This is a genomic window from Chryseobacterium viscerum (genome assembly GCF_025949665.1).
GTDB lineage: Bacteria > Bacteroidota > Bacteroidia > Flavobacteriales > Weeksellaceae > Chryseobacterium > Chryseobacterium viscerum_A.
The window spans coordinates 57,672-115,342 of record NZ_JAPDFT010000005.1 but is presented as its reverse complement, the minus strand read 5'-3'; the positions used below and the strand labels follow the sequence as shown (position 1 = coordinate 115,342).

Annotated in this window: 55 protein-coding genes and 5 tRNA genes (2 of these 60 cut by a window edge); 42 read left to right on the top strand and 18 right to left on the bottom strand. The window is 36.3% G+C overall.

The features are described from left to right. From OL225_RS20380 to OL225_RS20315, 14 genes are all read left to right on the top strand, one after another. Positions 1-602: the 3' portion of an NUDIX hydrolase gene (locus OL225_RS20380; RefSeq protein ID WP_047377941.1), read on the top strand. Its footprint begins 94 nt before the window's first position; only the last 602 of its 696 coding nucleotides appear in the window; its start codon lies off the left edge, out of view; it ends in the stop codon at positions 600-602. A 330-nt stretch (positions 603-932) separates the two neighbouring features. After that, the gene (locus tag OL225_RS20375; protein WP_264519406.1) at positions 933-1,475 is read left to right on the top strand and encodes an NADAR family protein; all 543 of its coding nucleotides are present in this window, start codon (positions 933-935) and stop codon (positions 1,473-1,475) included. Positions 1,476-1,503: 28 nt separating this feature from the next. Then, positions 1,504-2,052 carry a 2OG-Fe(II) oxygenase gene (locus OL225_RS20370; protein ID WP_264519405.1) on the top strand — a complete coding sequence of 183 codons (549 nt, stop codon included), beginning with the start codon at positions 1,504-1,506 and terminating at the stop codon, positions 2,050-2,052. 77 nt (positions 2,053-2,129) lie between these two features. After that, on the top strand, positions 2,130-2,465 hold the full coding sequence (locus OL225_RS20365; RefSeq protein WP_264519404.1) for a hypothetical protein: 336 nt from the start codon (positions 2,130-2,132) through the stop codon (positions 2,463-2,465). A gap of 2 nt (positions 2,466-2,467) precedes the next feature. Then, the gene (locus tag OL225_RS20360) at positions 2,468-3,322 is read left to right on the top strand and encodes a hypothetical protein (protein WP_264519403.1); all 855 of its coding nucleotides are present in this window, start codon (positions 2,468-2,470) and stop codon (positions 3,320-3,322) included. Positions 3,323-3,393: 71 nt separating this feature from the next. Continuing rightward, on the top strand, positions 3,394-4,464 hold the full coding sequence (locus OL225_RS20355) for an adenylosuccinate synthetase (RefSeq protein ID WP_264519402.1): 1,071 nt from the start codon (positions 3,394-3,396) through the stop codon (positions 4,462-4,464). A gap of 69 nt (positions 4,465-4,533) precedes the next feature. Then, positions 4,534-4,959: an ADP-ribosylation/crystallin J1 gene (locus OL225_RS20350; RefSeq protein WP_264519401.1), complete on the top strand. Its 426-nt coding sequence runs from the start codon at positions 4,534-4,536 to the stop codon at positions 4,957-4,959. After that, positions 4,956-5,462 (top strand): O-acetyl-ADP-ribose deacetylase, encoded by a 507-nt coding sequence (locus tag OL225_RS20345; RefSeq protein WP_264519400.1) that lies wholly within the window; start codon positions 4,956-4,958, stop codon positions 5,460-5,462. The genes OL225_RS20350 and OL225_RS20345 overlap by 4 nt, the downstream gene beginning before the upstream one ends. A 4-nt stretch (positions 5,463-5,466) precedes the next feature. Further along, entirely contained in the window at positions 5,467-6,153 is a 687-nt protein-coding gene (locus tag OL225_RS20340) for an SIR2 family NAD-dependent protein deacylase (protein ID WP_264519399.1), read from the top strand. Beyond that, entirely contained in the window at positions 6,153-7,118 is a 966-nt protein-coding gene (locus tag OL225_RS20335) for an ADP-ribosylglycohydrolase family protein (protein ID WP_264519398.1), read from the top strand. The genes OL225_RS20340 and OL225_RS20335 overlap by 1 nt, the downstream gene beginning before the upstream one ends. Positions 7,119-7,128: 10 nt before the next feature. Further along, complete coding sequence (locus OL225_RS20330; RefSeq protein ID WP_264519397.1) at positions 7,129-7,671, top strand: RNA 2'-phosphotransferase; 543 nt, start codon at positions 7,129-7,131, stop codon at positions 7,669-7,671. Position 7,672: 1 nt separating this feature from the next. Beyond that, positions 7,673-8,401: a metallophosphoesterase gene (locus OL225_RS20325; RefSeq protein ID WP_264519396.1), complete on the top strand. Its 729-nt coding sequence runs from the start codon at positions 7,673-7,675 to the stop codon at positions 8,399-8,401. Positions 8,402-8,584: 183 nt separating this feature from the next. Next, positions 8,585-10,309, top strand: coding sequence for a hypothetical protein (locus OL225_RS20320; RefSeq protein ID WP_264519395.1), 1,725 nt, complete (start codon positions 8,585-8,587; stop codon positions 10,307-10,309). Between the two features lie 99 nt (positions 10,310-10,408). Then, on the top strand, positions 10,409-11,197 hold the full coding sequence (locus tag OL225_RS20315) for a T9SS-dependent choice-of-anchor J family protein (protein WP_264519394.1): 789 nt from the start codon (positions 10,409-10,411) through the stop codon (positions 11,195-11,197). Positions 11,198-11,245: 48 nt separating this feature from the next. Here the strand turns inward: OL225_RS20315 and OL225_RS20310 are convergent, their stop codons facing one another. Continuing rightward, a complete protein-coding gene (locus OL225_RS20310) occupies positions 11,246-12,127 on the bottom strand; it encodes a cupin-like domain-containing protein (RefSeq protein WP_047377953.1) in 882 nt (293 codons plus the stop codon). 565 nt (positions 12,128-12,692) lie between these two features. Here OL225_RS20310 and OL225_RS20305 point away from each other — a divergent pair. Next, positions 12,693-15,404, top strand: a complete 2,712-nt coding sequence (locus OL225_RS20305; RefSeq protein ID WP_264519393.1) for a Plug and carboxypeptidase regulatory-like domain-containing protein — start codon at positions 12,693-12,695, stop codon at positions 15,402-15,404. A 58-nt stretch (positions 15,405-15,462) separates the two neighbouring features. On the opposite strand, the gene OL225_RS20300 is transcribed toward OL225_RS20305, so the two are convergent. Further along, positions 15,463-15,960 carry a DinB family protein gene (locus OL225_RS20300; RefSeq protein WP_264519392.1) on the bottom strand — a complete coding sequence of 166 codons (498 nt, stop codon included), beginning with the start codon at positions 15,958-15,960 and terminating at the stop codon, positions 15,463-15,465. A gap of 180 nt (positions 15,961-16,140) precedes the next feature. On the opposite strand from OL225_RS20300, the gene OL225_RS20295 reads away from it, so the two are divergent. The 9 genes from OL225_RS20295 (at position 16,141) to OL225_RS20255 (ending at position 26,178) form a co-directional block, all read left to right on the top strand. Continuing rightward, positions 16,141-17,037 (top strand): GLPGLI family protein, encoded by an 897-nt coding sequence (locus OL225_RS20295; RefSeq protein ID WP_264519391.1) that lies wholly within the window; start codon positions 16,141-16,143, stop codon positions 17,035-17,037. 233 nt (positions 17,038-17,270) lie between these two features. Beyond that, on the top strand, positions 17,271-17,549 hold the full coding sequence (locus tag OL225_RS20290; protein ID WP_264519390.1) for a hypothetical protein: 279 nt from the start codon (positions 17,271-17,273) through the stop codon (positions 17,547-17,549). A 230-nt stretch (positions 17,550-17,779) separates the two neighbouring features. Continuing rightward, the gene (locus OL225_RS20285) at positions 17,780-18,034 is read left to right on the top strand and encodes a FeoA family protein (RefSeq protein ID WP_047377957.1); all 255 of its coding nucleotides are present in this window, start codon (positions 17,780-17,782) and stop codon (positions 18,032-18,034) included. Further along, the gene (feoB, locus tag OL225_RS20280) at positions 18,034-20,067 is read left to right on the top strand and encodes a ferrous iron transport protein B (protein WP_264519389.1); all 2,034 of its coding nucleotides are present in this window, start codon (positions 18,034-18,036) and stop codon (positions 20,065-20,067) included. The genes OL225_RS20285 and feoB overlap by 1 nt, the downstream gene beginning before the upstream one ends. A 217-nt stretch (positions 20,068-20,284) precedes the next feature. Continuing rightward, positions 20,285-21,301 (top strand): DUF4421 domain-containing protein, encoded by a 1,017-nt coding sequence (locus tag OL225_RS20275; protein ID WP_264519388.1) that lies wholly within the window; start codon positions 20,285-20,287, stop codon positions 21,299-21,301. Between the two features lie 68 nt (positions 21,302-21,369). Beyond that, complete coding sequence (glmM, locus tag OL225_RS20270) at positions 21,370-22,752, top strand: phosphoglucosamine mutase (protein ID WP_264519387.1); 1,383 nt, start codon at positions 21,370-21,372, stop codon at positions 22,750-22,752. Positions 22,753-22,773: 21 nt separating this feature from the next. After that, positions 22,774-23,379: a Crp/Fnr family transcriptional regulator gene (locus OL225_RS20265; protein WP_264519386.1), complete on the top strand. Its 606-nt coding sequence runs from the start codon at positions 22,774-22,776 to the stop codon at positions 23,377-23,379. A 240-nt stretch (positions 23,380-23,619) separates the two neighbouring features. Then, positions 23,620-24,588: a quinone oxidoreductase family protein gene (locus OL225_RS20260; protein ID WP_264519385.1), complete on the top strand. Its 969-nt coding sequence runs from the start codon at positions 23,620-23,622 to the stop codon at positions 24,586-24,588. Positions 24,589-24,795: 207 nt separating this feature from the next. Beyond that, positions 24,796-26,178, top strand: coding sequence for a tetratricopeptide repeat protein (locus tag OL225_RS20255; RefSeq protein WP_264519384.1), 1,383 nt, complete (start codon positions 24,796-24,798; stop codon positions 26,176-26,178). Positions 26,179-26,224: 46 nt separating this feature from the next. Here OL225_RS20255 and OL225_RS20250 read toward each other — a convergent pair whose 3' ends face one another. Genes OL225_RS20250 through OL225_RS20235 form a run of 4 tightly spaced genes read right to left on the bottom strand, consistent with a single transcriptional unit; the run spans position 26,225 to position 29,095 of the window. Then, positions 26,225-27,091: a hypothetical protein gene (locus OL225_RS20250; protein WP_264519383.1), complete on the bottom strand. Its 867-nt coding sequence runs from the start codon at positions 27,089-27,091 to the stop codon at positions 26,225-26,227. Between the two features lie 47 nt (positions 27,092-27,138). Next, a complete protein-coding gene (locus OL225_RS20245) occupies positions 27,139-28,017 on the bottom strand; it encodes a DMT family transporter (protein ID WP_264519382.1) in 879 nt (292 codons plus the stop codon). Continuing rightward, positions 28,004-28,657: a leucyl/phenylalanyl-tRNA--protein transferase gene (gene aat, locus OL225_RS20240; RefSeq protein WP_264519381.1), complete on the bottom strand. Its 654-nt coding sequence runs from the start codon at positions 28,655-28,657 to the stop codon at positions 28,004-28,006. Before aat ends, OL225_RS20245 begins: the two co-directional genes overlap by 14 nt. Positions 28,658-28,717: 60 nt before the next feature. Beyond that, on the bottom strand, positions 28,718-29,095 hold the full coding sequence (locus tag OL225_RS20235) for a DUF3127 domain-containing protein (RefSeq protein WP_047377967.1): 378 nt from the start codon (positions 29,093-29,095) through the stop codon (positions 28,718-28,720). A gap of 179 nt (positions 29,096-29,274) precedes the next feature. On the opposite strand from OL225_RS20235, the gene OL225_RS20230 reads away from it, so the two are divergent. From OL225_RS20230 to OL225_RS20210, 5 genes are all read left to right on the top strand, one after another. Beyond that, positions 29,275-29,356: transfer RNA gene (locus tag OL225_RS20230), tRNA-Leu, on the top strand. Positions 29,357-29,360: 4 nt separating this feature from the next. Next, positions 29,361-29,436: transfer RNA gene (locus OL225_RS20225), tRNA-Gly, on the top strand. A 6-nt stretch (positions 29,437-29,442) separates the two neighbouring features. Beyond that, positions 29,443-29,526, top strand: a tRNA-Leu gene (locus OL225_RS20220). 120 nt (positions 29,527-29,646) lie between these two features. Then, a tRNA-Leu gene (locus OL225_RS20215) sits at positions 29,647-29,728 on the top strand. Between the two features lie 75 nt (positions 29,729-29,803). After that, positions 29,804-29,887, top strand: a tRNA-Leu gene (locus OL225_RS20210). Between the two features lie 47 nt (positions 29,888-29,934). Here OL225_RS20210 and OL225_RS20205 read toward each other — a convergent pair. Then, complete coding sequence (locus OL225_RS20205) at positions 29,935-30,567, bottom strand: helix-turn-helix domain-containing protein (protein ID WP_047377968.1); 633 nt, start codon at positions 30,565-30,567, stop codon at positions 29,935-29,937. Between the two features lie 329 nt (positions 30,568-30,896). Between OL225_RS20205 and OL225_RS20200 the strand changes: the two genes are divergently transcribed. The 3 genes from OL225_RS20200 to OL225_RS20190 are packed head-to-tail and all read left to right on the top strand — an operon-like array spanning position 30,897 to position 33,222. Next, positions 30,897-31,265 carry a hypothetical protein gene (locus tag OL225_RS20200; RefSeq protein ID WP_047377969.1) on the top strand — a complete coding sequence of 123 codons (369 nt, stop codon included), beginning with the start codon at positions 30,897-30,899 and terminating at the stop codon, positions 31,263-31,265. Positions 31,266-31,306: 41 nt separating this feature from the next. Then, positions 31,307-32,722 (top strand): PLP-dependent aminotransferase family protein, encoded by a 1,416-nt coding sequence (locus OL225_RS20195; RefSeq protein ID WP_047377970.1) that lies wholly within the window; start codon positions 31,307-31,309, stop codon positions 32,720-32,722. 14 nt (positions 32,723-32,736) lie between these two features. Further along, entirely contained in the window at positions 32,737-33,222 is a 486-nt protein-coding gene (locus tag OL225_RS20190) for a GNAT family N-acetyltransferase (protein WP_264519380.1), read from the top strand. Between the two features lie 76 nt (positions 33,223-33,298). On the opposite strand, the gene OL225_RS20185 is transcribed toward OL225_RS20190, so the two are convergent. The 6 genes from OL225_RS20185 to OL225_RS20160 form a co-directional block, all read right to left on the bottom strand. Then, complete coding sequence (locus tag OL225_RS20185; RefSeq protein ID WP_264519379.1) at positions 33,299-35,152, bottom strand: alkaline phosphatase family protein; 1,854 nt, start codon at positions 35,150-35,152, stop codon at positions 33,299-33,301. 403 nt (positions 35,153-35,555) lie between these two features. After that, positions 35,556-36,224: an HAD-IA family hydrolase gene (locus tag OL225_RS20180; RefSeq protein ID WP_264519378.1), complete on the bottom strand. Its 669-nt coding sequence runs from the start codon at positions 36,222-36,224 to the stop codon at positions 35,556-35,558. Positions 36,225-36,231: 7 nt separating this feature from the next. Then, on the bottom strand, positions 36,232-37,386 hold the full coding sequence (locus OL225_RS20175; protein ID WP_264519377.1) for a TIGR03364 family FAD-dependent oxidoreductase: 1,155 nt from the start codon (positions 37,384-37,386) through the stop codon (positions 36,232-36,234). Positions 37,387-37,397: 11 nt separating this feature from the next. Continuing rightward, complete coding sequence (locus tag OL225_RS20170; protein ID WP_264519376.1) at positions 37,398-38,702, bottom strand: DUF5690 family protein; 1,305 nt, start codon at positions 38,700-38,702, stop codon at positions 37,398-37,400. A 9-nt stretch (positions 38,703-38,711) separates the two neighbouring features. Beyond that, positions 38,712-41,537, bottom strand: a complete 2,826-nt coding sequence (locus OL225_RS20165; protein ID WP_264519375.1) for a TonB-dependent receptor — start codon at positions 41,535-41,537, stop codon at positions 38,712-38,714. Between the two features lie 511 nt (positions 41,538-42,048). Then, positions 42,049-42,618, bottom strand: coding sequence for a helix-turn-helix domain-containing protein (locus OL225_RS20160; protein ID WP_149389149.1), 570 nt, complete (start codon positions 42,616-42,618; stop codon positions 42,049-42,051). A 209-nt stretch (positions 42,619-42,827) separates the two neighbouring features. Between OL225_RS20160 and OL225_RS20155 the strand changes: the two genes are divergently transcribed. The 10 genes from OL225_RS20155 to OL225_RS20110 all read left to right on the top strand — a co-directional run bounded on the left by OL225_RS20155 (position 42,828) and on the right by OL225_RS20110 (position 52,220). Continuing rightward, entirely contained in the window at positions 42,828-43,535 is a 708-nt protein-coding gene (locus tag OL225_RS20155) for a response regulator transcription factor (protein WP_264519374.1), read from the top strand. 3 nt (positions 43,536-43,538) lie between these two features. Continuing rightward, the gene (locus OL225_RS20150) at positions 43,539-44,939 is read left to right on the top strand and encodes a sensor histidine kinase (RefSeq protein WP_047377978.1); all 1,401 of its coding nucleotides are present in this window, start codon (positions 43,539-43,541) and stop codon (positions 44,937-44,939) included. A gap of 234 nt (positions 44,940-45,173) precedes the next feature. Further along, positions 45,174-45,668 (top strand): hypothetical protein, encoded by a 495-nt coding sequence (locus OL225_RS20145; protein ID WP_264519373.1) that lies wholly within the window; start codon positions 45,174-45,176, stop codon positions 45,666-45,668. Positions 45,669-45,697: 29 nt separating this feature from the next. Then, a complete protein-coding gene (locus tag OL225_RS20140; RefSeq protein ID WP_047377980.1) occupies positions 45,698-46,525 on the top strand; it encodes a YoaK family protein in 828 nt (275 codons plus the stop codon). Positions 46,526-46,841: 316 nt separating this feature from the next. After that, entirely contained in the window at positions 46,842-48,632 is a 1,791-nt protein-coding gene (gene mutL / locus OL225_RS20135) for a DNA mismatch repair endonuclease MutL (RefSeq protein WP_047377981.1), read from the top strand. 6 nt (positions 48,633-48,638) lie between these two features. Next, the gene (locus OL225_RS20130; RefSeq protein WP_264519372.1) at positions 48,639-49,367 is read left to right on the top strand and encodes a rhomboid family intramembrane serine protease; all 729 of its coding nucleotides are present in this window, start codon (positions 48,639-48,641) and stop codon (positions 49,365-49,367) included. Positions 49,368-49,376: 9 nt separating this feature from the next. Next, the gene (locus OL225_RS20125) at positions 49,377-50,369 is read left to right on the top strand and encodes an endonuclease/exonuclease/phosphatase family protein (protein ID WP_264519371.1); all 993 of its coding nucleotides are present in this window, start codon (positions 49,377-49,379) and stop codon (positions 50,367-50,369) included. Positions 50,370-50,442: 73 nt separating this feature from the next. Then, positions 50,443-51,414, top strand: coding sequence for an endonuclease/exonuclease/phosphatase family protein (locus OL225_RS20120; protein ID WP_264519370.1), 972 nt, complete (start codon positions 50,443-50,445; stop codon positions 51,412-51,414). Between the two features lie 4 nt (positions 51,415-51,418). Then, a complete protein-coding gene (locus tag OL225_RS20115) occupies positions 51,419-51,781 on the top strand; it encodes a hypothetical protein (protein ID WP_264519369.1) in 363 nt (120 codons plus the stop codon). 28 nt (positions 51,782-51,809) lie between these two features. Further along, positions 51,810-52,220 carry a hypothetical protein gene (locus OL225_RS20110; RefSeq protein WP_047377986.1) on the top strand — a complete coding sequence of 137 codons (411 nt, stop codon included), beginning with the start codon at positions 51,810-51,812 and terminating at the stop codon, positions 52,218-52,220. Positions 52,221-52,317: 97 nt separating this feature from the next. On the opposite strand, the gene OL225_RS20105 is transcribed toward OL225_RS20110, so the two are convergent. From OL225_RS20105 to ftsA, 5 genes are all read right to left on the bottom strand, one after another. Continuing rightward, complete coding sequence (locus OL225_RS20105; protein ID WP_264519368.1) at positions 52,318-53,832, bottom strand: GH3 auxin-responsive promoter family protein; 1,515 nt, start codon at positions 53,830-53,832, stop codon at positions 52,318-52,320. Between the two features lie 105 nt (positions 53,833-53,937). Next, positions 53,938-54,348: a BrxA/BrxB family bacilliredoxin gene (locus OL225_RS20100; RefSeq protein WP_027372869.1), complete on the bottom strand. Its 411-nt coding sequence runs from the start codon at positions 54,346-54,348 to the stop codon at positions 53,938-53,940. Between the two features lie 455 nt (positions 54,349-54,803). Then, the gene (locus OL225_RS20095) at positions 54,804-55,250 is read right to left on the bottom strand and encodes a GatB/YqeY domain-containing protein (RefSeq protein WP_047377988.1); all 447 of its coding nucleotides are present in this window, start codon (positions 55,248-55,250) and stop codon (positions 54,804-54,806) included. Between the two features lie 100 nt (positions 55,251-55,350). Further along, on the bottom strand, positions 55,351-57,264 hold the full coding sequence (gene ftsZ, locus OL225_RS20090) for a cell division protein FtsZ (RefSeq protein WP_264519367.1): 1,914 nt from the start codon (positions 57,262-57,264) through the stop codon (positions 55,351-55,353). A gap of 91 nt (positions 57,265-57,355) precedes the next feature. Next, positions 57,356-57,671 carry the final stretch of a cell division protein FtsA gene (gene ftsA, locus OL225_RS20085; RefSeq protein ID WP_047377990.1) on the bottom strand. 1,070 nt of this gene lie beyond the right edge of the window, so the window shows 316 of its 1,386 coding nt (coding positions 1,071-1,386); the start codon falls outside the window, past its right edge — the gene reads right to left on this strand; it ends in the stop codon at positions 57,356-57,358.

Sequence of the window (57,671 nt, the reverse complement as noted above, 5' to 3'; positions counted from 1 at the left end):
TTAAAAGAAATATCGAACCTTTTAAAGGAGGCTGGGCGCTTCCGGGAGGGCTTGTTCTTGATGAGGAAAGCGTAGATGATGCGGTAAAACGGGAACTTTATGAAGAAGCAGGCATAAAGCCTGATTTTCTGGAGCAACTCTACACATTTGGTAATCTGGGCCGGGATCCGAGGAACAGAGTGGTTTCTATAGCTTATCTGGGGCTTGTGAACCCATCTTATCATGAACTGTTTGCAGATTCTGATGCAGAAGATGCACAATGGTTCAGTATTAATAAACTTCCTTCAGTGGCTTTTGACCACAAAACAATTATTGAGACTGCTTTAAAAAGACTTCGCACAAAAATTCAATATCAACCAATCGGCTTCAATCTTCTCAATGAAGAATTTCCCTTCTCAGACCTTGAAAATCTTTATAAAACAATTGTAGGTCAGGAAATAGACAGGAGAAATTTCCGTAAGAAAATCATGAGTTACGGACTGCTTAATGAAACCAATAATGTTAAAAAAGAAGGCAGCGGCAGGCCTGGTAAGCTTTTTACATTCAATAAAGAGAAATATAAAGAGCTTGAAGAACAGGGCTTTTATTTTGAAATTAAATAGTTTTTTAAACACAAATTTCACAAATAGATTCACACTAATCTTCACAAATATATTAGGAGTAATAAAGAATTGTATTAAAAAATTAATAAATAATGCATTCAATAGAAACGGGCTTTAGCCCGTTTTTTTATGACCAATTCAATTGGCTTTAGCCTAAGCATACTAAAGATTTGTGTCATTTGTGATTAAAATTTGAGTTATTCATGGTTTGAAAAAATAAATTTTTATAATTGAAAATCAATTGTTTATATTTATTAGCGTAAAATTAACACAAATAAATTTGGTGTAAAGACTGATATTATTTTAAATTTGTGTAAAAATAACACAATCATGAATTACACCTTACAGAATATTACAGAACGTTTTCAAAAGAAGGAAAGAATAAAATTTCTTTTTTTCTGGGGGCATACCGCAAAAGATATTGTCACCAAATCATGTTTTAGCCAATGGTATCCTGGAAAATTTGAAGAAAACGGGATCATATATAAAACTGCAGAACACTATATGATGGCCGGAAAAGCAAGATTATTTAATGATCCTGAAACAGAAGAAGAAATCTTAAAGGCGGCAACTCCCAACCAGGCAAAAGCTTTAGGCCGAAAAGTAAAAAACTTTAATCCGATACTTTGGGACGAGCATAAGTATGAAATTGTAACCCAGGGAAATCTTTTAAAATTCTCTCAAAATCAGAAATTTAAAGACTTTCTTTTGTCAACCGCAGATAAAATTCTTGTGGAAGCGAGTCCTTATGACAGGATCTGGGGAATTGGGATGCTGGAAACAGATAGCAGAGCAGAAAATCCTTTACTCTGGAATGGAGAAAATCTTTTAGGATTTGCTTTGATGGAAGTAAGAGATGAATTAAGAAAGTAAAACACAACACCAACACAAAATAGGAATCATGGAAAAAATAGAACTACACCCACAGATATTTCTGATTGAAGATTTTCTTACCGAAACAGAATGTGATCATTATATCAGTCTTTCGCAGGAAAAAGTTTTTGAAGAAGCAAAGATTAATGTATTCGGACGCCAGCAGATGAATAAAGGAGTCAGAAATAATGATAGGCTAATGATCTTTGATGAAACAATGGCTGAAGATCTGTTTAAAAAAGCATCTGAATTTCTACCTCAGGAACAAGATGGATATCAGCTTCTTAACTTTAATGAAATGCTTAGAGTGTATCGATATGCTCCCGGACAACAGTTTAAAATGCACAGAGATGGAAGCTATATCAGAAATGAAAATGAGAAAAGCTTTTACACCTTTATGATCTATCTAAATGATGATTTTGAAGGAGGAGAAACAGAATTTGAAAACCTGTTTACAGTAGCTCCTAAAAAAGGGACGGCTCTTATTTTTCACCACCCGTTAAGGCATGAAGGAAAAACTCTGATCAGCGGATTGAAATATGTTTTGAGAACAGATGTAATGTATTCAAAAATTTAAATCATCTGGAAAAGAGAGAGGCGTTATTATGTCTTGTTTGATTAGCGTAATATTAACACAAATAAAAATAATTGATCGTGGAAGATGAATTAAAACCAAGATTTATCGAATCATTACAAAGAAATAATGATCAGATCAGAGAAGACCGTGCAAGGATCATCGGAGCAGATTCCGAACTGATCTACAGACGCAGAGTTGAAGATATCGAATTAAAAATCAAAAGACTTGAGCGCGAACAGGAAGGGCTTATTGATATCAGTCCTTTAGACAGGAACAGTCTGACTTTTGCGGATTTTAATCCCGAAGCATTCGTTCAGAAAGACATAGAATTATCATTAACAATCAGAAATCTGAATATTCAGCTTGAAGTTACCCAAAAGAGATTTGAATATTTATTTGGAAAAATAGTATAGTCATGGGAAGTACAAGATACGATTTAGACGCTCGTTATGACAGAGCAAGAAAAGCAGGTTACGGAACAAAATCCGCGGGTGAAATTTTTACCCAGAATGCCAAAAGAATGGCTCATGAATCAATGAATCCTCACGGAATTTCCTTCAGAGAATCCAGAGACTCAGAAGTTCACCCCAACTCAGTTCCGATTATTTTGGGATTGGATGTTACCGGAAGCATGGGACATATTCCTCACGAACTGATCAGAGATGGATTACCAAAACTAATGGGAGGAATTATTCAGGGAGGTGTTCCTGATCCGGCCTTGTTGTTTCTTGGAATCGGAGATCATGAATGCGATGGTTACCCGCTACAGGTTGGCCAGTTTGAATCAGGGGACGCAGAATTGGATATGTGGCTCACCCGTACTTATATTGAATCAGGTGGAGGTGGAAATGCCGGAGAAAGCTATCTTTTAGCCTGGTATTTCGCTGCTTTTCATACCAGAACAGATGCCTTTGAAAAAAGAAAGCAAAAAGGATTACTGTTTACCGTTGGTGATGAACCCTGTTTAAAAACACTTCCTGCTTCCGCCATCAGAGAAATTATGGGAAAAGGACAGCAAACTTATACTCATCTTGAATTGCTGGAAGAAGTAAAGAAGAAGTACGAAGTATACCATATCAGTGTTTTACATTCAGATCAGGCGCTGAGAGCAGACAGAGGGTGGAAAGAACTATTGGGAAAAAATTGTATCTCCATAGAAGATCACAGAGAAATTCCGAATGTTATTAAAGAAATCATCTGCAATAAATTTAAAAATCAAACCTTTGGAACAACAGAAACAGAAGGATTAGATCAATTTCAAATGCTTTAAAACAGAGCAATTGCCATCAAGGAAATTAAAAACATAAATGAAGATGGCAAAGGCTTTCAAAAAAAAAGGACATGAAAAAGGCACAGATAGTAATAGGACTTGGTTTTGGTGATGAAGGAAAAGGGATTACAACAGATTTTTTGGCTTCAAAGAATCCGGAGGCGGTTGTAATCCGCTTTTCAGGGGGGCAGCAGGCTGCCCATACGGTGATGATTGATGATAAAAAGCATGTACACTCAAGTTTTGCCAGCGGGTCTCTTCGCGGATTACCCTCTTACTTCACGGAGCACTGTACCATTCATCCTGTTTTTCTGCTCAATGAAAGAGAAGAATTAAAAACAAAGAACGGAAATATTGCACTTCATATTCATCCACTGGCAAAGATTACCACTCCTTTTGATGTATGGCAGAACAGAATCAATGCTAGAAATCTGGAACACGGAACCTGCGGAAAAGGAGTAGGGGCTACCATGAAAAGACACGAAAGTCCTTACAAACTATTCGCCATAGATTTCATAGCACCCAGAGAAATGCTGATGGAAAAGCTGAAAGGAATTGCCTATTACTATGGTTTTGTAGATGAAAGTGAAATCAGTGAACTTCTGCACCCTTTTTTAGAAGCTATTGACAGCATTGATTGGAAAATAAATGATTATAACTACCTGGCTTACTTCGATCACCTGATTTTTGAAGGAAGCCAGGGTATTTTACTCGATATGGATCATGGTATTTTTCCCAATGTGACTTATGCTCATACCACCTCAAAGAATGCATACGAAATCTGCAGACTTTTAAAAATTGAAGACATTGAAATGTATTATGTGACCAGAAGTTATGGTACCCGCCATGGAAACGGCTGGATGAGCAGTGAAAAAGAAATGAAACTGAAAAATAATGAAGAAGAAACCTGTACATTTAATGAATATCAGAAGGATTTAAGAACAGGAGAAATAGATTATAACCTTTTGAATTATGCCTTAAAACTGGATGGAGCTTATGTATTTCCGGTTAAAAAGAACCTTGTTGTTACCTGTTTAGATCAGCTAGATGAGAAATTTAAACCAGAAAATCTGGATATAGAATTTGATGCAGTCTATGGATCATATTCTCCGTATTCAAAAGATTTTAAACAGATTTTTTAAATCCTGCAGATACAAGTATTAATTTTATATTTAATAGAAGAATGATTAATGATTGAAAAAATAATAACCATGAAAACTACAACATTATACAGACCCGTAGGAGAAAAAGAAATGATCTTAATTATAGAAAGTGGATTTAGAAAATTTCCTCCTAGATTAGAATGGCAGCCTATTTTTTATCCCGTTCTTGATGAAAACTATGCTTCAGAGATTGCAGAAAAATGGAATACCAGAGATGAAGCCGGAAACTATCTTGGTTTTGTAACCCAATTTGATGTATTGGATGAAGTGGCAGATCAATATCCTGCACAGAATGTAGGAGCAAGAAACCACAACGAACTATGGGTGCCATCAGAAGAGTTGGATGGTTTTAATAAAGCAATTGTAGGAAACATCAAAGTAACCAAAGTATTTATAGGAGATGATTTTGAGAAAGCTGCGAATAGTGAGTTGGAAAAACTGATTTCCAACATTAAAAAACTCAATTTAAAATGAAAATTGAATTAATAAAAGGAGATATCACAAAGATCAATGCTGATGCAATTGTCAATGCAGCCAATTCGTCTTTACTTGGTGGAGGCGGGGTAGATGGAGCCATTCATAGAGCTGGAGGTCCGGAGATATTAGAAGAATGCAGAGCAATTAGAAACAGACAGGGCAAATGCAATACTGGTGAAGCTGTAATAACTGGTGCGGGAAATCTTCCGGCCAGATATGTTATCCATACGGTAGGCCCGGTTTGGAATGGAAATGAAGAAAAAGAATCTAAGTTTCTGGCAGATTGTTACCATAATTCATTGAAATTGGCTGAAAATCTTGGTGTAAAAACCATTGCTTTTCCCAATATCAGTACAGGTGTATACAGATTTCCAAAAGAACTGGCAGGAAAAATTGCGGTAGACGAGGTCAGAAAATTTCATTCAGATATTATTGAGAAAATTATTTTTGTTTGCTTTGATGATGAAAATGAAATGATTTACAAAAAACTATTAGATTAAACCAATGAAAAAGCTAACCATATTAAGCGGTGCAGGAATCAGTGCCGAAAGCGGAATAAAAACCTTCAGAGACGGAGACGGTCTTTGGGAAAATCATAATGTAACGGATGTGGCAAGTCCGGAAGGATGGAGAAAAGACAGAGCTTTGGTCCTGGAATTTTACAACCAGAGAAGACGCCAGCTGCATGAAGTACAGCCCAACGAAGCTCATCACTTATTGGCAGAGCTGGAAAAACATTTTGAAGTTCAGATTATTACCCAGAATATTGATGATCTTCATGAAAGAGCAGGATCTACCAATATCCTTCATATTCATGGAGAATTATTTAAATCATGCTCATGCAGCAATAAGAAACTGATTTATGAACAAAAAAAGGATATCAATATCGGAGATAAAGCCGAAGACGGGGCACAGTTAAGACCTTTTATCGTTTGGTTTGGAGAAGACGTTCCTCTATATCAGAATGCGCGGGAAATTGTCAGAGAATCAGATGTTTTACTGGTAATTGGAACTTCTTTGCAGGTATATCCGGCAGCAGGCCTGATTCATGATATTAAAGATGACTGTCTTTTAATTGTTATCAATCCTAATGAAACAGGATTTGGATACGGACAAAGAGCTGTAGTGATGAAAGAAACCGCAACCCAGGGAATGAAGCTATTGTTTGATAAACTGGTAAACCTTGCTTGATGGAAAACAAAGTAAAAGCAGGAATCATGGGCGTCTGTATCGGAGACGCTCTTGGTGTTCCTGTAGAATTTAGAAGTAGAGAACAGCTTAAGCGTTCACCAGTCACTAAAATGCGTGCTTTAGGAACCCATCACCAGCCTGCAGGAACATGGAGTGATGATGGTTCTTTGACATTGTGTCTTGCAGATAGTTTGTGTAAAGGATATGACCTTGCAGATATGGCATTGAAATTTTTACAATGGTACAATGCGGAAATATGGACTCCTCATGGAAAGGTTTTTGACATAGGTATTGCAACATCACAAGCAATTTATAAAGTTGGAAAAGGTGTTTCTCCTACTTTATGCGGAGGAAATTCGGAGTTCGATAATGGAAACGGATCTTTAATGCGGATCATGCCGATATTATTTTATATCAAGGATTTTCCTATTGAGAAACGCTTTGATATTATAAAAGACGTTTCCTCTATTACACACAGACATATCCGTTCTATTTTAGCCTGTTTTATTTATTTAGAATTTGCTTTGGAAATTCTAAAAGGAAAAGATAAATGGGAAGCATATAGGGCAATGCAGAAAACAGTTTGTGAATTTTTGGATTGTAATCCTATTTGTTCACAAAATGAAATGAATAAATTTCATCGGATTTTAGGGCTAAAAGTTGGGGAATATGATTTAGCTCCTTTGCATACGTTGCAGGAGGAGGAAATAAGTTCTGGAGGTTATGTTCTTCACAGTCTCGAAGCTTCCCTTTGGTGTTTTCTAAACTCAGAAAGCTATTCTGAAGCAGTTTTGAAAGCTGTCAACCTCGGAGAAGATACAGATACAACAGGAGCCATTACCGGAGGAATTGCAGGAATTTATTATGGATATGAAAATATTCCTGAAGAATGGATTGCTGAGCTGGTGAGGAAAGATGATATTGAAGCATTGTGTGAGAAATTACACCATAAATTAATGAATTAAAACACACATCATGAATGAAATAGAAAAGAAAAAAATAAGTAAATTTTTAAGCCTGATCTTACGACATCAACCAGAAAGCATTGGACTTTCGTTGGATGAAAACGGTTGGGCAGATATAGAAGAGTTGAGAGCAAAATCAGCAAAGAAAAGAATATATTTTACTCCTGAAGAACTGGATGAGGTAGTAGAAACCAATAATAAAAAACGTTTTGCCTTTAACGAAGATAAAACCATGATCAGAGCCAGCCAGGGACATTCCATTGATATAGATCTGGCTCTGGAAGTTAAACAGCCTCCTGAATTCCTTTATCACGGAACTGCAGAAGCCAATATTTCTTCAATTTTAGACAAAGGAATTGAAAAAAGAACACGCCAGCATGTACACTTAAGTGCTGATAAAGAGACTGCTGCAAAGGTCGGGATGAGACACGGCAAACCTGTGATTCTTACCATCAGAACCGGAACAATGCATCAGGATGGATTATCTTTCTATCAGTCTGCAAACGGAGTCTGGCTGACTGATTTTGTAGATGCAAAATATATTTCAAAGTAAAATGAGCAGAACATTAGTCATAGGAGACATTCATGGAGGATCTAAAGCTTTACAGCAGGTTCTTGAAAGAGCTGAAGTTACACAAAGTGATCAACTGATTTTCCTGGGAGATTATGTAGACGGATGGAGCGGGTCCTCCCAAATTATACAGTTCTTAATCGAACTTTCCAAAAAACAGAAATGCATTTTCATCAAAGGAAATCATGATGCCTGGTGTGAAGACTGGCTGGCATTGGGGCAAAAACCTGACGTATGGCTCTTCAATGGAGGAAAAAGTACCATAGAAAGCTATGCAGATTATCTCCCGGAAGATCTGGATATTCATCTGGAATTCTTCCAAAGAATGAAAAATTATCATGTTGATGATCAGAACCGCCTGTTTATTCATGCTGGATATGCCTCCATGCACGGCCCGGAAAAGGAAGTCTATTCCAGTAATTACAGATGGGACAGAACTCTTTGGGAAACGGCTGTAGCAATGGATAAAAAACTGGAAAAGAATTCAGAATTATATCCTAAGAGATTGCTTCTGTATAAAGAAATATTTATTGGGCATACTCCTACTCTTGATATTGGGATTAAAATACCAGCCAACAAAGCCAATATCTGGAATATGGACACCGGAGCTGCTTATACCGGATCTTTATCCATCATGGATATTGATACCAAAGAATTCTGGCAAAGTGATCCGCTTCCCTCTCTCTATCCGGATGAAAAAGGAAGAAATTAAGTGAATTAAACAGATAAACTGGCTTCTGGTCCTATTATTAATCAAACCTCACGGGTTTTCAAAACCCGTGAGGTTTCTATTTTAAAATAATTTTACTTTCACCTTTTCACAATTTTTGCCGGCCAATATATCACCATTTCTCACAAAAGATAACTACTTTTAAAGTCTGAAAATATGACTTCCATGAAACTGAAATATCTTTTATTCACCCTGAGTTCTACCTTGTTTTTTGCTCAAAAATCATTTCAGACCCCTTTTGAAAAAAGAAATGGCAACCAGACTGTTACCTATGATGAAATGAATAGCTATTACCAGGATCTGGCTAAAAATTTTAATACCATTCAGTACCTTAAAAAAGGAGAAGATGATAACGGAAAACCCATTTATGTGGTGGTCTATAATCCTTTTGCTGAAAAAGACCTTGAAAAATTAAGAAAAGATAAAGCCGTTCTCTTCGTCAACAACGGTATTCACCCGGGAGAACCGGACGGAATAGACGCAACCATGATGCTGATGAGAGATCTTGCCACCCAAAAGATTAAAACTCCACAGAACTTTATCATTGCCGCTATTTCCGCCTATAATGTCAGTGGAATGCTGAACAGAGGCTCCTATTCCAGAGCCAATCAGAATGGTCCGGAACAATATGGTTTCAGAGGAAATGCAAGAAATTATGACCTGAACAGAGACTTTATTAAGGCAGATTCCAAAAACGCCAGAAGTTTTCAGGAGATTTACCAATGGTTGCAACCAGAAGTTTTTATTGATAATCATGTCAGCAACGGCGCTGATTATCAATATACATTTACTTATATTTCTACCTTTAAAGAACGTCTTGGAAATACTTTGGGAACTTATTTCTATAATGATTATCAAACTAAAAACCTTGAGGATATGAAGAAACTCGGCTATGAAAGTACACCTTATGTGAACATTCATGGAGATGTTCCCGAAGTAGGATTTGCTTCATTTGAAGATTCTCCGAGATATTCCACAGGATATGCTTCCCTCTTCAATTCTTTAGGAACCGTTCCTGAAACCCATATGCTGAAACCTTATGATAAAAGAGTAGATGCTACTTACAAATATATGCTGGTCAACCTTCAGAATTTAGACAAAGATTATCACACCATAAAACAACTTCGTTTTGAAAATTTAAAACAATATCAGGCTGGAAAACAATATGGTATCCGTTGGAAAATAGACTCCACGAAGTTCTCTACTATGAATTTTAAAGGCTATGAAGGAAAATACAAACCCAGTGAAGTTTCCGGAAAGCCAAGGCTGTATTATGACAGAAACAAACCTTTTACAAAAAATATCAAGCTCTTTACTACCGCTGTCCCAACAGGGTATATTACTATTCCCAAATATTATGTGATTCCCCGGTCACAATACCGCGTAATTGAAGAATTCAGAAGAAATAATATTCAGATGAGACCGATTCAGAAAGACAGTACTTTAGCGGTTGAATCTTATAAAATCAAAGACTTCAAAACCGTTAAAAATCCCTATGAAGGTCATTATCTGCATTTTGAAACTACTGTAGACGCCTCTCGTAAGAATATAACTTTTTCTGCTGGAGACTATTTGGTTTCTACCAATCAGCCTGGTGTAAAATATGTCATAGAAACACTTGAGCCTGAGGCATTAGACTCGTTTTTTAACTGGAATTTCTTCGATGGAATTTTAGCCCAGAAAGAATACTATTCCGCCTATATTTTTGAAGATACGGCTGCTGAACTGCTGAAAAAAGATAAAAAATTGAAAGAAGCCTTTGAAGCAGTGAAAGCATCCGATAAAAAATTATCTGAAGACGGAGAATCACAATTGGATTGGATTTACAGACATTCCCCTTATTTTGAAGAAAAGACTTTCAGACAATATCCTGTTTATAGGGTGTTGTAGAGTTCTTTCATAAAAAGTCTGATTATTTTTGTTTTTTTTGTAACGATTTGTTAATCAATGTCTTTGTTTTTTATTAAATTAGTATCAAAAATAAACACTATGAAACAAATTTATCAATTCGTAACGTTGCTGTGCTTTATACCAATAGGTCTGTTAGCACAATATTCTCAAAGTTTTGATTCGGCAACAATGCCTGCCGATTGGACGGTAATTAATGGAGGAGATCCCGGAACCTGGGAAACCTGGGATTCCTATGATTCTTCATTCAATGCACCTCATTCAGGAACCCATTTTCTGGGATTGGAATATGGCAGTACTGCCCATGATGATTATGTTATCAGCCCTGCTATAGTGGTCACTGCAGGAGTATCAGATAAGCTTACTTTCTGGGCAAGAAACAGAGGAGCCGGGCTTGCTGAGACAGTGGATGTAAAAGTCTCAACAACAACTCCCACCATCGCAGGCCTTACCAACACGCTTGTCGCCGCTTTAAAACCCCCTACTTCATGGAATCAATATACTTATGACCTGACTCCTTACTTAGGACAGACAATTTATATTGCTTTCTATTCTACCACAGAAGATGTCTGGTTTATCGGGATAGATGATTTCCAGATTTCAGCAAACAGTCTGTCGGTTTCTGATGCAAAAGCAGATAACAGCCGTGCATCCATCTATCCAAATCCGGCAAAAGATATTGTACATATTAAAAATAAAACTAATATATCTGAAGTCAATATTTATGATTTTAATGGAAAACTGGTGAAAAAAGAAATGATGAACTCAGAAAGTGGAACTGTAAATGTAAGTGAACTGGCAGCAGGAAACTATATAGTGAAGGTTAAAGATAAAGAGACAGAAAAAGGCTATAAAATGATTAAGAAATAGCATTTTATAATAGAATTAAAAAGACGTTTCATTTGAAACGTCTTTTTTTTATCTCGGTAATCCCCTTTTTAAAGCGATTTCTGCCCTTTCAATAGCAAGCTTTTCTTTCCAGTCCATGTATTTGCTTTTAAACTGAGACTTCATAACATCGTCAAATTTACGCTGTACGGTAAGATTCCATAGGGAATGTGCTTTTACTGCCCATGATTTGTCCCATGCTCTTAAAGAAATAGAGAAACTTCCATCCAGATATTTCATCCAGTGCCACCATCCTGTAGGCATGAATAACGTGTCTCCATGTTCCAGGAAACATTCAATTCCTTCTACGCCATCCAGTGCCGGAAATTTTGTAAGGTCTGGGTTTTCAATATCATAGTCTTCCAGTGCATAGGTTGCATAGGGTATCTGATAAAGTCTTTCTCTCCATTTATAATCGAAAAGAAGAATATGTTTTCTTCCGTTGAAGTGAGTATGGAAAATATGCGCCATATCAATATCAAAATGAAGGAATGTTTCAGATCCTTTTCCACCGAAGAACATATTAGGATATTTATCAAGAAACCCTCCCATCAGTTCTTTGGGAGAAATATAATCTTCCAAAAGATTTGGGGCGTATTTTATAGGATCAAAAAGGAATATTCTGAGATCGGTTGGTTCCCGCTGAATGAGATCTATATAATCCCCAAATTTCATTTTTGCAGCAGAAGAATTGATGGGAGCAGAAGGATCTGCTTTTGAGCTGTCATATAAAGGAACCTCTACATCTCCTACAACCTCCTTCATGTATTCCATCGTCCATTTTTGGTAAGCAGGCCACTTTTTTGCCATATTTTTGATGACAACGGGCCTTCTTGGCTTCAGATATTTTTCGTAGAATTCCTCTTTGGAAATGTCATCTACAATATCTATAGGCTTTAAAATAATTCCCATTTTAGTAAATTTATATGACAAAATTATTAAATAAATGTTAACGATCCTCGTCTTTAATTTTTTTTTAATCTATGATTCAAATCAGATTTTACTATTTGGAATAGTTAAAAATATTATTTTTTTTGTTAATTGATTAAATTTCTGTTTTTGTTGTAAAAAAAGAATAAAAATAACTTTATGCTACATCAATGATCTAAAATCAGTCAAAGATTGAATGAAAATTTTTATCATTGATTAATATGAAATAATTATTTTATGGATTATTTTTTTTAATAAATCATAAAATTATAAATTTTATAGTAGACAATATGAGGAAAATAAAAACAGGGTTTTGATATAATTTATCTATAATGTTTTTGTTAAAACACAAAAAAATCAAAAATTGTTTTGTTAATTATAGTTAATAATTTAAAAGAAATAACAATTTGTTTTTTACAAGCCGTAAAAAACAAAATTATAACTATGTTTGTAGTGATAAAAGATTTAACTTTTACTTATAAAAGCCATCTTTATAAGAAGTGTAACAAAAAACTACAATGATTAACTAATTGAGCAAATAATAGGTATGAAAAAAAATATTTCTTTATTTCTGATGCTTTTCTTTACTGTGCTTACTTTTGCGCAGAAGACCGTTTCAGGAAAGATTACTGATGATGACGGGGTGGCCATACCAAGCGCCAGTGTTACCATAGAAGAACCAGGAAAAGACGCTATTCTGGCATATGGAATTACTAATTCTAAAGGAGAATATAAAGTAACTTTTACTTCTGCGGAACCCAATGTGGATCTTAAAGTGAAAGCATTCAATCAAAAACCCCTTACAAAGCAAATCAGTAACTCTGATCAAACCCTGAGTTTCAAAATGCAGTCTGAAGCTACAGAAATTAAGGAAGTACAGTTGAAAACAAAAATGATTACCGCAAGAGGTGACACTATTTCTTACGATCTTAAAGCTTTCAACAGTAAAAATGACAGAACTCTGGCAGATGTAATGAAAAAGATCCCAGGAATTGAAGTCAATAACGACGGAACAATCCTTTATCAGGGAAATGCCATTAATAAATTCTATGTAAACGGAAAAGACCTTATGGAAGGCGGTTATGGTACCATCAACAATTCACTTCCGAAAGATGCAGTACAAAAAGTAGAAGTTCTTGAAAATCATCAGCCGGTAAAAATTCTTCAGGATAAAGTGCCTTCAGACCAGGCAGCAATCAATATCAAACTGAAAAATTCCGTTACTATGACCGGTAGAGGAGAAGTAGGAACAGGCTTTGGAGATCCATGGCTTTGGAATGTAAAACTGACTCCCATGTTTTTCGGACAGAAAAGCCAATGGGTAGTCAATTATAAAACCAATAATATGGGTGAGCAGGTGGAAAATGAGGGGAATATTCTTGCATTTGGCAGCTCTTGGGAAGGAAGAAGAAGTAATATTTCGCAAAATAACTGGCTGAATGTAGAAAATGCAACAGTACCCGACCTTCCGGTAAAAAGATATCTGATGAATAGTGTTCATTATCTGTCAGCAAATTACCTTACCAATATTGATAATAAGAAAGAATGGGAACTTAAAGCCAATGCAAACTATACTAATAATGCAGTGGAAAGAGAGTCAAATAGTGTTACCAGAGATATCCAACAAGGGACACAATATACTACAAGATTCCTGAACAATTTCTATACAGATAAGCTGAAAGGAGAATTAATATTCACAAAGAACGCTAAAAAAGGATTCTTTAAAAATACAACCACGTTTTCTCAATTCTGGAATGGAGATAGAGCCTTTGCTGAAAGAAATGATAAGCAAGGTTACAGAATAGGAAATGAAGCTTTGGAGTCACCTACAACATCTTTTCAGAACTCTTTAAGCACAATCATTCCATGGAAAGAAAAGATGGTGAATTTCAAGTCTTATATTAGTTATCAGAATGATAAGCAGATATTAGAAATTTCTCCTGCTGATTATCTGCAGTTTCCTTATAAAGAACCAAATAGTACAGACTTAACTACTATTAAATTCACACCAGGAAGTACAGCTTTGCAGTATTTCAGAATTAAATCTTTAGATACATCACATTCTGCAAATATTAGTTTCTCTGCAAAGGGGTGGACATTTACCCCACAAGTAGGATTTGATCTTTCTACAGATAAACTGACGACAAACTTTGATGGAAGTACAGTTAACAATTCTCCAAATTTTGCAAGTTTGGCTTATGAAAATGATTTGAAATTCACAAGAATCAATCCATCTGCCTCAGTGGGAATTAATTATAAATCCGAATCATGGAGCTTATTTTCAAGTTTCCCTGTTAACTTTAATAATATCAAAGCTGAAGATGCATTTAGAAATGTTTCAAAATCTTTGAGTAAAGTAACATTTACCCCTAATGTCTTTGCTCAATATTCATTTGCCTCATTCTTTAAAGCTAGTGTAAATGGAGGTATAAGTAATAATTTTGGAGACATTCAGACAGCTTATGCGGGATATATTCTTACAAGTCCGGGAGGGTTTAATGTGATGAATCCTAAAAATCCGATCCCCGAAACCAACACAAAAAATGCTGGTGGAAGATTGGAATACAGAAATCCGTTAAATAATCTTTTCTTCAATGTAGGATATAGAATAAGTGATGCCAAAAATAACCTTATTGCTTCAAGTATCGTTAACGAATCAGGCTTTAGAGTTACAGAATACTTGGAAAGAGAAAATAAAAGAACCAGTAATACCTATTACGCGGAAATAGGAAAATATTTCCCTAAATTTAAAACCAATGCGTCATTAAGTTATAATAATACTATTTCTAAATCTCAATCCATTAGAAACACAGATGATATTGATAACAAAACAAACGGAAATACTTTAGGAGTTAAATTTAACAATACCTATTTCTCATGGATGAGTGTAGACTTTAACGCCTCTAAAACCTGGAATAAAACATCTAATATTTATCTTACAGGAAACAAAGGAAAATCTGAAGGATATAGTCATAACCTTAATGTGTTTTTCTATCCGTTAGAAAACCATACCATAGGGTTTTATTGGGATCAGATCAATTCAAAATCTGCAGATGTGAAATATAACAACGGTTTCTTTGATCTTTCCTATCAATTTTCATGGGCTAAGAAAAAAATTGATTTTGAGTTGAAGTGGATGAATATTGCAAACAAAAAAGTGTTTGAAAGAATTGATATTGACAATACAACAATTACACAAACTACAATGCAGCTCCGCCCTAGCCAAGTTATGCTAAGCGTAAAATTCAACTTTAAATAAAATAAAAACCAATCCATCCGGATTGGTTTTTTTGTTGAGATATATTGATGTATTAAAATTAAAAACTTTGCTGGTCTGCCGAAGGCCCATAGCTTCCAGGCAAAGGAATGTTGTTCAGTCTGTAATATACTCCCAGTTGGGCTCTGTGGTGCGTAATCTGGTTTAAAGCATGTCGGATGGCTCCGTATTTGCTCCAGCTTGCCAGTTCATGACCATCATTTTTAATGGTCCAGCTTGGGTTCAGGTCGTCTTCTGTACTGTTTTCAAGAGCCTTTTTACCAGCTTGATAATCTTCTTCAAGCTTTTTCATAAGATCTTCTTTTGTAGAAAGGATGGTTGGTTTGTAGTCTCCTTTGCCAAAATCCAGTTCGGAAGTATTTAAAATAGTATTCGGCCATTCAAAAACTTCTACAAGATGAGTGGCAAGTGGCATCAGTTTCATACTTTTTTCATGAGGTGCGAAGTCATTTTTTCCTTCGGGAAACAATTCAATAAACTTTTTTGTGGTTTGGAATTCTCCTTCCAGTTCGGATTTTAATTGAGATAAGGTATCCATAATATTTTGTTTTTTAGAAACTTAAAGGTAAGCGTTTTAAAAATGAAACTGTTTTAAGAGAATCATAATTTTTTAATCACAAGGTAATCCGGAGCAATAAATCTTTTTCTGAAAATAAAATTTCAAAGAAACTGTAACAAAAGAAGAGATGTGATTACTAATTATATAAAACTTGAAATAATGAAAAAGTTATTCTCCATATTTCTTATCGCTCTTTTTGCATTTGCAGGAGCTCAGGAATCAAAGGAAACTGCTAACCGTTTCTTTTATGAACTGACTTTTAAGCCAAAGAAAGATTCGGCGAAGCTGGATAAGATCATTACCATCCTTGATATTACTCCAAAGAAATCAATCTATCAGGATTATACAATACCAGCTCAGGATTCCATTATTAAAGTTGCTGTTGACGAAATGGAAAAAACAAAAAGTTGGAAAGATATCACGAAACTTATTAAAATGCCGAAATTCTCATATAAGATTTTTAAAACTTATCCGGAAATGAAAGAAAAGTATGTTGATAGGGTGAGTATGAATTTATTTGGTTATGATGATGATATTAAATTCAATTGGAATATTTTATCAGAAAAAGAAAAAGTAGGAGAATATAATACACAAAAAGCAACTACAGAATTTGGAGGAAGAAAATGGACAGCCTGGTTTAGTACAGATATTCCTTTTCAAGATGGGCCATACAAATTTTATGGGCTTCCTGGTTTAATTGTTAAAATTGAAGATTCAGAGAAAAACTATTCTTGGAAACTAAGTGGAAATAAAAAGATTGAAAACTATGAAGAAATGTCCAATTCAGATAAGATCAATGCAAAATATGGAGTTCCTCAAACCGTAACACCTACAACAAAAGATAAGTTTGAAAAGGCTTATGCTAGCTTTAAACAAGATCCTATGGCAGAATTTCGTCAAAAGATTACTCCTGAAATGATGAATATGAAAATGCCAGGATCTGATATAACAATTGGAGAAATGGCAAAAAAACAAGAAAAAATGGCTAAAGATTTTTTCAATGCCAATGACAATCCAATAGAAAAAAAGCAAGCTTCAGACAAGAAGAAAAAATAAGCATTCATATCAACTAAATTATATTTTGAATCAACCCAGATACAGCAATGTGTTTGGGTTGATTTCTTTTTGTTAAAAACGTTCTTTTAATAACTAGAAAGTACTGAAAATAAACTCTAATTTGAAATGATATTTTAGAATAAGTATTTGTTTTTTAAATTTAAATAACAAAAATTTGATTTTGTTATTTTTCATTATATGTTTGTTTTACAACAAATAAAAATATTATTATAATGAGAAAAATTATTTTCATGTTGTTATTAACAACATCTGCAATGTTATTTGCAAAAACGGAAGAGCCAAAAGTAAAAACAATTTTTTCTAAACAAGAACAAAAAGTTTTAGTTGCAAAAAAAACGATTCAGCAAGAAGAAAAAGTAGTAAAAAAAATTTCACTTACTAATAAACAAGACATTAGTATTTGTGCAGTTGCTTTTAATGCTCCTGTTCCAACAAATATGGGAGCTTTGTTAGCCTGTCTTCAAGCAATATCAGAAGTTGTAAATCCATAATGATAAAAAGAATAACTTTAAAAAGAAGGTGTCCAAACTTTTTGGCACCTTCTTTTTTATTAAACATTATTATTTATTAAACATTATTAGTATCTCTCCATAAAAAAATATTCAAATTTTCAATTCTTAAGTGAAGGCTTGACTATTCAAACAACCTCTTTTCTTTTATCCCCAAACGTTATTTAGATTAAATTTAAATAGCGTATATTTGCAGGACTAAAAATTAGGCTTTGAAAGAGAAAGGATTACATAAATTAAGTGGATTCCCTAAAAACAAAATGGGGAAGATATTGGGGTATGATAACGACCATCTGAAAATGCCCAATAAAATTATTGAAATGGGACTTCTTCCGGAAACCACTTTCAGAATTTTGTATCAGGCTCCGTTCAGCGGGCCAATGTATGTGGAGTTTGGAGCAGAAAAAAGCCGGATTGCTCTTCGCGAGGAAGAAGGAGATTACATCATTGTTGAAGAATTGAATTAATGCAGGAAAACAAGAAAAAACAGATACTTTTAGTCGGAAATCCTAATGTAGGAAAGTCAACGGTTTTCAATACGCTTTGCAACAAAAAGCAGAAGACCGGGAACTATGCCGGCGTTACCGTTGCAAGTCATTCGGGGAACTATACTTATAAAAATGAAGAAGTGGAGGTGATAGACCTTCCAGGTTCTTACAGTGTATACCCGAGTTCAGAAGATGAAGCTATTTTTTCCAAATACCTTATCGATGAGCAGAAAAGCTACGCAGGAGTTGTTTATATTCTTGAAGCATTAAGTTTAAAAAGAGGACTGCTTCTGTTTCAGCAGATTCAGGATCTTGGAATTCCAATGATTCTGATTGTCAATCAGATTGATCAGGCAGAAAGAAGAGGAATCACCATCGATATTCAAAAATTTTCCGAAGCATTGGGGATTAAAATTATCCAGACCAATGCCAAGGAGCAGATCGGGATTGAGGAAGTAAGAGAAGCTGTTTACAATAATGAATTTGTAAAAACAGATCATGTTTCTTTTGAAACACCGAACGAACATAGAGATTTTATTCAGAAACTTGCAGCACATAAAGGTTTCGATAATGAATATAAAGCCTGGATGAGCCTTTCATTGGGAACAGACCTTAGCAGAATAAGCTCAGTAATGGAACAGCTAAACGAATCCGATTCTAAAAGCTTAGTACCGAAAAGATTACAGGTTCAGGAAACTGTAAGACGATATCAAAATGTAGACCGAATACTGGAAGATGTCATTTCTAAAAAAGTTCAATTCAAAGAATTATTAACTGAAAAACTGGATAAAGTTTTAGTACATAAATTCTGGGGCTATGTAGTCTTTTTAGCGATCTTACTGGTTATTTTCCAAAGTGTTTTCTTCCTTGCAGAATTTCCTATGAGCTGGATCGAAGAGTCCTTCTCCTGGCTGGCAGCGTTTACAAGTGAACACCTTCCTGAAGGACCAATTAATTCACTGATTTCAAACGGAATCGTTCCCGGAATCGGAGGAATTGTCGTTTTTGCACCACAGATCGGAATTCTGTTGTATTTCCTTTATCTGCTGGAAGATTCAGGATATATGGCCAGAGTTGTATTTCTGATGGACAGATTACTTCGTCCGTTCGGGCTAAATGGGAAAAGTATTGTTCCGCTGGTATCGGGAACTGCCTGTGCTATTCCTGCGGTAATTTCCACAAGAAACATTGAAAATGTAAAAGAAAGATTGCTGACCATATTGGTAACACCATTTATGACCTGTTCTGCGAGACTCCCGGTTTACAGTATCATTATCGGATTGATCATCTCAGAAGGAACATTTTTAGGAATCAAATATAAAGCCCTGGTTTTGATGGGAATGTATCTCCTGGGCTTCTTAGTCGCTTTATTCTCTGCAGCAATCCTTAAAAGATTTATTAAAAGTAAAGGAAAAACATATCTGGTAATGGACCTTCCGGCCTATAAAAAACCACTTTTCGGCTACGACTTTAAAATGGTTTTAGGAAAAGTATGGGACTTTATTACAGGAGCCGGAAAAATAATTTTCATTGTAAGTGTCATTATCTGGTTCTTAAGCTATTTCGGCCCAAGCCAGAAAACAGATGAATTTGTAGCAACAGATGTTCACCTTGATCATTCTTACCTTGCCAAAATGGGTAAAGGAATAGAACCAGTTATCGCTCCGTTAGGGTACGATTGGAAAATGGGGGTAGGAATTCTTACAAGTTTCGTAGCAAGAGAAGTTTTCGTAGGAACAATGTCTACACTTTACAGCCTGGAAGATGATGCTCCGGAAGTAAAAGTAATTGATAAAATGAGAAGAGATGTAAAACCGAACGGAGAAAAAGTCTTCAGTTTTGCAACCGGAATCTCGGTTCTTCTTTTCTATGCATTTGCAATGCAGTGTGTTTCTACACTTGCAGTAGTCTACAGAGAAACCAAAAGCTGGAAATGGACCGGCTTTCAGGTAGTCATGATGACAGGTTTGGCATATTTTGTGTCGATGATAGTATATCAGATTTTAAAGTAATGGAATCATCATTAATCATTCAATACGTACTTATTGCATTAGTTGTAGCATTCGCCTGCTACTCTTTATTTAAAGTACTTAAAAAGAATTTCGCACCTAAGAAGTTCAGTTCCAAAAGAACCAACTGCGATAAAGATTGCGGCTGTTCTTAATATTGGGTTCATCGGATAATTGAAAAAAATGTAGTAAATTCATTTTTCTAATGTAAATTATTAATTTGAATTTAATAAAAGCAGGATTGCTCGTCCTATTTTCTTTATTTACCGCTCAGGGGAAAGCACAATCTGACACCACAAATACCAAGTCCTATGCAGATCAGGTAATGATTCGCATGAACCTTGACACCAATATTGAGAGTTACATTTTCTCGGAAGGAGAAGGTAAAAACACCAATGAAACAATCCTCTCAATCAATAATAAAACTAAGACATCCTTTTCAGTCGATTATAGAATTATAAGTGCGACGGTGTCCTTTTCGCCTAGATTTTTAGAAGAAAATAATGACGATGAAATGAAAGGAAAGAGCTCTTATACCGATTTGAGCTTCAGATTTTTCCCGGGAAGATTTATCCAGAATGTTTATTATAAAAATGTAAGAGGTTTTTATGTAGAAAACATGAAAGATCTGTCCCCTGAATGGCAGGAAGGAAGAGATCCATACATTCAGTTTCCGGATTTAAGGGTTCAAACCTTTGGTGGGTCTACCTCCTATATTCTCAATAAAAATTTTTCAGCAAGAAGCATCTATACACAAGGAGAATGGCAGAAGAAAAGCAGTGGAAGCTGGGTGCCATTCCTGGATTATGACCTTACCATTTTCAGAAATACAATTGACGGGGTAAAAAGCAAAGAGACTCAATATAATATCGGCGGAAATATAGGATATTTCTATAATTGGGTCATTGGAAAGAATGTCAATATTTCACCTTATCTGGCTTTAGGAATTGGAGGAAAGTTTTCCAGTTACAGGGATATTCAGAATGAAGGAGTCAAAGAAAATGCCCAGTATGCAACCATAAGAATGCAGGGTGGTCTTCATGTAGGGTACAATACAGACCGGTTTTTATTCGGAGGTAAAATGAATTTTAAGACCTATGCCTATGATCAGAAAAATAACCAGGCAGTAGAAAATAATAACCTCTATGGACTGTTATATATAGGGTATCGTTTTGCACCACCGAAAGTTGTAAAAAATACCTACGATAAAATCCAAAAAAAGATTCCTGTTTTATAAGTTGAAAGGTCTTTTAAGTATCTTTGCGTTGGAAAATTTAGAAAGAACAAAATAAAAGTAAAAACATCATGTCATTAATAAAATCTATTTCCGGGATTCGCGGAACCATTGGTGGTAAAGTAAATGATAACTTAACACCGCTGGATGTAGTAAAATTTGCATCCGCATTCGGAACCTGGCTTCAGAATAATAAAAACAAAAAAGATCTTACCCTTGTCATCGGAAGAGATGCCAGAATTTCTGGTCAGATGGTTTCTTCTTTAGTAACTGCTACATTGCAGGGATTGGGGATTAATGTGGTAGATCTTGGCCTTTCTACAACGCCAACAGTTGAAATAATGGTTCCTGAGCTGAATGCAGACGGAGGAATCATCCTTACCGCTTCCCACAACCCAAAACAGTGGAATGCTCTTAAATTATTGAACGAAAAAGGAGAATTCATCACCGGGGAAAACGGAGCTGAAGTATTAGCTTTAGCAGAAAGTGAAGACTTCAACTATGCTGAAGTAGATGATCTTGGAAAATACGAAACAAGAGACGATGCTTTTGATATCCATATTCAGCAGATTCTGGATTTACCAATGGTAGATGTAGAAGCGATCAAAGCTAAAAACTTTAAAGTAGCCCTGGATGCTGTAAACTCTACAGGAGGTATTGCCATTCCTATGCTTTTGGATAAATTAGGTTGTGAAACCATCAAATTATACTGTGAGCCTACAGGACACTTCCCACACAATCCTGAACCATTGAAAGAACATTTGGGAGACATCTGTGAATTGATGAAGAAAGAAAAAGCAGACGTGGGGGTTGTAGTAGATCCGGATGTAGACAGATTAGCCCTGATTGATGAAAAGGGAGAAATGTTTGGTGAAGAATATACCTTGGTAGCTGTTGCTGATTATCTGTTAAAACACAAAAAAGGAGCTGCTATTTCCAATCTTTCTTCCAGCCGTGCTTTGAGAGATGTAGCGCGTTCTCATGACTCAGAATACTTTGCCAGTGCCGTGGGAGAAGTAAACGTAGTGACTTTGATGAAAGAGAAAAATGCTGTGATCGGAGGAGAAGGAAACGGAGGAATTATCTATCCTGATTTACATTACGGAAGAGACTCTTTAGTAGGGGTTGCACTATTCTTAACGCATTTAGCTAAAGAAAATAAAACTGTTTCTGAACTAAGAGCAGGATATCCAAGCTATTTCATGGGTAAAAAGAAAATAGAACTGACTCCGGAGATTGATGTAGATGCTATTTTAAGCAAAATGGAGCAGGAATATCAGAATGAAGAAGTTTCTACAGTAGACGGTGTTAAAATAGACTTTGAAAACAACTGGGTTCACCTTAGAAAATCTAACACAGAGCCGATTATCAGAATTTATACTGAAGCTCAGTCTCAGGAAGAGGCTGATCAGTTAGGAGATAATATCATTGCTAAAATTAAGAGTTTAATCTAAAAAATACAAAAAGAACGGACAATGAGTCCGTTCTTTTTTATATCAGGCATGTTTGAGCATATCAAAAAAAGATTTCCCTTCCCTAAAGAAAAATGGAGAAAATTTCTGGGCCGTTTTGAACGTATGGAAGTTCCCGCCAAAACCTTACTTTTAAAAGAAGATGAGGTTTCCTGTAATGCCTATTATATTGAAAAAGGAATGGTGAGAGCCTGGTATAATAATGATGGAAAAGACGTAACCTTTCAGTTTTTTCTTGAAAATACAATGTTCTCATCCCTTGAAAGCTTCAAAAAAGGCTTGCCTAGTATGGTGTCATTTGAGACTATAGAGCCTTGTATTTTATACAAAATCAACAAACCAGATGTGGAAGCGTTTCTGGAAGAAGTCTATGAAAATCCGGAGCTCCGAAATCTCTTTATGGATGCACTTTTTGAAAGGGTATTCGATTATATGAAACATTTCTTTTCCTTCATTAAAGATACGCCACAGCAGAGATACCTGAACCTGGTAAAACAAAAGCCGGAGATTATCAAAAGAGTTCCCCAGCACTATATTGCCTCCTATCTCGGTATTACAACCGTACATCTCAGCAGAATCAAAAGCAAAATATTGAAAGAGAAACTTTAAAGTGCTGGAAGAGGGAAGCCAGAAGCTGGAGGTTTTATAATGATAATACATAAATCCATATTTTTCTAGTTGCATTTTCATTTATTCTTTACTAAATGAAGTCCGTTTCTACACAATGGGCTTCGAGAGCTCCCAGAATCCCTCTTCCCGCTTCCTTTCCAAAACAAAACCCATAACTCATAACAAATGTTATCGTTCCACTGTGTTCATCCCTCATAATTTTGTATAAAAATTAAAAGAATGAAAGCAGCAGTAGTATTTGAAAAAGGAAGTATCCCTCAATACGCAGATTTCCCGGAGCCTGAAGTACAGGAAAATGAAATTTTGGTTTCAGTAAAAGCAGCCTCCATTAAAAATCTCGACAGAGCCAGGGCGGGAGGAAATCACTATTCAACAGAAAATCAGGAACATCAGCCAATGGTTATTGGAACAGATGGGGCAGGATATCTTGAAAACGGAAATAAAGTCTATTTTTTCAGCAAAAAAGGAACGGTATCCGAAAAAGCCGCAGCAGATAAAAAAATGATCATTCCGATTCCTGAAGAACTTGATTTTTCTTTAGCGGCCGCATTACCAAACGCCGTTATGGGATCAGCGATGGCCTTGAAATTTAAGGCTGGAATGCAACAGGGTAATACAGTCCTCATTAATGGAGCAACAGGAATCACAGGTAGAATTGCAGTTCAGATTGCCAGACTATATGGAGCGGGGAGAGTTATCGTTACCGGTAGAAATGAAGAATCTCTGCAGTCTTTGCTTGAGTTGGGCGCTGATGAGGTGATTTCACTCAAGCTGGATGATCATGATTTTAAACAAAAGATAAAAGAAATTCACAACCAGACGCTTATAGATATTGTATTGGATTATATCTGGGGTCATTCTGTAGAAATGATATTGTCCGCCTTTAAAGGAGACGGAACTTTTTCCCATAAAACAAAACTGGTAACAATAGGCGGAATGAGCGGAGATACTATTCAGCTTTCTTCACAGATTCTCAGAGGAACTGATATTCAGATTTCAGGATCAGGATTGGGAAGCTGGACGAAAGAAGAATCAGCACTTTTGTTTTCAGAAATCATTCCGGAAATGTATCAGGCAGCCGTAGAAGGAAAAATTAAAATGGAAACAAAAGAGGTTGATATTAAAAATATCGAAGCCTCATGGAATGCGGAGATACAAAGCGGAAAACGGCTGGTGATAAGAATTTAACCCCAATTTCCATTTTTTTATCCACAATCCTTTTATCGGTTTTCTTTTTTTACTATTTTTATAATAGAAATTTATGAAATGGAAAATTCAAAAAAAAGTTGCAACTTTGCATAAATATTTGAATATCAGTTTCAGATGTATTATTAACTAACCGTTTGCCGAGGTTTGTAAGCAAATTCAGACATCAGGCCGACAAAGAGGACACTATTGGAAGAGTATTTTGGAAATGAACTTGTAAAAAAGTTCGAGGAAATGATGGAAAACAATGACGAATTCTACTTCGATACCGAAGAGTTAGAAGACATCATCGTTTATTATTTGGAGCTTGGTGATTTTAATTACGCTGATATGGCGGTTAATTATGGTCTAAAGCTTCATCCCAATTCGTTGGATATTAAGATCAAAAAACTTGAAATCCTTCTGGAGTGGGAAGAGTATAATATGGCGAAGGAACTAATCAACGAGTTAAAAGGTGCTTCTATGGAGAACACAGACTTTTTGGTTTGTTACGCCAAATATTATTCGAGCTTAGGAAATCCCAGAAAATCCATTGAAATTTGTAAAAAAGCTTTGACATTAGAGGAAGAAGAAAACTTTCTCCACAACTTTATTGCGGATGAATATGTGAATCTCGGAGATCCTTTTAACGCCCTTAAACATTACAGAAAAGCACTGAAAGAAGATCCAACGGATGAATATTCGCTGGAAAACTGTATGGTGTGTTTCAGTGACCTGAATAAGAGCGAGGAGGCTATAGCCTTTCTTAATGAATATTTAGATGAATTCCCTTATTCTGAAACCGCTTGGTTTGAATACGGACAATTCTATTTCAACAGAAAAAATTATGATGAAGCCATAAGAGGCTACGATTATTTGTTGGCAATCAACTCAAACTCTGTAGGAGTGTATGCCAATAAATCAGCCTGTTATGAAGCCATGGGACAATACCAGAAAGCTATCGATACTTATGAAGAAATGCTGGAACTGGAATACACAAAAGCATTTACTTTTTATAAGATCGGATTGTGCAATAAGGCATTAAAACAGCCTATTCTAGCTTTAAACGCATTCCAGAAATCATTGAGAGAAGACCCTCAGTTTTATCTTGCAATGATGGAGCAGTCTTATCTTTATGAAGAAATGGGCGGAATGTCTGAAGCATTGCATTATGCTAAAGAAGCTACCCAGCTGAATGAAAACAATCTTGATTACCAAAAAAGATTAGCGTTTCTATTCATCGATTCAGGAAAGTTTGAAGAAAGCCTTTCCTGTCTTAAAAAGCTCGTAGATGCAGAACCTACAAGGTTCTACAACTGGTATGCCTACTCAGAAGTTTTGATGTTGGTAGGAGAGTACGAAGATGCGGTAACTGTTTTGAACAGTGCCATAAAAAAGCACCACAGAGCTGAGCTGTTTTATCAGTTGAGTAATTGTTTTTTCAATCTGAAAGATCAGGATAAAGGAACAGAATCACTTCAGAAAGCATTAGACCTTGATCCGTCTTTAGTTAAGGATATGCAGAAAAAATATCCTTTCATTAAAGATGAAGTGAAAAAAGTTAAGGCTACTAAAGTGAAGAAAAAGAATTAGATCAATCTAAAAAATAATAGAAAAACCTGCAGAAATGCAGGTTTTTTTATTGATAGTTGTATTCGTAGATGAATTTATCAGGAGCACTTGTTAGAGGGTTTCCATTAACGTCAAGTAATTGTCTGTCTTCTACAGACGGATAACCTGCGGTATTAAATGTAGTGGTATATTTATGAGAAGTTGTTCCTGTTCCGGTACCTCCACCGGCCGTGGTATTGGTAAACTGCCCTTTATAAGTGCTTAAGCTGTTTTTTATATTTGAAAACAACATGCTTACCCCGTCACTGCTTTCATTTCCATTGAATATGATTTTATCAAAGCCCTTTACATTTTTAAAAGGATAGTTTTTATCCGTGTAAGTATAGGTCTCTTTTTCTGTGTAATTAACTGTATTTCCATTGACTGTTCCTGTTCCTGAACCCACATTGCTTACCATATTTCCATTGCTGTACGTAAAAACACTGTTGATCGTAGAAGAGCCGGCAGTTCCTGAATTCGTTTGTCTTTTTACACTGATTTCTGCAGTACTTGTGTAAGTGTAGGTAAATGCAACCGTGTTCTGTATGGTACCGGTAGTAGAATATTCCTTCGTAACCGCTGTTGCCATACGTCCGTTAGAATAGCTGTATTCAGCTGCGCTTTCAAGAACGTTGTTTTCGTAGTGTTTAATACCGGTAACATAATCATCAGTATAAGTGAATTCAATTCTTTGCCCATGATTAATATTGTTAATCATGCTGATGATTTTGGTTCCGTTGTAATTGATTTTCATTACAATACCATCCATAGTCATCCTTGTAGGAAGAATTACACTTTGATTGGAGGGGTCACTGTTGTCAAAAGGAGTATCGTCAGAAGAAGAACAAGAAAGTGTTAATAAGGCTATTGAGCCACAAAGTAGAATTTTTTTCATAGTTATAAGTTAAATCAGTCAAATATAATTTAATTTATAATATGATTTTATTTTTTTGTATTTGTTCTTAAAAACAGAAGTCCGGCAATAATGATTCCTGCTCCTATAAATTGTAAATAAGTTAGTTTCTCACCATCCAAAATTCCCCATATGATAGCAACAATAGGCATTACTAAAGTAACCGTAGATGCAAAAAGAGGGGTGGAAACTTTCAGCAAGCGGTAATTCATCATCATTGCCAGCCCGGTTCCAAAAACCGATAAAAGGCTCACAAACATAAGGCCCATCAGATTATCTTTCGAAAAACTTAACTCCGAAAAGAATCCGGTGCCCGTCAATGCAATAATGGAAGGAAATAATAGGACAAAAGAGAAAACAAAAGCTGATAAAACAGTGGAAGAAACCTCCATAAGCTTTGATTTGACGGTCGTTGTGCTCAGGGCATAGCATAAAGTAGCCAATAATAAAAGCATGATTGGGATCATTTTCAATTCCCCGCCGTCTCCGCCGCCAAATGCTAGAATGCAGACTCCCGTGAAACTTATTAATGTTCCTATGATTTGTTTTTTTGTCGTTTCAAACTTCCATACCAACCCTCCTACAATAATCACAAAAATTGGCATCATAGAGTTGATGATTCCCGCAATGCTGCTGCTGACTTCAGTTTCTGCGATTGGAAAAAGGAACATCGGAATAAAATTTCCTGTAAAAGCAGCCAAAATTAACCATTTCAGATGTTTTTTGGGGAAAAGTTTATAATTTGAAATGGCAATCGGAAGTAAAATAATCCCGGCAATAAGAACTCTTAAAGATCCTACCTGAAAAGGATTAAAATGCTCGAGAGATTTTTTGATCAAAATAAAGGATGATCCCCAGATAATACTCAGGATAACCAGAAGAACCCATTTTTCTTTATCCGCGTTCATTATTTTCGTGTAAGATTTTTAGAAATTCTTTTTTAGGAATCATTTTAGCACCCAGACTTTCAAGATGCTCTGTATGAGATTGACAGTCAATCAATTCAATATTATTTTTATTGCTCTCTACAAAGTGGATAAATCCTGCCTTGGAAGCATTGCTCACTTTAGCAAACATGCTTTCTCCACAAAATACACCGCCAATCTGCAATCCATAAAAACCACCTACAAGCTCTTCATCCTGCCACACTTCAATACTTTTGGCCAGGCCATATTCATGAAGCTGAATAAAAGTATGCATCAGCTCATCAGAAAGCCATGTCCCGGACTGGCCTTTTCGGCTCGCCTTTTGACAGTTCCTGATCACTTCCCTGAAATTCCTGTTCTCTGAAAAAGTAAAAACATTCCTGTTTAATATCTTTCTCATTGATTTTGAAACCTTCATTTCTTCAGGAAACAGTACAAATCTTGGATCTGGACACCACCATAGAATTTCTTCTCCGGGATTGTACCAGGGGAAAATACCAAGTTGATAAGCAAACCAGATACGCTCTACAGACAAGTCACCTCCAAAAGCAACCACTCCTTCATGACCATCATACAGCTCAGGGTCAGGAAATGAAATCTCGTTTTCGTCTAATCGAACCATGCTTAGAAAAAAAATCCCACTTCAAAAAGCAGGATTTATATTTGATCTTGTATTCTTTAATTAAAAAGGTAAATCATCATCATCATCTCCTGCAAACGGATTTTCGTTTGAAACTGGAGCTGCAGATTGCTGAGACATTGCCTGAGTAGGTTCTGAAGCATTCTCAGAAACTTTCTCTACTCTCCACCCTGTAATAGAGTTGAAGTATTTAGTTTCACCTTGAGGAGAAACCCATTCTCTACCTCTGATATTGATTCCTACCTTTACGTTTTCTCCTTCTCTAAGGTTATCTAATAAACTGATTTTATCAGATAAAAATTCTATGTTTATCGGCTGTGGATACTGTTCTTGAGTTAAAATAACCATTTCTCTTTTTTGAAACCCGCTCGCAAATGTTTGAGCATCAAAAAGTTTCTTTACCGTTCCTTGTAATTCCATATCGTAAATATTAACGATGTAAAAGTAAGAAAATGAAATGTAATAAAAGGTGCCGTGAAAAAAAAATGTAGAAATTTTAATTTTTTTTCTTGAAAAGTTTGGTAGTAAAGGAAATTGCCCTATATTTGCACTCACAAAAACGAAGCAAGCTCTTTAAAACTTACAATATAAAAAAACCAGCGGATGTGGTGTAATTGGTAGCCACGCCAGACTTAGGATCTGGTGCCGTGAGGCGTGGGGGTTCGAGTCCCTTCATCCGCACTATGCGAAAATAGCTCAGCTGGTAGAGCACAACCTTGCCAAGGTTGGGGTCGCGGGTTCGAATCCCGTTTTTCGCTCCACACCATGCCCTGGTGGTGGAACTGGTAGACACGCAGGACTTAAAATCCTGTGTCCGCAAGGACGTACGGGTTCAAGTCCCGTCTGGGGTACAAGACCCTCTGTAATATCTTACGGAGGGTTTTTTGTTTTAATAGAGAGCGTTCTTTAAATAAAAGTCTTATATTTGTAAGAAATATAGTCCGAATTTGTAAAAACAGATCGGTAAATCAGCGGATGTGGTGTAATTGGTAGCCACGCCAGACTTAGGATCTGGTGCCGTGAGGCGTGGGGGTTCGAGTCCCTTCATCCGCACTATGCGAAAAGGCTCTTAAGAGTCATTCAAAAGGTTGGAACCTAGGTTCGGATCTTTTTTTTTGCCCACACCATGCCCTGGTGGTGGAACTGGTAGACACGCAGGACTTAAAATCCTGTGTCCGCAAGGACGTACGGGTTCAAGTCCCGTCTGGGGTACAAGTCCCTCTGTAATCTGATTACGGAGGGATTTTTGTTTATAGCCTCTATAATATCTGGTCGTTTCCGGCTTTCTTTTCCAGTCTTTCCAGCCTTTCAAAAATACTGGTGAAAATATTCTTGTCTGCTGTGGAAACATATCCTACAATCTTATAATATTCCTGAATATTTCCTTTTGTTGATTGATTATCAGAGATATATTGCAGATTCTCATTTGTATACACCAATAATTTATTGATAGGTTCTGTATTCAGACCGGATTTATTTAGAAATACAACATCTCCATATTGATATTGCGGTAATAGATGCTTTTCTGTAGTAAATTCATAGATCAAATCAACAGATGCTAATATTTTTTGCAATATTGACAGGTTAGAACTTTCTGTTGTTATTTGCGTTTCCTTATCATTCTGATTGGTAAATTCCGGGAAAAGCATAAGCTGATCAGTGTTTGAAGCACTTCCCAATTGGCTAGCCTGTAGGGTTTCTGTCAGAAATTTATCAAGATTAAGATTAAAGTGATTCGCAACTTTCAGTATGGTTTCGATTTTTGGTTCTGCACGTCCTTCTTCATAAGAGCTTATAACCCCTCTGTTTAAATCAAACAAGTCTGCAAAAGCCTTTTGGCTTAATCCCTTAACCTGTCGTATTTTCTTAATATTACTTCCAAAGAAGCTCATGTTGTCTAAAATTTTTTGCAAATATAGAGAATGCGATACAAATGGTTGATAAAAATATTTGCAATTCTGTGCAGTCAAGCATTATCAGATACTTGATATCACAGTATTTTGAAGGAAGGAATAAAGTTTGCACAATCTGATTTAAGAATATAAAGAGCAAAAAATATAGTTCCTTATTATATCAATTTCTGGTCTGGCTGTTGAACTGTTTCTGTTCGCATAACAAATTCCAGTTAATAGAATATATTCTGTACCCATAATATTGTATAGTTCTGTATCTGTATCCAAAATTAAATCCTTCATAATTTTGTTTAGCTAAAGAAGAAAATATGGAAACAATCACTCAACATCAGAAACAGTTTCAATATGCTGAGGCTTATGTATCAGACATGTTGGTGCTGAAAAACATTTTTCTGGAAACACAGAATTTGAAGAAAGCAGACCAAAATTTCGGACTTCCTTTTCTTTTGGCTAAAAATGGCAGGGAAGTCATTGCTTTTGCCAGTCTTATCATTAATGAAAAGAATGAAATTTCTTTTAAAATCTATGATAAAAACAGAATGACAGAAGCCGAAAAAAGAAACTTTTTTTCCCGGGCTGAACGATATTGCAAAAATAATAATACGCCCAATTTCAAGGATCCGGAACAATTAAGAAGTAGTATCAACAGTATGATCAGCTGGCTGAATCCTGAATAAAAACAGGATAAAATTGTACATTTACTTAAAACCCTGATTCTATGTCTAAAGATGTTCTGTACCTTAAAATAGCCAATTCTGTCACAGAGCAGATCAAAAGTGAAACCCTGCAGTTTGGTGACAGGCTGCCTTCACTGAGAAGTGCCCAGAAGTTATACAATGTAAGCCTGAATACCATAAAACAGGCCTATATGGAACTGGAAAGCCGTTCTCTGGTAGAATCACGTCCTAAATATGGATACTATGTAAGCCAGACCTCCCAGCGAAAACTGGCGCTGCCTTCCGTAGCTCAGATAAAAGTTTCAGAAGGAAAAAATACACCTCAGGATCTGATTGATAAAGTATTCGGGAGTATTGGAGGAACGGATGTCACACAGTTTGCTCTTGGGATTCCGGGGAAAAGTCTTCTTCCGGTGGCTAAGATGAAGAAATGTATGATTGATGTAATGAAAAGGAAAAGCGACAGTGGGACCAATTATGAACCCGTGCAGGGAAGCGAAGTGCTGCGTCGGGAAATCGCCAAATGGTCAATGGTCATGGAAGGGAAAATCACAGAAGATGATCTTGTCATTACTTCCGGAGCGATGAATGCCGTTTATAATTGCTTAATGGCTGTGACACAACCAGGAGATTCGGTAGCGGTGGAAAGTCCTGTATATTTTGGAATCCTTCAGGCTATTCAGTTATTGGGATTGAAGGCGGTAGAAATTCCTACTCATCCCATTACAGGAGTGGATCTGGATGCTTTAAAAAAAGTTCTTCCGAAACTCTCTGCATGTTGTTTTGTGGTGAACTATAATAATCCGCTAGGATTTCAAATGCCTGATGAGAACAAAAAAGAGCTGGTTAAAATGCTCACCGAGCACAATGTTCCTTTGGTAGAAGATGATGTCTACGGAAACATTTATTTCGGAGCGGGAAGACCGAAACCGTGTAAGTTTTATGATGAAGCAGGAATTGTGATGTGGGTAGGCTCGGTTTCCAAAACATTGGCACCTGGCTTTAGAGTAGGATGGGTGGCCCCGGGAAAATTTAAAGAAAAAATTATCCGTCAGAAACTGGTTCAGACGGTAAGCGGGCCGTCTTTGTTTTCAGATGTGATTGCCGATTTCCTTGCCCACGGACGTTATGATCATCACCTGAGAATGTTCAGAAAAAAGCTGTATGCCAATTACCTGCAGATTCAAAAATCGGTGATTGAATACTTTCCGGATAATACCAAAATCTCAGAGCCAAAAGGCGGTTTTATGCTCTGGCTGGAACTGGATAAGAGAATCTGTACAGAAGATCTTTATGATATCGCAGTAAACCAGAAAGTAAACTTTGCCCCGGGAAGAATGTTTTCACAATATAATCAGTATCAGAACTGTATGCGTCTGAATTATGCATTGGAATGGACAGATAGAGTAGAAAGCGACCTTGAGAAACTGGGCAAAATGATAAAAAACAAAATTTAATAAACCTTATAGCGATGAATGATAGTAAGAATGAAGTAAAAATTGTAGTATACGAACCTCAGTATAAAGAAGCTTTCAAAGCTTTGAATGAAGAATGGATCAAAACATTTTTTGTGATGGAAGCGGGAGATTATAAACTGCTGGATCATCCGGAAGAAGAGATTTTAAATAAAGGAGGACACATTGCCTTTGCTTTGCTGGATGGAGAAGCAGTAGGAACTTGTGCATTAGTAAAAACGGAGGATCATCCCCTTACTTTTGAGCTTTCAAAAATGGCAGTAAGTCCTAAAGCTCAAGGTAAAAAGCTGGGCTATCTGCTAGGAAATGCATTGGTTGAAAAAGCGAAAGAATTAAACGCAGGAAAAGTCTTTTTAGTGACCAATTCAATACTGGTTCCTGCTATTAAACTTTATGAAAAGCTGGGCTTTATTCATACACCTATTGGTCATGCTGAGTACGACCGTGCAGATGTACGGATGGAGCTGATATTTAACAAATAAGCAAAAAAAATATTAGAACTCGGATAGGAATATCCTTGTTCTAATATCAAAATTTAAATCTAATTGCTTTACTGTTTTATTTCTTGATGAAGGTCTTGGTCTGTGACTTTTTGCTTCCGTTAATTTTAATAAAATAAACTCCTGCCGGAAGATTTCCGATATTAATTTTTTCATCATAATATCCTCTTGAAGATTGCAGTTGTGATGCTGAAACAAGAGTTCCTTTACTATCGATAATTTCTGCTTTAATTTCCTTATCTTCAGATGAATACTGAATACCGATGAATGTTGATACTGGATTTGGATATATCTTAAAATCATCAGTGGTTACTTTCGTCTCTTTTGCTGCCAATATTTCTTTTGAACATACAGGTATTCTGTTAACACCATCTATTCCCCATGAAGCCTGTACCGGAATACAAAGCCAGTTCAATACCGTAGGGAAGTGGTCTGTTTCTCTCGTCGTTGAAGTATAATCATAAACTTTGAAATTGTTGACGGTATTGGTGTTATAACTAGGAGAACCTGTTACAGTCATATTATTAGCATTTGGACTTGAATCCGTCAGTGTATTTCCTGAAGTTCCATTACATTTCCAATTGGCTAATAATTGAGAATAATAAGGGTGTGAGGACGTAATATCCTGATTAGCCCAATTCACGATTACATCGTTAGGAAGAGCAGATTTCCAGATTCTCACATCTTTATAGGAAGCCGCAAGGTTTATTCCATAAGTATTTGTTCCATCCTGATTTAAGGTTAAAGGAAGTCCGGAATCAATACTTCCGATGGTGCTCATTTTAGCAAAAGTTACCGGAACACCATCTTCATAAAGAGTTACCAGCCCATCTCTGTCAAAGCTGGCAGCAATATGTTTCCACTTATTGGTTTCTATTTTTCCGCCCACAAGGTCTATTCTGTTGGTGCCATCACCAATATTCATTTTGAATGTCTGCCCTGAGTAGCCTGAGAAAACAAATCCTTTATTTTTCCCATTCGCCCAGTTTTTATTACTGATCATTACCGGATCACTGGAGTACGCAGCATTAGGTTTTACCCAAAACTCAATGGTAAAATCCTGATTGGCTCCGAAATTAAAAGGAGTTTGGTTCGCTGGTTTTGCATAAGTTCCGGCAGGAAAATTCAACTGATTAAATGTCTTATTGGATTCCAGTACCGTTTTACTGATCTGCTGTGGAGTAAATCCTGGATTAGAATATACAGTAAAAATATTTCTCTCAGTAAGGTTTCCTCCTCCATGAGAGCTTTCAATTGCGCCGTGATCGGTGGTTAATACAACCAGCCAGTCTTCATTGTTATAAGAGGGTCTGTTTTTCATGGCAGCAACAATTTCTCCGATATAAGTATCCGTTGTCTTAATAGAAGATACATACTGTGGAACTGTTGATGAGAATCCATAAGAATGTCCCGCATGGTCTACATCATCAAAATCTACGAAGAGAATATCTGGATTATCATTCTGTAAAGCTGTTATTGCCGCATTTTTTACCGCGAGATCTGTTGCCAGATTGGTCTTTACATCAGCGGTTTGAATGATTTTGTCGTTGATGGGTGACCAGTGAGCAAGAGAAATGGTTCTTAGAGCAGGATTATAAGTTTCTGCTCTTGTTAAAAAGTCAGGGTAATTGATGTAGTTCGGATTGGTAAAGTTATTGTCCTGAACATTGTGCTTGGTATGCCATACTCCGGTAAGCATGGTGCTCCATCCGTTTCCGCTCCAGGTAGTGGCAGCGCAAAGTCCGTCGGTAGAATAAATGGACTGATTGATAAGGTTTTGAATGTTGGGAGTAGGGGTAGACATCATGACATCTGCACGACATCCGTCTATACCAATAAATAGAACTTTTTTGGTCTGAGCTCCAAGGAAACAGCTCATTACAACAGCCATTGAGAATAGTTTTGTTTTCATTGGGAAATAGGTTTTTGAAAGCATAAAAGTTTACAAATAGTAATTTATTTTTAATTATTGTAAAATTAGTTTACTATTTGTAAACTTTTGTAAACTGAAAGTTAATTAATTGATAATTAAAAAGTTCGCGGAAAAAGTTTAGATATTAACCACAAAGTCACAAAAGAGAATGACTCTATTTATTTTAAGTAATAGTCTTTGCGAATATAAAGTTCACAATAACATCCGAACGTTTCTGATCTTGACAAATATTTAATCGAACGTACGATATTCCCTTCCTCCGGAGGGGTGTCAAAAATTCAAAGAATTTTTGACGGGGTGGTTAAAAACACAAACATTTTCAATGGATTACCACGAAAACATTTGTGTCAAGAAGTATTTAAAAATAATCTGAAAAAATGGATTAAAGAATATCTTCAGCTTCTGAAATCGTATTCAGAATATAATCCGGGGCTGCCTTTTCAAGTTCTGCCTTGCTTTGGGCTCCTGAAAGAACTGCTACCGTAAGTCCGCAGCCTGCATTTTTGCCCTCTTCAATATCGATGACAGAATCACCTGCCTTTAAAACCTTATTGGCTTCAGTAATATTGAATTTCTTCATTGCAAGATGAATCATTTCAGGGCTTGGTCGGCTTTCCGAAACATCATCCGCTGTAATCAAAGCATCAAAATGAATACTTTCTTTCCAGTTGAGCTTGTTCAAAAGCTGATGAGCGATTTCGGATGTATATCCTGTATTCAAAACGATCTTTTTATTTTGAGACTTCATGCTGAGCAGGAAATCTTCCGTTCCGTTGATGGGTTTTACGTCAAGGTTTTTATAAGATTCCTTTAGCTGGTCAGAAAAATTCTCAAAAATAGCAGGAGCATCCTCTTCATTTCCATTAATTTCTTTTAAAAGGCTTGTGATGGCTTCCAGTTTTTCCATTCCGGCACAGCTGGATAATACTTTTTCCAGACTTACCACATAGCCATAGTCATTCACGGCGTTGGTAAGTGTTTTGTAGACTACATTATCCTCATCAATTGTTGTTCCGGCCATATCCAGAACTAATAATTCTATATTTTTCATGTAAATGTTATGCGTAAATTTTTTCAATATTAAACTTAGAAAAGCCACCGCTTCCTGTCATTCCTTTTCCTCCGATACCTGTTACAATATGAATATTGGCAGATGGGCTGTGCTCAAAAATATCTTTTGTTTTGCACTGGGAATAAATTCCGAACCATCGTCTCTGAATTTCATACGTAGGAAGATCAATGATTTTTTTAGCCTCATGAATCATGAATTCATCAATCTCCATATTAAGATCATACCCAAGATCATCCGCATTTTTTGCATCTGCATATTCATGAGAATCTCCTATGATGACAGAACCGTCAAGTGCCTGTTTGAATAATATGTGAATTCCGTACTTCTTTTCAAATGAGTTCGGGTTTTCTAAATCCTTGATTTTCTGAAAAGAAGGGCATTCACTGAATGATTCATATCGTCTTACAGAAAGACCTGTAAGGATATTTCCCTGAAGCGAATAGATTCCCTGAGGTTTGGTTTGAAGCATCTGCAGTTTACTCACTTCCAGATCGCTGTCATTAAACACTTTAGGATACAAAGTTTTGAACTCATTTCCGCCGCAGATAATAATTTTAGAAGCATTAAATTCTGTTCCGTCTGCTGCTACAGCTGTACATTTCTGATCATCTTCATTGGTTTCAAGAACCGTTGTATTATAGAAAATCTGCAATCCCATTTTTTCCTGAAGCAGCTTGTGAAGTTTTACAATCATATCTGCAGAATCTACGGAAAGTTCCTGTGGGAAAAACAGACCTCCTTTACAATAATCAGAACGAAGCCCGTCATATTTCTTGATGCAGTCGTTTTTGGATAATAAAACAGATTCATAATCATTATTTCTGTTGATTTGATGAAGCTCTTCAATCAGTTGAAGTTCTTCATCGTTTGAAGCGATATATATGGAACCATTTTGTCTGATGGTAAGGTCTGCCTGAGTGTGAAGTTCATTATATATTGCCAGGCTTTCTCTTCCGAAATTCTGCCATTTAAGATCCATTCCGGATGGCACTACTTGCCCGAAATTCCTTACTGTAGCTCCTTGAGGAACAGAATTTCTTTCCAGTAAAGCTACCTTAAGGTTTTTCTTCAGCGCATGATAAGCATGGAATGTTCCTAAAATTCCACCTCCTACAACGATTAAATCAAATTTTGTTGTCATTGTACTATAATTTATAAAATTTTCGACGTATCGAAATTGATGAATTGATTAGTGTTTGAGTTTGATTTCGGCTTTGACTTTTTCCTGAAAGCCAGAAAAGCAATCACCGAAAGAACGAAAACAGATATTGTGATGATATAATTTAAGTTGATATAAAAATGTAACCACGAAGTCTGAGCCGAACCAAAGTTTTTATACAGCAGGACCAGCACACTTCCCAGGTATCCGAATGAATCTACAATATAGATCAGGAAACCTACATTTCCTTTGATTTCAAAAGCGGCGATCATCCGGTCAAAATAAATTCCGTTAAAGGGAATATAGCAGATGTACATTCCGAACCCGGAAATCGTCATCCATAAAAAAGGAGATAAAGTGCCCTGCTGAAACAGATAAGTAGAAAGTCCTACCGTAAGAATTCCTGCAAAAAGAATGTAATGATAATACAAAAATGCCTTTTTATTGTTTTTTACTTTTACCATAAAACTTAAAATTACAAGAACCATTACAGCAATCGGAATCTCCGTCAGGGTAAAAATAGAACTGTCAAAAGTAAAGTGCAGCCCGTCCCAGATCTCACGGTTGAAATTATCTCTGAAATCTCTTAAAACGGTTAAACTGATATATAAGAAGATAATACACACGATCGGAATAAAAAACTTTTGGATCAATGCTTTTCTTTCTGAACCATTCAATGGCTGTCTCTTATTTTTAAGCAAAATATCTTCTTCCGTAGGCCTTGGGATTTTATTTAAAAGCAGCCCGAAAAGCAGTAAAGGGATGATAAAAACAAGTCCGGCTGAAAACGGCATCCAGAATTCTGAAATGGGAAAAGTATCCATCAGAAATTTCCCTACAGATTTTGTAAATCCTGAAGAAACCACAAAGCTTGAACATAAGAATAAACCAATGATTTCCGTAGTTTTTCGCCCTTCAATGTAAGAGAACACAATTCCCCAGATCATTCCCAGCGGAATACCATTGATAAACATAAACAAAATATTGTAAGGAGCAGGAACGGCTGCAAATCCTAACAACGCAAGTTCTGCAATCCCAATGAAAGTAAACAGATAAGTGATTCTTTTCTGAGGCTTCAGTTCCGAAATAAATTTGATCCCGATGAATTTTGAGATAAAATACCCCACCGCCTGAGCGATGATAATCAGAATCTTATAATCTACCCCGAAATAGGAGAGCCCCTCAAAAGAAGCTACGGTAAAAGGTTTCCTGAAACCGTACATGCAGAAGTAAACACCGAAAGCAGCAAAAGCAGCTTTCAGTGTAACTAGTGTTTTTTTATTGATGGTTCTGGCCATGATTATGATTTAGAAGTTCAGTTTTACTCCAAGATTGAATCGTACTCCATAATATTCTACCTGTTCAGGACGGTCTTCATTTTTACCGAAATGATAGATCAGAGGTTTGTTCAGAATATTGTTCACATCCGCATACAAAGTCAGGTATTTCGTAAACTGGTAAGAACCTCCGAAGTCCAGATTGCTGTATTTGCCATAATAAGAGTCATTGATATCCTCTTCAGCATATTCTACGGCATATTTTCCTTTGTAGTTGTAAGCTAGTCTTGCATTGAATCCTTTTTTCTCAAAGAAAAGCTGCGCGTTGTATAATTCCTTTGCCTGATAGGGAAGGGCTACCGTTCTTCCGCTTGGCTTTTCCATTTCTGAAGTCATGAATGTGGCATTCAGCTGTACTCCGAAATACTGTAAAAACCCTGGAAGGAAATCAAACCTTTTGTTAATTCCAAGTTCAATACCTCCCAGCCATGCAGCTTTTCCGTTGTTGGGAGCTGTGAACTGTACTCCATTGATTCCGTTATAGTTGCCGATAAATGAATCCTGAAAAATAGGATCAGTAATGGATTTATAAAAAACGCCTCCACTCAGAATTCCTACATTGGAAAAATAATATTCTCCCATCAGATCAAAATTCAAAGAATACGTAGGATTAAGGTTTGGGTTTCCGCCTTTGAACTCGTTGTCTGCTTCAATATAAGTTCCTCCGGGAGTCAGATCTCCAAAATTAGGTCTTGAGAAGGTTCTCGTTGCAGCAAAACGGAGGTTGGCTTTATCGTTTAATGTATATTTCAAATGAATCATCGGAAGAACAGCCAGATAGTTTTTGGTATTTTCTACAGGAGTCAGTACATCGTCATTCACGCTGTAACCCTTCACTTTCGTATTCGTATTTGATAATCTGATTCCTCCTAAAATGGTAATCTGATCATTCAGTTTATAGGTGGCCATCCCGTAAGCGTCTGCATGTTTTTCGAACACATCAAAGTTTCTTCCTAATGCTTTATTATATTCCAGCGCTTCTGAATCTGAAGTATTGATTTTCAGATTTCCCTGATGATCATACCAGAACTGGTTCATTCCTGTGGTTGAAAGTACAGGCCCAAAAGTATTGCCGATGTGGACACTCATTTCACTTAAATATTTCGGGCCGTTGGGTTGTGTCGTAATATATTGAGAATAATCAGACAGAAGAGGTGCTGTTCCGCTGCTCCAGTTGTAGAAAATATCAGAGAACTTTGCGTTACGTTCCTTATCTCTGTATTTAAAACCATATTTTAAAGTCAGTTTATCAGAAGCATTGATCTCATGGTTGAAAGCCGCTACGATTTTATCCTTTTCCTCTACAAAGACCTTATAAAATTCAAGATCTGTAAATCTCATCTGAGATGCGTCCATTTTAAAGTTCGGATCACTGTAGAAACCGAATAATGCATCCGGATTTTTATAATCTAATTTTCCTCCATCAGCTTTCCAGTAAGCTCTTGGTCCATTTCCGTGATTTGAAATATAATCAGGATTGATGCCTACACCAGATTGGGTATACTTGATGACATAGTAAGAATTATTCTGTTTATCAGGGATATTTCCATATTTGAATTTGTTGTCATAATAAGATAGATCCCAATCTATTTTTCCTTTGTTTAATTGATGAACTGCTCCCAGGGAAACAGAAGTAAGCTCCGTTATCAGTAAATTATGAATATTCTGAAGCTCCACTCTTGCTGTATTATTGGCACTGCTGAATTTATCAAATCGGATTCTGTGTTTATAATGGGTTTCATCGTCCGATAAAGTACCATACATTCCTTTTAAATAGAAGGTTGTTTTTGGAGACAATACATATTCAAAAGCAGTATTGATTCCTGTTGTTTTTCTGACTCCGTTATAATCACGAAGTTCCAGTCTGAAAACCCCTTCATCACCACTTCTCCTCGCCTCAAAGTTATCTGTAGACCAGTTTCTTATGAAATGCGCAAAGTTGAATAAATAGCCGAATTTTTTATCCTTCGTTCTTCCTCCATATAAAAACCCCAGGTTATAAACTCCTTTATCAGCTTTAGCATTATAACCGCTTCCCACAGTTGCCTTGAATTCAGTTTTCATGGGTGGTGTTTTGGTGATGAAATTGACACCGCCACCTATTCCGTCAGCTTCCATATCTGGGGTAAAAGACTTGTTTACATGTACATAGGAGATCAGTTCTGTTGGAAAGAAGTCGAATGCAGTAGCTCTGGAAGTCGTTTCTTCCTCGGCAGTGGGAAGTCTGTTTCCATTGATGGTTGTGGATGCCCAGAATGGCGGAAGTCCTCTCAGGGAAACAAATCTTCCTTCTCCCTGGTCTCTTTCAATAGAAACGCCCTGTACACGCTGTACTGTTTCTGCTGCATTTCTGTCTGGTAGTTTTCCGATTCCATCAGAAGCGATTACATTGGTAATATTGATGGCATTTTTCTGAAGGTTTAAAGCTCTTGCTTCCGTATTTTTAAGAGTCCCCGTAACTACTACTTCATCAATGTTTTTTCGGGGCTGAGAAAGTTTGATGATTCCCAAATCAACCGTTTGTTCCGGTTTAAGATCTACATTGATATCTGAAGATTCATATCCTATATAGCTGATTTGTAAAGTGTATTGGCCTTCTTTGATATCATTGATGGTGAATTTTCCTTCAATATCAGTCGTTATATTTTTAGATAAGCCTTTTATTTTGACTGTTGCCCCGGGGAGAGGCTGGCTGTCATCAAGAACAGTTCCTATAATTAACTGTTTTTGTGCTGAAACAAAGACTATGAAACAGACAAAAACAAGGGTAAGTAATTTCTCTAATTTTGTTTTCATTTTTACATATATTAAATTTTTTATGCAAATCACGCTAATAATTTTAATATATATAAATATTTTGTATTAAGTATTGTTTAACAAATAACCGCTGTTTGTTACGCTTATTTTACTTTTAAACTCATGAGTGATAACCCTTGAAAATAGTTTCAAACAATGTTTAAATTCACTATTTCAATACTTTTCGCAAATTTTTCCAGAAAATAACAGAAATAGAAATTTCCAGAAATGAGGACTGTTTTAATTAATATTTCGTTCATCTTGGAAGAAAATGGGAAAACAAAAGTTGCATATTTGTAAACTTTTATATGTGCTGGAAAATCAAAAATTGAAGGATTATATAAAAATAAGATGATTATTTAAACGCAAAGTTGACTTATTATAATGCCATATTATAGGGATGCAAAGGTGATGTTATTGTTGAAGAATCTCAAATTATTGAATGCAAATAAGAGATTCTTCCTTCGTCAGAATGACAAAAGCGGTAAAAAATTTTGCGTTAAAAAAGGTATTAAGCGGTATAAAAGTAAAGAACAAGCATCACACAGCTTTCATCGCTGATACTTACGGGAACATGAGGAAACTTACCGTTGAAATAAAGAGAATCTCCCTCTTTTAAAATGATTTCTTCATTATCAATCACATATTTTACTTCTCCTTTCAGAATATATTTAAATTCCCAGGCATCGGTAATCACCTTCTCCCTTTTAGAATTGGGTTCAAGAGTCAGCAACACCGCTTCAAATCCCAAAGAATGAAGACTTTTGCTGAAGATATGCATATATTTGAATCCTTCAGCTTCTACCTCTTTTTCTATAACCTGCTGGTTTTCTTTTGGAACATAGATGAATTTGGCATTGGATTTTTTCTCAACCCCTTCAAAAAAATAACTGGCATCAATCTCAAGAGACTGAATAAGATCCAACAGAACAGGAAGTGAAGGGATGGTTCTGCCGTTTTCAATTCTGGAAACAAGACCGTTACTCACATTCGCTTTGAAAGCCAGATCATTGATGGTTAAATTATTCTTTTTTCTAATATCCTTTAATCTCTTACCGATACCTATTAAAAAATCGTTCATACTGTGTGCAATTTAACCTGAATTATTTTTTTCGTCACTCTATTAAAAGCAAAGGTAATATTATTCTATAGAGTTTGGATAAGAGGAAGAATCAATTCATTGAAAATTATTATTGAAAAAAGAAGGGCTGGGTTTGTCTTCTGCTTTCTTTCCCTTTTTGCCTATCCCAATAAAATTTCCCTATTTTTGTGAAACTCCTTATTTCATCTATGAAAAAAATTATTCTTATCGAAGACGAAACCAGTGTGGTATCTTTTATTAAAAAGGGACTTCAGGAAAACGGGTATGAAATTTCTGTAGCTTTTGACGGGCGTACAGGAGTACAGCTGGTGCAGGCTAATGATTTCGATCTGGTAATTTTAGATATTATGCTTCCAGAAATGAATGGTCTGGATGTGTGCAAAGAAATAAGAAAAACCAATCAGAGCGTTCCTATTTTATTTCTGACTGCGTTGGGAACTTCGGAGAACATTGTTCTCGGACTGGAAAGCGGTGGTGATGATTATCTGGTAAAACCTTTTAAATTTATTGAATTGGTGGCCCGTGTGAAGTCTCTGCTAAGAAGAAGCAATAATAACGGCCCGCAGGAAATTGCTGAACCGGAGCCGGATAATGAACATGTTTTTCAGTTTTCGGATCTGATGGTGAATGATTATACCAAGAAAGTAACCCGTGGCGGGGAAGATATTTCTCTTACTTCCACAGAATATAAACTCCTGCTGTATTTTCTGAATAACCCGGAAAAAGTAATTTCAAGAGCGGAAATTCTGGATGCAGTCTGGGGCGTAAATTATGAGCTGGGAACCAATGTGGTGGATGTATATGTCAACTATTTAAGGAAAAAGCTCGATAGTCAGGATGATAATAAACTGATTCATACCGTTATAGGAATGGGGTATGTGTTGAAAAAAACATAATGAATGTTTAATAAAGTCATTACAAATCAGACCAAAACGATGGTGCTTTTGATGTTGGTTTTTACCGCCATCATTTTGCTGTTCAGTGGGTTGGTTTATTTTTCTATTGTTAATTTCTCACACCAAAGGTTTTATGAACTGCTGAAGATCAGGACTGCAACCATTGTTCAGATCGAAAAAAGCAAAGATCATCTCGACCTTCCGGAAAACTATATTCTCAATAGTTTAAATGATGAGGAACTTCCGATGGAAAAAGACTATGTTTTTGCCGTTCCCAGAGATTCCAATTTCAAAAAAATATCCCAGGAAGTTCATATTCCTGATTACTTCTTTAAAAATATTATCAAGGAAGGGGAATCCAATTATAATGACCAGGAATTCTATTATATAGGACAAAGCTTCAGATATGATGATAAAGATTATATAGCTATTGCTTCTGCCAAAAACCATTATGTCATTTATTATCTTGGCTTTCTAAAAAGGACACTGCTTACCTGTATTGTTCTTTCACTGTTTTTCAGTATGATCTTTTCTTTTTATCTGTCGAAAACCTTATTCAGGCCTATCTTAAAAATTACAGGAAAAGTAAAGGAAATCAGTTCTGAAAATCTTCACTTACGACTGGAGTCTCAGCCTGATAACAAAGAGCTTAATGAACTGGTAGATACATTCAATGATATGCTCAACCGTATTGAAACTTCTTTTGAGACTCAGAATCACCTGATCGGAAATGTTTCCCACGAATTGAGAACTCCTCTTACATCCATTATGGGTGAAGCTGATGTAGCGCTTTCTATCAGCAGAACAGCAGACGAATACAAAGAAACTCTTGGTATCATTCTGGATGAAGCCGAAAAGCTGGATAAAAAAATCAAAGCCTTACTCATGATTGCCCAAACCGGATTCGATGGAAAGATTCAGAAAATGGACAAGGTGAGAATTGATCAGTTGCTTTGGGATGTTATTGAAACCCTCAGAAGAATTGATTCCCGAAATAATATCTATCTGGATATCAGTATGCTTCCTGATAATCCGAAAAAACTGAAAGTGCAGGGGAATGAACAGCTGCTCCATCTTGCAGTAGCCAATATTATCAGTAACGGCTGTAAATATTCTAACTTTCAGCAGGTGAAAGTTTCTCTGGGAGCTACCAATACAGATGTCTACATCATTGTAAAAGACAATGGTATCGGGATTCCTGAGGTAGAAATGAATAAAATCTACGACCCGTTCTTCAGAGCCTCCAATACAAACAACTACGAAGGTTATGGAATTGGGCTTCCACTAGCAAGAAATATTGTAAGAATGCACCACGGTGAACTGATCGTAAGCTCACACGAGAATCAGGGAACTACAGTGCAGATGCGCTTCCCAAATTTCTATAGTATGCAGAAAGGAGAATAGTCAGATTCCTTTTATTCCGCCTGAAAAACAATCCGGTAACTGATAAAAGGCATGAGCAATTTCGTCATTTAACGATTTTGCGTTTTTTTGTCATATTAACTCTCCTTAACAATTTTCTAATCTCATTTTAATCTCTTTAATCACATTTTAATTCCGTTCCAAAGATCCTCTAATATGGTCGTTCTAATTTTGTATTATCAAAAAAGATAAACACAATACAAAATAATAAAGAACATGGCTAAAACAATTTTAATTGCGACAGATTACTCTCTTGAGTCATTGAATATATTGAAAAAAGTACTTAAGGAGAAAGATGCATCAGAAGATCAGGATCAATATAATATACTTCTGACTTCCGGGTATGATTCCGGAGATTCTATCAGAGACCTTTTATTCACTACCAAGACATCGGTTTTTAATAAAATAAGACCAAAAGAGTTCTGTGATGCCTATGGAATTATCAGTAATAAATATCCTCATTTGGTTAATAAAATCATTTGTGATGTTTTTACAGGAAGCTTCCAGAGAACATTCAACCAGTACGTAAAGGCGGAAAATATTGAGGAAGCTTACTATTCTCCATCCATCAAAAGCAAAGGAAATGGTAAGTTCGATCTGATTCCTTATATCAAAAAATGCAAAGAACTGCAATCCCATGAAATTACCGTTGAAGTAAGAGAAAGACTTCCGGAAAGGGGAAGGCTGGCAGAGATCTTTGTAGAGGTCTAAAAAATAAAACACTATTTAAAAAATAAAAAATGTTAAGAAATTATAGTAACAGCAGGACACTGGGAGATAATATCAGGTTGGGGACGCTGACTGCCTTCACGGCAGGTACTATAAACATTGCTTCCCTATTGATATTTCTTTCTTTTACCTCGAATGTAACGGGACACTATGCTATTTTAGCGGCAGAAATAAGTAAAGGAAACTGGACTCAGGTTGCCGTCGTAGGTGGATGGATCTTTTTATTCTTCTTCGGAAGCTTTCTATCCAACTTTATTGTCATCAATTTTAATAAGAAAAGTAAATATTTTGCCCATTCTATGCCTATTGTGCTGGAAATTATATGTCTTCTTTTCGTGGGAATATACGGACAGTTTTATTATCAGAAAACATTAGAAGAAACCGAATATTTGGTAGCATTAATGCTTTTTGCCACCGGACTGCAAAACGGTCTTACAGCAAGTATCTCCAACTTCTCTGTGAAAACCACACACCTTACCGGAACAACCACTGACCTGGGAATTCTGGTATCTATGTTTACACAGAAAAAATACAGAAAAAACGGTGAACTGATTGGCAGAGCAAAACTTCTGATGAGTATTATGCTTGCCTATGTTATGGGAGCCGTGTTCTCGGGATTGACTTATTATTACCTGGAATTCAGAGTCTTTTATGTAATCAGTCTATGTCTTCTGATTGTCATAGGGTATGATGCCTATAAAATTCATATCCGCCACTTCAATACGAAGTACAGATACAACAGGATTTACAGAAAGCCCAATGTATTTGCTTACCTGTATGAGAAAATCCATGGAATTCCTCAAAGAGAGAAGAAAAGAAAGCTTGTCTTTGAAGATTAAAATATAAAAACACACTATTAATTTTTTGTATAAACTAGCTGTAAATGCCCTTATTTTATTATAGAATAGGGGTGTTTTTCTGAAAATTATCTTACACATCTGCAATTTTGTTATTTTTTACCATACTTTTCATGCTTATAGAAATGAAAATTCCCGGTCCAGACAAATAAACACGCTAAAGCCCTTCATTACAAACATTAAAAAAATTGGTTGGGGATAAATAGGCAAAAATGTTGATAATTAAATATTAAATCACGGTTTTGGTATTTTAATTCCCGTTTTCATTGACTATTTTTGTAAGTTGATTTACGTTTTTATGTCAGATATTATTCAGCTTTTACCGGATCATGTAGCGAACCAAATTGCAGCGGGAGAGGTGGTGCAGCGGCCTGCATCCATCGTGAAAGAACTTTTGGAAAACGCTATAGATGCAGATGCAACAAAGATTGAATTGATCATCAGAGATGCCGGGAAAAACCTTATTCAGGTGGTAGATGACGGAAAAGGAATGTCCGAAACAGATGCACGAATGGCATTTGAAAGACATGCTACCTCCAAAATCAAAGGAACAGAAGATATCTTTAAGATTGCCACAAAAGGCTTCCGTGGTGAAGCTCTGGCCTCTATTGCAGCCGTTTCTCAGGTAGAGCTCAGAACGAAACAGCAAGACACATCTATTGGAACCAACATTTATATCGAAGGTGGGGTTTTCCAGTTTCAGGACCCGGTTCAGACGGCAGACGGATCAAATTTTTTAGTAAAAAATCTTTTCTATAACGTTCCTGCAAGAAGGAAGTTTTTGAAAAATAATAATATTGAATTCAGGCACGTAATTGATGAATTTCAGCGTGTTGCATTGGCTCATGAGAATCTGGAGTTTTCTCTTTTTCATGATGACGAAGCTGTTTTCAGACTGAGAAAAGGAAGCCAGATGCAGCGTATCGTAGATGTTTTCGGAAGAAAACTTCAGCCGCTTTTGATTCCTATTAAAGAAGATATTATCTGGTGCAAGCTGCATGGTTTTGTTGCCAAGCCTGAAGGAGCCAAGAAAGCAAGAGGAGAGCAGTTTCTTTTTGTGAACGGAAGGTATTTCAGAAGTCCATACTTCAATAAAGCAGTACAGGAGGCCTTTGAAGGATTGCTTCAGCCCGGATATGTACCTTCATTTTTCCTTTTTCTGGAGCTTGATCCGGAGAAAATTGATGTGAATATCCATCCGCAGAAAACCGAAGTGAAATTTGAAGATGAACATCTTATTTTTGCTTTGCTCCGCTCAACCATCAAAAGATCTTTAGGGATCTATAATGTTTCTCCAAGCCTTGATTTCGACAGAGATCCGGAATTGGATGAAATGATGAATAAGCCAATACCAAGTAAAGGAAACGGTGGAGGAAGCGGTTTTGTAAAAATGCCTGAAATCATTGTAGACAAAGATTATAATCCTTTCCTGGAAGAAAAAAATGTAGTACATCCGGAAGAAATTCAGAATCTTACGGAAATGTACCATCAGAATATTACTGCAGAGCCTTCAAAGATCAATTTATTTGAAGATGAAGATTTTGATGAAGATTTGATGAGACTTCCAAACGGTTACTGGCTTTTCAATAAAGGAGATGTTACGCTGATGCTGGATCTCGGAAGAATGCACAGATTATTGGTTTCTGAAGGAAATAAATCTACCAGAAAATCAAACACAAACAGTCATGCCCTTCTATTTTCTCTGGAATATCATATGAATGAGATTGAGAAGACAAAATATAATTCGATTAAAAAATATCTTCCGGAATTAGGGTTTGACATGAAAATTGCTCATGAAAGTGTACTTCGAATAGATTCTCTTCCTGAAGGACTGAAAGAAACCCAGGCGATGAAATTCCTGGAAAACCTTTTTGAAATCCTTGAATACAAGACAGAAGAAGAATTTTTGCAGTATTACCATAATCAGTGGAGCAAAATGCAATCGAAGTCAAGATTTGACTTTATTTATAAAAAAGATGCGGAACAGCTTATCAAAGATTTTACAGCACTAGGCTTCCCGGAGTTTTTACCAGATGGGAAAAGATGCTATTATGAAGTTCCGTTCAACGATTTTAAAAACAAATTTTAAAAATTTATGTTTAACAATATACCTCCAATTACAAGGAACATTATTATTATCAATGTTATAGTATTTATTGTTACCTACTTCATGGGAAACCAGATGATTGGTTATCTCGCGGGCTTTTATCCGTTCTCACCCTTTTTTCATTCGTGGCAGGTTGTTACACATATGTTCATGCATGGAAGTATCATGCATATTTTATTTAATATGATGACTCTCTTTAGCTTTGGTCCAATTCTGGAACAAACATTAGGAGATAAAAAATATTTGATTTTATACTTTGTAAGTGGTCTCGGGGCATTCTTCCTTTTTAATTTGTGGAACTTTGTAGAAGTTCAGCAGCTTTCCCGTGAGTTGGAACAACTAGGATTTAATGTAAATGCATATCTGTCCGGTGCAAGTGTTGAATTTACAGGGAATACAGATTCCATTCTTAAACAAAAAGAATTACTGGAAAGTTTCAAAGGTATTGTAGCCACACCCATGGTTGGTGCTTCCGGAGCAATTTTCGGAGTTGTAGCTGCATTTGCAACACTATATCCGGATTCTAAAATTGGAATCATGTTTATTCCGGTTCCGATTAAAGTAAAATATTTGCTGCCTATTATTGTTGTTGTTTCCGTATACCTTGGGCTTTCCGGAAATGGTGGTGGTATTGCTCACCTGGCTCACGTAGGAGGAGCCTTGGTAGGGTGGCTGCTGGCACTCAATTGGAAAAAGCATTTGTACAGATTCAATTAAAATAATTTTGTGAAGATTTTCCGCCTCATACTATTCATTTTACATCTTGGAATTCTGGTTTTACTGCTGGGAACATTATTGAACGCATATATTCCACCAAAGGTTTTTCCATGGTTTAATTTGCTTTCTTTAGGCTTTCCGGTGCTGATGATCTCTTATATCATTCTAACAATATTTTGGATATTCAGCTGGAAAAAGAGAGCTTTTGTATTTATGTTTCTGGGATTGGCTTTTATCAATCCTGTAAAACGATGGGTAAATTATTCTTCTCCTAAAAATGGAAATTCAGAAATAAAAATAGTCTCCTTCAATACCAGGGCGGGAGGAAGAGGAAATCCCGAAATCGGACCTTATCTGAAATCTCAGAATGCGGATGTTATTCTTCTGCAAGAGGATTCAGGGAGAGAATATCAATTTGAAGGGTACCAAAAAGCAAGTCCTGAAGTGGGCGTTACTGTCTTAACTCAACATAAGATTATTGGATATAAAATAATAGATCCACACGATGAAAGTGTAAGGATTCCCGGGCTGCAGGTTGATATTGAAATTAGAGGAAAGGTTTACCGGTTTATTGATGTTTATCTTCATCCGTTCCAATTTGACAAAGATATGGTGAGGCTTAATAGAAACACCGATGATAACGAAAGAAAAGTTAAGGGTGTTGTTAAAAGGTTGATTCCTACCTTTAAAAAACATCAGGAACAGGTTGGTTTGATTCGTGAAGTAATAGAAAATTCACCTTATCCTGTTATCCTTGCCGGAGACTTCAATTCTGTACCTAATTCTTACGAATATTACCATTTGTCAGATGGGCTTGAAGATGCATTTTTAACGGCAGGAAAGGGAAGTGCAACCAGTTTTCACGATTATAAATTCCCCATCAGGATAGACTATCTTTTTTCTTCAAAATCATTAAGGGCAATATCTTATGAAGTTGACCGTTCTGTAAGTATTTCAGATCATTATCCTGTCATCGCGAAATTTTCTACGGAGAATAAATAATCATAAAAAGAGTTAAAATTGTCTGCTTGGTAGGATTTTTGTTGAAAGAAAACCGTACCAAGACCGTTTTTCCATGAAGTCGAATCAGATATTACTATTTATACATATCGTTATTGCCGTTTTGTTGTTATGCACCTTAGGGAATGCATGGATTCCACCTAACCTTTTGGGCAATCTTAATCTTCTATCGCTTGGTTTCCCCTATCTTATACTGGCACATACAGTTCTTACACTAATATGGATCTTTAAAAAACAAAAAATAGCTATTGCTTTTGCATTAGGTACACTTATTTTCTATAACCCGATCAGACGATGGATCAACTTTTCTCCAAAAACAGAGAATGTGAAAACAATACGGGATATTAAAGTATTGACATTTAATGTAAAATATGGGGAATACGGCTGGGACAAAGTAAAAAATTATATCAAAGAACAGGATGCAGATATTATCCTTGTGCAGGAAAAAGATACCAACCGCGCCATAAAACGGGATCTTATAAAATATCCTTCTGTTATTCTGAAAACAAAACATAAAATTCTTAGACAGGCCGAGTTAATTGATGAAAAAGCGCGTGGAAATTCATTCTACGCTGATATTGATATCAATGGAAAAGTCATCAGAATAGTGAATGTTTATCTTGAGCCTTTCAGACTTCATAAATCTATGTTTACGAAACTTGACGGATTAGGTTTTGGAAATATTTCGGCATTACTTTCTCATATGACGCCCACATTTCTGGCCCATGAAGATCAGGTGAAAAGAATCAGAAAGATGGTAGATTTATCACCTTACCCGGTTATTTTAGCCGGAGATTTTAATTCTGTTCCCAATTCTTATGAATATTACAACCTGGGAAAAGATCTTCAGGATGCCTTTTTAGTAGCAGGAAAGGGAAGTGCAAGCAGTTTTCATGACTATAAAGTACCTTTGAGAATTGATTATATCTTCAGTTCAAAATCTATCATCCCTCTAAGCTATAAAGTAGACCAGTCTGTGAAATTATCGGATCACTATCCTGTAATTGCAGAATTTCTGCTAAATTAGTTCCATGAAAAATATACTGTCTGCAATTTTTATTTTCGCAATCCTTCTCACTGCGTGTTCCAAAAAAGAATCTCCGGGATTCGCTGCGGAAGAGGAAGTTAAAAGGAGCTATGATACTATTGCTGTTGATTCCTTTTCTACCGGCGCAGTTTCAGTAGATATTGCCAGAAAGATAAGGATGTCTTCCCCTCAATATCTGGACTCTGTAAAACAGGCTAAAAAGCTTCAGGAAGAGGAGAATAAGATAAAGGCAGAGCTTGAAAAAGAAAATAAAGCAAAACAGGAAGAGGAAAAGAAAAAAACTGAAGCAGAAAAGAAACAGAAACCTGCAGAGGCACCGGCCGCTCCAGAGACTAAAACACAATAAAGTCAACATCATTAAAACAATATACAATATGAAAAAAACAATCCTTGCTGCAGCAGTGATCTCAGTATTCACTGTAGCATGCACAAAATCAACAACGAAAACAGAACAGGTAGAAAACGCTGACGGATCAGTTACTACAACCACTACCACCGTTACAGAAACTCCAACCACCGTTGACACAGCAAAAATCAACAATGCAAAAGAAGATGTAAAAGCGAAAGTAGACGCAGCCGGAAATAAGATTGACGATGCTGCCCAAAAAGCTAAAGATAAAATTGATGCCACTGCAGACAAGACAAAACAGGACCTCAATAAAGCAGGGCAGGATATCAAAGCTGAAGCCAACAAAGTAGGAAAAGATGCAAAAGAAGCCGCCAAAAAAGGAGCTTCAAAAGTAGAGGAAGCTGCCAAAAAAGTAAAAGAAGACTTAAGTAAATAAAATAAAAGCCGTAATTCAACTGAATTACGGCTTTTATTTTTAAGCATTTATTTTGTATGTTGTTTGACATATTGCTTTGCATTTAGAAATAATATCTTTATTTATTCATTTCCAGCAAAGGTTCAATATATTCTCTGTCGTTGCTTAATCTTGGTACTTTATTTTGTCCGCCAAGTTTTCCTTTGGCTTCCAGCCACTGATAAAACAGGTTGTTTTTAGCGATATGTACGATGGGTCTTTTAAGAGTCATATTGTTATATCTCTTTGCTTCATAATCTGAATTAATGGTCTTTAAATGCTTGTCAAAAGCATCAATAAAACTGTCCAGATTATCCGGATGCTGGCTGAATTCAAAAATCCATTCATGGGCACCTCCTTCGTTTCCTTTCATAAAGACAGGAGCTCCTGTGAAATCCGTGATCTGTGCTCCTGTAGCTTCACATGCCTTTGAAAGGGCAGATTCCACATTGGTGATCATCAATTCCTCTCCGAAAGCATTGATGTAATGTTTTGTTCTTCCGGTTATTTTAATTCTGAACGGGTTGGTGGATGTAAAGACAACGGTGTCGCCAATAAGATATCTCCACAGGCCGCCGTTGGTTGTAATAACCATTGCATAATTTTTCCCCACCTCCACATCTTCCAGACTTACCACTTTCGGATTTGAAAAATGGAACTGATCCATGGGAATGAATTCATAAAATATACCATAATCAAGCATCAGAAGCATTTCATCACTATCTGATCTGTCCTGTATCCCAAAGAAACCTTCAGAAGCATTGTAAATTTCGTAGTAATTGATGTTTTTTCCGATGATCTGCCTGAATTGCTCCCTGTAGGGCTTGAAACTGATTCCACCGTGAAAAAACACCTCCAGATTCGGCCATAGCTCTGAAATACTTTCGATATTGGTTTCCTTTAATACTTTTTGAAGAAGAACCATCATCCAGCTTGGTACTCCAAGGATACTTCCCACATCTTCATTTTTTACTTCAGAGGTGATCGCCTTCAGCTTGCTTTCCCATTCTCCCATCAAAGATACTTTCTTGCTTGGGGTTGTGGTAATTTCTACCCAAAACGGAAGGTTGTCAATTAAAATAGCGGATAAATCCCCAAATTTTGTGTTGAAATCAGCATACAGTTCAGAACTTCCGCCTAAACGTAAATTTTTATAATTAAAAAGCTGATTTTCGGGATGGTTATTGGCATAAATGGAAACCATGTCCTTTCCTGCCTTCATGTGGCAGTATTCAAGGCTTTCGGCAGAAATAGGGATGAATTTGCTCTTGGCATTGGTAGTTCCCGATGATTTGGCAAAATGCTTAATGAGTCCCGGCCAGCTTATATCTTTTTGTCCCTGTCTTGCTTTTTCAATATAGGGTTCCATTTCTTCGTATGTAACAATCGGAACCTTGTTTTTAAAATCCTGATAACTTGATATCGAATTGAATCCGTATAGTTTACCATATTCCGTATCTTCAGCATGAAACAGTTGAGAAAAGAGTATACCTTTCTGGGTTTCAATGGGATGGTCCATGAAATTCTGTATCTGATCTATCCTCTGACGGATGAACCAGTTCACTACGGTATTGAAAAGTGCTTTGGTTGCCATTCCAACAAATATAATGATATTTGAATTTTCTGAAAATTTTTTACATAATTAAATAAAAAAACCGTTACAAAATTTGTAACGGTTTGATATTTAGATTATTGTTTGTTAGCAATACTCGTCATATGCAGCCTGAAGGTTTGCTGCGATAGCTCCTGCAGGGTTCCCTTCGATGTGGTGTCTTTCCAGCATGTGAACCAATTCACCATCTTTGAAAAGTGCTACACATGGAGAACTTGGAGGGAATGGAGCAAGGTGTTTTCTTGCCTCTACTACAGCCTCAGTATCAAATCCTGCAAATACAGTTGTTAAATGATCTGGTTTCTTATCTCCTGTTAAAGAGTATACAACTCCTGGTCTTGCGGCACCTGCAGCACAACCACATACAGAGTTAATTACCAATAATGTAGTTCCGGACTGCTTCAATGCATCTTCTACCTGAGCTGGAGTTGTCAAGTCCTGGAAACCTTTATCTGTAAGCTCTGCCTTCATAGGCATTACTAAATCTGTTGGATACATATATTTTGTTTTTATCTGCACAAAGTTAAGCATTTCTTTGCGTTTGTTCAATATATAAAAACTATCAATCGATTAGTCATATAAAATTAATCAAATATTAATATTGTAATAATATTCAAAAAAAAGTGAATTAAGACTAGGAATAATGGAAAATTATTATTAATTTTGAAATGATTCTGAAAAACAAACGACCATGAAAAAAACATTTAAGGCTTTCCCTCAAGCAATCAATCACTTAAATACTCTATGAAATATGGTAGTATCTTAATTCTTTTTACAGTTTAGAATCAAAACTGATTAACAAACTTTAATATCCAAAGAAAGTGAAGCCCAGAACTGAAAAGTTCCGGGCTTCTTTAATCAAATCGATATGCAAAGGTTGTATATCCTAATATAAATAGTTGATAGAAAATAAGTTGAGGGTTATGGATTTGCCTTCAACGAATCGTATTCAACTAAGACAGCAGCTTTTTAGCCATCTCAGAAATACTTTTCCCATCTGATTTTCCGGCTAATACTTTCGATGCGGCTCCCATTACCTTCCCTAAATCCTTGATAGATTCAGCTCCGGTTTCAGAAATAATATTTTTAATTTCTGTTTCAAGTTCTTCAGCAGAAAGCTGCTTAGGTAAAAACTTCTCAATTACCTTCATTTGAGCTTCTTCTACTTCTGCAAGATCCTGTCTCCCCTGAGCAGAAAATTGCTCGAAAGAATCTTTACGCTGTTTGATCATTCTCTGCAGAATAGCAATTTCCTGCTCTGCGGAAACTTCAGCACCTCTTGCTTCTGTTTGTAAAAGAAGAATCTGAGATTTTACAGCACGAAGAGAGTCCAGAGCTACTCTGTCTTTTTCTCTCATGGCTGTTTTTATAGCTTCGCTTATTATATTTTCTAAACTCATGGTATTCTTATTTGTACTAATGTAAAATGTATTAATGTACTGATGAACGAGTATGTAAAATCATTAATACATTTTACATCAATACATTAATACGCTTATTTTAGTCTACGTCTTTATTTAAAAATCTGTTTTCTCTGATCTGCATAGATCCGTTGTTGTCAGAAAGATACGTGTTGATGTTCTGATCTGAAGCATTGGTTCCGTCGATCGAAATATTTTTTCTTTTGAAAGCAGGAATAGATTCAAATTCGCTGGTGCTGTCAAAGCTCTGGTAGCGGGAGTTGAATTCTTTCAATTTATTTCTTCTTTCAATCACTCTGTCCTGGTCAATCGTTTTATTCACAAAAGTGAATTCTGATTCTTCTGTTTTCGGAGTTTCAATTTCTGTTTTGTTTTCAAAAGCAGTTCTTGTTTCAGCTTTTGGTTCTTCCTGTTTCTGGTAGAAGGTTTCAATCTTCTGAGCCGGTTCAGCTACAGCAGCGTTGCTGGGATTATTAAATTCTGCTTTTGGCTGTCCAAAATCGGTATTAGGCTCATTTCTTACAGGTTCGTTTACAAAGAAGCTGAATTCAACAGGTTTTTCTTCTGAAAAAGAGTTGCTGAAAGTACTTCCCGTCTGTGGCTCATCTTTTTTGTTCTCGAAATCAAATGAGAAAGATTGAATTTCCAGGTCATTTGGATCTTCACTCTCTTCGTCAATAGTAAATAAGCTATATTCCTGCTCACCTTCTTCTTCGTTTCTCCAGCCCTGTTCAGGTGTATTTACTATATCTTCCTCTTTATCAGAGAATTTTATTTCGGGTTTCACCTGTTCTTCTTCAAGAATCATTTTTTTTTCAATAGATGTAACCTTGAACTGTGTACCGTGGTCTTCATCATCTAATCTGAAATGATTGGCTCTGCTTGAATCATAGGTTGTATCAGGTGCAGATTCTCTTTCCTCTCTTGTTTTGAAAGGGGAGTTTTTCGGAGCATCAAAGCTGTCATTAAGACTGATTCTGATTTTCTCTGTAGGTCCTGCAAACTTCTTGTTGTCGTTAGAGAATCCTGTTGCAATAACAAGAACGCTCACGGCATCTCCTAATTCTTCATCAGCCCCCACCCCGAAGATAATATCAGCTGTATTTCCAGCTTCTTTCTGAATGTGATCCATAATGATACCAATCTCATCCATGGTAACTTCTTCAGCACCACTTCTGATCAATAACAGAACGTTTTTGGCACCTGTAATCTTATTATCATTCAATAAAGGAGAATCAAGAGCCTTTCTTACAGCTTCTTCAGCTTTATTTTCACCTGAAGCAGTTCCTGTAGACATCAATGCGGTACCTGAATTCTGAAGTACAGATTTAGCATCTCTAAAGTCAATGTTTACATCAAAGTAACCTGTAATAACTTCTGCCATACCTTTGGCTGCATTGGCTAAAACTTCATCGGCTTTTGAGAACCCTTGCTTGAATCCAAGGTTTCCGAACTGCTGTCTTAGCTTATCATTGTTGATCACAATTAATGAATCAACATTATTTTTTAATTTATCAAGACCATTTTCAGCCTGATCCAATCTTCTTTTACCTTCAAAACTGAAAGGAACGGTAACAATACCTACAGTAAGAATTCCCATGTCTTTTGCTACTTTTGCAATGACAGGAGCAGCTCCGGTACCGGTACCACCACCCATTCCGGCAGTGATAAACACCATTTTGGTGTTTTGTCCCATAGCAGCTTTAATATCTTCAATACTTTCGATTGCAGATTTCTCTCCCACCTCAGGGTCTGCACCAGCTCCAAGACCTTCTGTGATTGTGGTTCCTAGTTGAACTTTATTAGCGACCGGGTTATTATCTAGAGTTTGAGCATCTGTATTACAAATCACGAAATCTACTCCGTGAATTCCTTTCTCGTACATGTGCTTCAGAGCGTTGTTTCCACCACCCCCTACACCGATTACTTTTATGATGGATGAATTTCCTTTTGGCAAATCAAATGAAAATCCTTGTGTACCTATATTTTCCATAACTATACTTTTAATAATTATAATTGATAATTGATCAATGATAATTGATAAGGAAAAGATCGTTTATCGCTTATCATTCATCATTTATAATTTACTCTACTTCTTCAAAGAATTTTTTTACTTTTTCCATAAGCGACTGTCCGAAGGTCAATTTCGCCTTTCTGTTCTCCTGTCTTTCATTTTCAAAAGACTGCTGCTCCTGAACGGGTGCTGCCTGCTGAACCGGTTGAGCGGTTTCTGTCTGCGCTGAAGCAGTTTCCAGCTTTGGCTGTTCTGTAACAACTTCTATGATTTCATCAGCATTCTGCTTTTTGTCTCTGATCTTTAAACTCTCCATCAGTAACCCGATAGACGTAGCAAATTCAGGGCCTTTCAGGTACTGATTTTTATCGTTGGCAATATATTCA

Coding starts and splice junctions, on each gene's coding strand:
- OL225_RS20190 (WP_264519380.1), top strand. CDS start 32,737: ATGAATGATAGTAAGAATGAAGTAAAAATTGTAGTATACGAACCTCAG.
- OL225_RS20165 (WP_264519375.1), bottom strand. CDS start 41,537: ATGAAAACAAAATTAGAGAAATTACTTACCCTTGTTTTTGTCTGTTTC.
- OL225_RS20130 (WP_264519372.1), top strand. CDS start 48,639: ATGTTTAACAATATACCTCCAATTACAAGGAACATTATTATTATCAAT.
- OL225_RS20120 (WP_264519370.1), top strand. CDS start 50,443: ATGAAGTCGAATCAGATATTACTATTTATACATATCGTTATTGCCGTT.
- OL225_RS20245 (WP_264519382.1), bottom strand. CDS start 28,017: ATGAACGCGGATAAAGAAAAATGGGTTCTTCTGGTTATCCTGAGTATT.
- OL225_RS20360 (WP_264519403.1), top strand. CDS start 2,468: ATGGGAAGTACAAGATACGATTTAGACGCTCGTTATGACAGAGCAAGA.
- OL225_RS20260 (WP_264519385.1), top strand. CDS start 23,620: ATGAAAGCAGCAGTAGTATTTGAAAAAGGAAGTATCCCTCAATACGCA.
- OL225_RS20140 (WP_047377980.1), top strand. CDS start 45,698: ATGTTAAGAAATTATAGTAACAGCAGGACACTGGGAGATAATATCAGG.
- OL225_RS20180 (WP_264519378.1), bottom strand. CDS start 36,224: ATGAAAAATATAGAATTATTAGTTCTGGATATGGCCGGAACAACAATT.
- OL225_RS20145 (WP_264519373.1), top strand. CDS start 45,174: ATGGCTAAAACAATTTTAATTGCGACAGATTACTCTCTTGAGTCATTG.
- OL225_RS20345 (WP_264519400.1), top strand. CDS start 4,956: ATGAAAATTGAATTAATAAAAGGAGATATCACAAAGATCAATGCTGAT.
- OL225_RS20375 (WP_264519406.1), top strand. CDS start 933: ATGAATTACACCTTACAGAATATTACAGAACGTTTTCAAAAGAAGGAA.
- mutL (WP_047377981.1), top strand. CDS start 46,842: ATGTCAGATATTATTCAGCTTTTACCGGATCATGTAGCGAACCAAATT.
- OL225_RS20160 (WP_149389149.1), bottom strand. CDS start 42,618: ATGAACGATTTTTTAATAGGTATCGGTAAGAGATTAAAGGATATTAGA.
- OL225_RS20315 (WP_264519394.1), top strand. CDS start 10,409: ATGAAACAAATTTATCAATTCGTAACGTTGCTGTGCTTTATACCAATA.
- OL225_RS20170 (WP_264519376.1), bottom strand. CDS start 38,702: ATGGCCAGAACCATCAATAAAAAAACACTAGTTACACTGAAAGCTGCT.
- OL225_RS20100 (WP_027372869.1), bottom strand. CDS start 54,348: ATGTATCCAACAGATTTAGTAATGCCTATGAAGGCAGAGCTTACAGAT.
- OL225_RS20200 (WP_047377969.1), top strand. CDS start 30,897: ATGGAAACAATCACTCAACATCAGAAACAGTTTCAATATGCTGAGGCT.
- OL225_RS20235 (WP_047377967.1), bottom strand. CDS start 29,095: ATGGAATTACAAGGAACGGTAAAGAAACTTTTTGATGCTCAAACATTT.
- OL225_RS20300 (WP_264519392.1), bottom strand. CDS start 15,960: ATGGATACCTTATCTCAATTAAAATCCGAACTGGAAGGAGAATTCCAA.
- OL225_RS20105 (WP_264519368.1), bottom strand. CDS start 53,832: ATGGCAACCAAAGCACTTTTCAATACCGTAGTGAACTGGTTCATCCGT.
- feoB (WP_264519389.1), top strand. CDS start 18,034: ATGCAGGAAAACAAGAAAAAACAGATACTTTTAGTCGGAAATCCTAAT.
- ftsZ (WP_264519367.1), bottom strand. CDS start 57,264: ATGGAAAATATAGGTACACAAGGATTTTCATTTGATTTGCCAAAAGGA.
- OL225_RS20305 (WP_264519393.1), top strand. CDS start 12,693: ATGAAAAAAAATATTTCTTTATTTCTGATGCTTTTCTTTACTGTGCTT.
- OL225_RS20095 (WP_047377988.1), bottom strand. CDS start 55,250: ATGAGTTTAGAAAATATAATAAGCGAAGCTATAAAAACAGCCATGAGA.
- OL225_RS20110 (WP_047377986.1), top strand. CDS start 51,810: ATGAAAAAAACAATCCTTGCTGCAGCAGTGATCTCAGTATTCACTGTA.
- OL225_RS20370 (WP_264519405.1), top strand. CDS start 1,504: ATGGAAAAAATAGAACTACACCCACAGATATTTCTGATTGAAGATTTT.
- OL225_RS20195 (WP_047377970.1), top strand. CDS start 31,307: ATGTCTAAAGATGTTCTGTACCTTAAAATAGCCAATTCTGTCACAGAG.
- OL225_RS20310 (WP_047377953.1), bottom strand. CDS start 12,127: ATGGGAATTATTTTAAAGCCTATAGATATTGTAGATGACATTTCCAAA.
- OL225_RS20185 (WP_264519379.1), bottom strand. CDS start 35,152: ATGAAAACAAAACTATTCTCAATGGCTGTTGTAATGAGCTGTTTCCTT.
- OL225_RS20335 (WP_264519398.1), top strand. CDS start 6,153: ATGGAAAACAAAGTAAAAGCAGGAATCATGGGCGTCTGTATCGGAGAC.
- OL225_RS20295 (WP_264519391.1), top strand. CDS start 16,141: ATGAAAAAGTTATTCTCCATATTTCTTATCGCTCTTTTTGCATTTGCA.
- OL225_RS20250 (WP_264519383.1), bottom strand. CDS start 27,091: ATGAAAAAAATTCTACTTTGTGGCTCAATAGCCTTATTAACACTTTCT.
- OL225_RS20150 (WP_047377978.1), top strand. CDS start 43,539: ATGTTTAATAAAGTCATTACAAATCAGACCAAAACGATGGTGCTTTTG.
- OL225_RS20350 (WP_264519401.1), top strand. CDS start 4,534: ATGAAAACTACAACATTATACAGACCCGTAGGAGAAAAAGAAATGATC.
- OL225_RS20115 (WP_264519369.1), top strand. CDS start 51,419: ATGAAAAATATACTGTCTGCAATTTTTATTTTCGCAATCCTTCTCACT.
- aat (WP_264519381.1), bottom strand. CDS start 28,657: ATGGTTCGATTAGACGAAAACGAGATTTCATTTCCTGACCCTGAGCTG.
- glmM (WP_264519387.1), top strand. CDS start 21,370: ATGTCATTAATAAAATCTATTTCCGGGATTCGCGGAACCATTGGTGGT.
- OL225_RS20320 (WP_264519395.1), top strand. CDS start 8,585: ATGAAACTGAAATATCTTTTATTCACCCTGAGTTCTACCTTGTTTTTT.
- OL225_RS20330 (WP_264519397.1), top strand. CDS start 7,129: ATGAATGAAATAGAAAAGAAAAAAATAAGTAAATTTTTAAGCCTGATC.
- OL225_RS20340 (WP_264519399.1), top strand. CDS start 5,467: ATGAAAAAGCTAACCATATTAAGCGGTGCAGGAATCAGTGCCGAAAGC.
- OL225_RS20290 (WP_264519390.1), top strand. CDS start 17,271: ATGAGAAAAATTATTTTCATGTTGTTATTAACAACATCTGCAATGTTA.
- OL225_RS20355 (WP_264519402.1), top strand. CDS start 3,394: ATGAAAAAGGCACAGATAGTAATAGGACTTGGTTTTGGTGATGAAGGA.
- OL225_RS20155 (WP_264519374.1), top strand. CDS start 42,828: ATGAAAAAAATTATTCTTATCGAAGACGAAACCAGTGTGGTATCTTTT.
- OL225_RS20325 (WP_264519396.1), top strand. CDS start 7,673: ATGAGCAGAACATTAGTCATAGGAGACATTCATGGAGGATCTAAAGCT.
- OL225_RS20265 (WP_264519386.1), top strand. CDS start 22,774: ATGAGTCCGTTCTTTTTTATATCAGGCATGTTTGAGCATATCAAAAAA.
- OL225_RS20205 (WP_047377968.1), bottom strand. CDS start 30,567: ATGAGCTTCTTTGGAAGTAATATTAAGAAAATACGACAGGTTAAGGGA.
- OL225_RS20175 (WP_264519377.1), bottom strand. CDS start 37,386: ATGACAACAAAATTTGATTTAATCGTTGTAGGAGGTGGAATTTTAGGA.